This is a genomic window from Microbacterium maritypicum (genome assembly GCF_041529975.1).
Lineage (GTDB): Bacteria > Actinomycetota > Actinomycetes > Actinomycetales > Microbacteriaceae > Microbacterium.
The window spans coordinates 2,761,162-2,817,276 of sequence record NZ_CP168030.1; the positions used below are offsets into that span (position 1 = coordinate 2,761,162).

Sequence of the window (56,115 nt, forward strand, 5' to 3'; positions counted from 1 at the left end):
ACTGCGCACCCCTGCCGAGATCGACGAGATGCGCGCCGCAGGACGTTTCGTGGCCGAGACACTGGCGACCCTGCGCGACGAGACGAAGGTCGGGACGAACCTCCTCTCGATCGATCGCCGCGCACACGACATGATCCGCAAGGCCGGCGCAGAGTCGTGTTACATCGACTATCACCCCTCGTTCGGAGCGAGTCCGTTCGGCAAGGTGATCTGCACCTCGGTCAACGACGCCGTGCTGCACGGCCTCCCCCATGACTACACACTGCGTGACGGCGACCTCGTCACCCTCGACTTCGCAGTGTCGGTCGACGGTTGGGTCGCCGACTCGGCGGTGTCGTTCGTCGTCGGCGCGGCTCGTGAAGAAGACCTTCAACTCATCGGTACCACCGAACGCGCCCTGACCGCCGCGATCGACTCCGCAACGGTCGGAAACCGCATCGGCGACATCTCCGCGGCCGTCGCCGCCATCGCACACGGCGAGGGCTACTCGATCAATACCGACTTCGGTGGGCACGGAGTCGGACGCACGATGCACGGGGACCCGCACGTGCCGAACGACGGCCGCGCCGGCCGGGGCTTTCCCCTGAGGGCCGGCCTGGTCCTCGCACTCGAGCCCTGGCTCCTCGCGACGACAGACGAGCTGGTCACCGACCCCGACGGATGGACCCTGCGCAGCGCTGACGGTTCACGCGGCGCCCACTCCGAGCACACCATCGCGATCACGGAAGACGGCCCCATCATCCTGACCGACCGATCGTTCCTCGGCGTGGACTGACCCGCGCCACGAGCCGAAACGCGAGGCCGTATGCCATCCTGAGTCCATGATTCCGCAGGATCGCCATGTGCCGGAGCGTCTTCTCCTCGCTCGGCATGGTCAGACCGTGTGGAACGTCGAACACCGCTTGCAGGGTCAGCTCGACTCGCCCCTCACCGACGAAGGCATCGCCCAAGCCCGCGCAATCGCCTCCCGCCTCGGTGACGCCGGCGTGCTCACCGTGTGCTCCAGCCCGCTCGGTAGAGCCATGCAGACCGCGGTCATCATCGCTGACCGGCTCGGGGCCGAGGTCATTGAGGTGCCGGAACTCGCCGATCTCGATCACGGTGCGCTGGCGGGTATGACTTGGGACGAGATCGACGCGGCGTATCCGATGGCCAGAGAGGAGCGCGCCGCCAATCGCTACGGATGGGCATTCCCCGGCGGTGAGAGTTACGCGCAAGCCCGTTCCCGAGCGCGAAAGGCCCTCAGCAGCTGCGGATGGGCGTCCGAGGGGACACCGCTGCTCGTGAGCCACGAGATGATCGGACGGATGCTGCGTGCCGAGCTACGACGTCTCGATGCGTCGAACGCGCTCGGACTGAGACATCCGCACGGCGTGGTCTTCGAGATCGATGGCACCTCGGAGCGGATGCTCTGACAGGCGCATCCGAGCGGATTCGGCGTCGATCCCGGTCAGGACTGCGAGGTCTCGTCGTCCGGGAGGAGATCAGGGCGACGCAGCCTGGTGCGCTCGAACTGCTGCTCGCGGCGCCAGGTGGCGATCGCCCCGTGGTTGCCGCTCAGCAGGATGTCCGGCACCGCCCGCTCGCGCCATGAAGCGGGCTTCGTGTACGAGGGGTACTCCAGGAGCCCGTCCTCGTGCGACTCCTCGACGAGGCTTTCCGGATTGCCGACGACGCCGGGGATGAGCCTCCCGATCGCCTCGATCATCGCCATCGTGGCGACCTCTCCCCCGTTTAAGACGTAGTCCCCGAGGCTGATGAGGCGCACCTCGCCGAGGTCGGCTGCGTACTCGAAGACGCGTTCGTCGATGCCCTCGTAACGTCCGCACCCGAAGACGAGGTGCTCATGGGTGGCCAGCGCCCGTGCGGTCTTCTGCGTGAAGACCTCACCGGCAGGTGACGGGAAGATGATGGTCGGTCGCTCGGCCCCCGCCGTATCGGACGGACCGGCGACGTCATCGAGAGCAAGACCCCATGGCTCCGGCTTCATGACCATGCCGGCGCCACCGCCGTACGGGGTGTCGTCGACCGTGTTGTGACGATCGGACGTCCAGTCGCGGAGGTCATGCACGCGAAGGTCGATGATGCCGGCGTGCTGCGCCTTCCCGAGGAGGGAGAGCGTCAGGCCGTCGAAGTAGGACGGAAAGATGGAGAGGACGTCGATGCGCACGGGGGAACCGTATCAGCGGTCACTCAGGGGCTTCGGCGTCCGAGCCCGACGGCTGCTCGGCATCCGCGGCGTCGGGGAGCTCCTCGAAGAGTCCCGGCGGCGGCGTCACGATCAGACGACCGACCGAGACGTCGACGGTGGGGACGATGGCGGCCACGAAAGGGACCATGACCTCGTTCTCGCCGGACTTCACGATGAGCAGATCCTGCGCCGGGAAGTGCTCGACGCGGATGACCCGGCCGATGACCGCATCGTCGCGAACGACGTCGAGCCCCACGAGCTGGTGATCGAACCACGCGTCGTCCTCGACCTCATCGACGTCCTGGTCGATCCAGAGGATCGCCTTCACGAGGCTCTCGGCGGATTCTCGGTCATCGACATCTTCGAAGAAGACGACCGGATTCCCGTTCATCAAACGGTATTCGCGAACGGTGATGTCCTTGCCGTGCCACGGCGATGCCTCGGGCACCTGCACCGTGAAGCCGGCACCGGGGGTGAAACGACCCGCCGGATTGTCGGTGTACAGCTCGAGCTTGAGGCCGCCTTTGAGGCCGTGCGCCTTCACGAGACGCCCGACGCGCAGCTGATTCTTGCCCTGGTTGCGGTCCTTCGGCACCACGTCAGTCGTCCGCGACATCGACGCGGACCCGACGCCCGTCAGCGAGCGCGCTGACGAGGGTGCGAAGGGCCTTGGCTGTGCGGCCGCCGCGCCCGATCACGCGTCCACGGTCATCGGGGTGCACGCGCACCTCGAGGAGGTCGCCTCGCGGCGATGTGGATTCATTGATGCGGACATCTTCCGGGTGATCGACGATCCCCTTGACGATGTGTTCGAGCGCGGCGGCGAGCACGGCGGATTACTCTGCGTCGGCGGCGGGGGCCTCAGCGGCCTCCGCGTCGGCCGCGGCGGGAGCCTCCTCAGCGGGGGCCTCCACCTTCTTCTCGGCCTTGGGCTTGACGACGGACTTCTTGGATGCGTCGATCTCGAAGGGAGCCTTGGGCTCCTTCACCTTGAGGGTGGACTTCGCGTCGGCGTCGCCCTTGAACTTGCCCCAGTCGCCCGTGATCTTGAGGATGGCGGCGACCTGCTCGGTCGGCTGCGCGCCGACGGAGAGCCAGTACTGCGCACGCTCGGAGTCGACCTCGATGAACGAGGGCTCCTCGGTGGGGTGGTACTTGCCGATCTCCTCGATCACGCGACCATCGCGCTTGGTCTTCGAGTCGGCGACGACGATGCGGTAGTACGGCGCACGGATCTTGCCCAGGCGCTTGAGACGAATCTTGACAGCCACGATTCTCCTGAATTGTGTGGAAGGAAACGAACTGATCGCCTGGAGAGTGGGGTGCACACCCGGCGGAAGCTCAAATGAGTGTGGACACCTGCTGGATAGAGGGTCGAGCAGGTCGTCCGACCCTCTATTCTGCCAGATCCTCGCGCCCGGCGCGAAACGTGGCGCAACGGCCGTTGTCGTGTCGCGTCGCCCGCGTGTCAGACTGTGCGGGTGAAACTCGAGTTCGCCTCTTCCGCCCGATCCACCGTCGGCCTCGAATGGGAGATCATGCTCGCGGATCCCGTGAGCGGTGACCTCGTCGGACGCGCCCCGGAACTGCTGGCGGCGCTCGAAGCCGAGAGCGAGGATGAGCGCCACACCGTCACCGGCGAGCTGCTCACGAACACGATCGAAGTCACGAGCGGGATCGGCGATTCCGTCGCGCACGCCGTCGACGACATCGCGAACGCCATCACCGCCGTGCGCACCGCGACCGACCCGGCGGGCATCGAACTGCTGTCGGCGGGCAGCCACCCGTTCGCGCAGTGGTTCGATCAGGAGGTCACCGACAAGTCGCGGTATCACACCCTCATCGAGCGCACCCAGTGGTGGGGTCGCAACATGATGATCTGGGGGATCCACGTGCACATCGGGGTGGAAGACCAGCGCAAGGTCTTCCCCATCATCAACGCGCTCTCGGCATACCTCCCCCATCTCCAGGCCCTGTCGGCGTCGAGTCCGTTCTGGGCGGGCGAGCGCACCGGCTACGCCTCGAACCGCGCGCTGGTGTTCCAACAGCTTCCGACGGCCGGACTCCCCTGGCCGTTGCGAGATTGGTCCCAGTACGAGTCGTATCTCGACGACATGGTCCGCACCGGCGTGATGGCGGATGCCACGGAGGTGCGCTGGGACATCCGTCCCGCTCCACGCTGGGGGACCATCGAGGTGCGAGCGTGCGACGGCCTCTCGACGCTGCCGGAGCTTGCGTCGGTCGCGGCGCTCGTGCAGGTGCTCGTCGAGCACTTCTCCCGTGAGCTCGACGAGGGGCGGGCCCTTCCCGAACTCCCGGCGTGGTTCCACCGGGAGAACAAGTGGCGCGCGGCGCGATACGGGCTCGACGCACGGGTCATCGTCGATGCGGCCGGAACGCAGCGCCCGGTGCGAGAGCATCTCGCCGAAGTCCTCGATGAGCTGGCGCCCGTGGCTGTGGAACTCGGTTGCGTCCGCGAATTCGGCAACAACGCCGTCACCCTCGAGAACGGGGCCAGCTACGAACGTCAGCTCGTGATCGCGAACGCCACCGCCGGTGATCTCACCGCCGTCGTGCAGCACCTCATCCGCGAGTTCCGTTCCGGACCCGAGTCCTCGACGGAAGGCGCGTAGCCCCGGACTCTGCCGGCGGCGACTCAGTCCTCGACGAGACGCCGGGCGAGTCCCTCATCCAGAACGACGTCGGTGATGAGCCCGGCAGAGAGGGCGGCCCGGAGGCTCACCAGCTTCGGGATGCCCGAAACGACGCATATCCGTCGCGGAACGCGACGCAGGCGGTCGAGCCCCGGCCCGGTCGCCCTGGCGTTCACACGGATATCCCGCCAGGAGCCGTCTGACCGGAAGAACACCGTGGCGACGTCACCGATCGCGTGATCCTCGCGCAGGCTGCGGTAGTCGTCGCGCCCGAGATATCCGCCGACGTACACACGACTCGGGACCTCGGCAGCCGGAGACCCAAGACTGAAGACCGCGACGTCCATCTTCGCCTGCAGATCGAGGACTCGACGGGTGCTGCGTTCGCGCCACATCGCCTCCCGGGTCGCAGGGTCGTCGAAGAAGGCAGGAACGGGGAACTGCTGCACCTGCGCGCCGAAGGCACTGCCGAACCGCTGCAGGATGTCGCTGGAGTACTCGACACCGGTGGTCTGGGTGTTGCCCGCCCCGTTGAGCTGCACGAAGGTCGTGTTGTGCGTCTCCTTCTGCGTGAGGCCGCGGCTCACCGCACTGATCGTCGATCCCCAGGCCACACCGATGATCATGTTGGAGTCGACGAACTGCGACAGCAGGCGCCCGGCCGTGAGCGCGACGCGCTCGAGTCGTTCCACCTCGCTGAGGATCTCGGGCATGGGAACGACATGTGCGGCCACCCGATGCCGGTCACGGATGCGCTGCTCGAGCATGCCCAGCCGCTCCAGCGGTGAATTGATGCGGATGTCGACCAGGCCGCTCTCCCGGGCGAAGCTCAAGAGTCGAGAGACCGAGGACCGGGAGGTGCCGAGCTCCTGCGCGATCACCTCCATCGTCTTGTCCTGCATGTAGTAGAGCTGCGCGGCAGTGAGCGCCGCGATCAGCTTGCTATCGCGGGTTTCCGCGCTCTGACCGACCATCGTGACCTCCTCACCCTCGATCCTTGCACATATGTGCAGTGGGCTTGCGCGGGATGCCACACAGGTCGATGCTGGTTGGCAAGTAAGGAAGAGAGGGTCGACGATGATCGATTCCACACACTCGTCAGCGGAGCGCGCGGAGGTTCGCGCCGTCCGCGAATCCGGACGCACGAGCGTCCTCGTCATCGGCGGCGGGATCAACGGGATCTCCACGTTCCGTGACTTGGCACTCCAGGGAGTCGACGTGCTGCTCGTCGAACGAGGAGACTTCGCCTCCGGCGCATCCTCCGCATCGAGCCACATGATCCACGGCGGCATCCGCTATCTCGAGAACGGCGAGTTCCGGCTCGTGCGCGAGTCCGTCGAGGAGCGCAACGGACTGCTCAAGATCGCCCCTCACTACGTGAAGCCACTGCAGACGACCATCCCGATCTACTCCACGTTCTCGGGTATCCTCTCCGCGCCTCTGAGGTTCCTGACGCACAAGAGCGGCAAGCCCCAGGAGCGCGGCGCGTTCCTGATCAAGGTCGGTCTGACGATCTACGACACGTTCTCGCGTGACGGCGGGATGGTGCCCCGACACCGCTTCCTCGGTCGGAAGAAGTCACTCGCAGAGCTGCCCTCGCTAGACCCGAACATCAAGTACACGGCGACCTACTACGACGCCTCGATGCACGACCCCGAGCGTCTCGCGCTCGACGTGCTCCAGGATGGTCGCGCAGCGCACCCCGAAGCGCATGCACTCAACTACGTCGAGGCGATCGCGCGCGAGGGCGATGAGGTCGTCCTCCGCGATCGCGAGAGCGGAACCGAATTCCGCGTGCACGCCGACGTGGTGGTGAACGCCTCCGGCCCCTGGACGGACCTCACGAACGACGCACTCGGCGAGGACACCCGGTTCATGGGAGGCACCAAGGGTTCGCACATCGTGCTGGACCACCCGGAGCTTCTCGAGGCGACGCAGGGCCGGGAGATCTTCTTCGAACACTCCGACGGCCGCATCGTCCTCATCTACCCGCTCAAGGGACGAGTGCTCGTCGGCACCACCGACATCGACGCCGACCCGCGCGAGGTCCCGGTGTGCACGGAGGAAGAGGTCGACTACTTCTTCGAACTGATCCACCACGTCTTCCCGACGATTCCGGTCTCCCGCGATCAGATCGTCTACAAGTTCTCCGGTATCCGTCCGCTGCCGCGTCACGAGGACACCGCCCCCGGGTTCGTGTCACGCGACTACCGCATCGAAGTCGATGAGAAGGGTGCCGTCCCGCTCGTCAGCCTCGTCGGCGGCAAGTGGACCACGTTCCGCGCGCTCGGCGAGTCGCTCTCCGACACCGTGCTGAGCCTGATCGACCGCACCAGGACAGTCTCCACCGCCGGACGCGCGATCGGCGGCGGCCGCGAGTTCCCGCGTACTGAGAAGGCACGCCGGATCTGGATCCAGGAGAACCTCCCCGGCGCCGGGGCACGTGCCGACCAGCTGCTCGCGAGATACGGAACCCGCGCGGCGGACGTGTGGGCGTACGTCGAGCAGGGACCGGACTCCCCCCTTGCCGGCGGCGACCTCTCCACCCGCGAACTCGAGTGGATGGTGCACAACGAGATGGTGGCGCGCCTGGAGGACATCGTGCTCCGCCGCACGAGCATCGCCTTCACCGGCAACGCCGACGCCGAGGTGCTCGATGAGATCGCCGATGCGCTCGCACCGATGCTCGGCTGGGACCGCTCGCGCCACGACGCCGAGCTCGACCAGACGCGCCAGCTGCTGAACGATCGACACGGACTCGATATCCGATCCCGCACCCGCGGCTGATCGGACTTCGAACTGCCGCCCTCCTCGCGGCGCAACCCCTCATAACGTGTCGGGGCAGAGGGGCCCCGACACACAAGAAAGGTCAAAGAAGACATGGCTGATGTGAATCTCGGTCTCTACTTGCTCTCGGAGTTGGTCGGCACAGCGATGCTGGTCCTCCTCGGTTGTGGTGTGGTCGCCAACGTGGCACTTGCGAAGAACAAGGGCTTCGGCGGAGGCTTCCTGATGGTCAACTGGGGATGGGGCCTCGCGGTCTTCGCCGGTGTGCTCGTCTCCGCGTACTCCGGTGCGATCCTCAACCCTGCAGTCGGTATCGGCCTCATGGTCGCCGGCAAGATCAGCGTCGTGATGTTCCTCACCGCCACGGCGGCGGAACTCGTCGGAGCCGTCCTCGGTGCGATCGTCGTCTGGCTCGCCTACAAGCAGCACTTCGACGAGGAGCCGGAGGCTGCCAACAAGCTCGGCGTCTTCTCCACCGGCCCCGCCATCCGTTCCTACGGCTGGAACCTCGTGACGGAGATCATCGGCACCTTCGTGCTCGTGTTCGGCATCTTCGCGTTCGCCGACTACGGCGACATCGAGGTCGGCGTTCCCGGGGGCCTCGGCCCGCTCACCGCGCTTCCGGTGGCCCTGCTCGTGGTCGGCATCGGCGCCTCTCTCGGTGGCCCGACCGGCTACGCGATCAACCCCGCCCGTGACCTCGGTCCGCGCATCGCTCACGCGATCCTGCCGATCAAGGGCAAGGGCGCCAGCGACTGGTCCTACTCGTGGGTCCCCGTCGTCGGCCCCCTCATCGGTGGTGTGATCGCCGCCCTTGCTGCACCCGTGCTGCTCGGCCTCGCCGCCTGACGCACACCCCATCGCACTGAATTCAAAGGAGAGCACAAGTGGCTGACTACATCATCGCCATCGACCAGGGAACGACGTCGAGTCGCGCGATCATCTTCGACAAGAAGGGCAGCATCGTCGCGACCGGCCAGAAGGAGCACGAACAGATCCTTCCGAAGGCTGGTTGGGTCGAGCACGACGCGGCCGAGATCTGGCGCAACGTGCAGGAGGTCATCGGGCTGGCCCTCGGCCGGGCCGATCTGACGCGTCACGACATCGCCGCCGTCGGCATCACGAACCAGCGCGAGACCGCCGTCGTGTGGGACAAGAAGACCGGGAAGCCGGCCTACAACGCGATCGTCTGGCAGGACACCCGCACGCAGGACATCGTCGACCGCCTGGCGGCTGACGGCGGCGTCGAGCGGTTCAAGCCGGTCGTCGGCCTCCCGCTGGCGACGTACTTCTCCGGCACCAAGATCGCCTGGATCCTCGAGAACGTCGAGGGTGCGCGCGAGAAGGCGGAGGCGGGCGACCTGATCTTCGGCACCACCGACAGCTGGGTCCTCTGGAACCTCACCGGTGGAGCCGATGGCGGCGTGCACGTCACGGATGTCACGAATGCCTCCCGCACGATGTTCATGGACCTCGAGACGCTCGAGTGGCGCGACGACATCCTCGAGGCGTTCGGCGTGCCGCGCTCGATGATGCCGGAGATCCGCTCCTCGTCCGAGGTATACGGCACCGCCGAGAGCTCGTCGCTGCTGCGCGAGACGCCGATCGCCGGCATCCTGGGCGACCAGCAGGCGGCGACGTTCGGGCAGGCCGCGTTCCAGACCGGCGAGAGCAAGAACACCTACGGAACGGGTTGCTTCCTGATCTTCAACACGGGCGAGGAGATCGTCCACTCGAAGAACGGGCTGCTCACCACTGTGGGGTACAAGCTCGGCGACGGCCCGACGCACTACGCGCTGGAGGGCTCCATCGCCGTCACCGGGTCCCTCATCCAGTGGCTGCGTGACCAGCTCGGCATCATCTCCTCGGCCCCCGAGGTCGAAAAGCTGGCCGAGCAGGTCGAGGACAACGGCGGCGTGTACATCGTCCCGGCGTTCTCGGGTCTGTTCGCGCCATACTGGCGCTCGGACGCCCGTGGCGCGATCGTGGGCCTCACCCGCTACGCCAACAAGAACCACATCGCGCGCGCTGCGCTGGAGGCCGTGGCCTTCCAGACTCGCGACGTGCTCGATGCGGTCAACGCCGACGCCGGAGTGGACCTGACCGAGCTCAAGGTCGATGGCGGCATGGTCGCCAACGATGCGCTCATGCAGTTCCAGGCCGACGTGCTCGGCGTGCCGGTGGTGCGCCCGGTCGTCGCAGAGACGACGGCACTCGGCGCAGCGTACGCAGCCGGCCTCGCCGTCGGATTCTGGAACGGCTTGGATGACCTGTCCGCGAACTGGCAGGAAGACAAGCGCTGGGAGCCCTCCATGGAGGACGCGGAGCGCGACCGTCAGCTGCGCCTGTGGCGCAAGGCCGTCACCAAGTCGATGGACTGGGTCGACGACGACGTGAAGTGACCTGACGTCACAGGAAAGCGGGTCCGGAGTGCTCCTCCGGGCCCGCTTTCGCGTTCCCGGGAACGACGTCGTCAATGACGGCGAGGAAGGCCTTCGCCACATTCCGTGGTGCCGCGAGGTCCCACGCCAGGTGCTCCACGCGTACGGGACCGTCGCGGACCTCGGCGGTCGCGACATCTGCCGCAGATCGTTCGATCGTCCCCGGTGCGAGCAGAGTCACCGCCAGCCCGGCGGCGACCAGACCGAGGAGGAGGGTGGCGGAGTCCGCCTCGAAGGCGACATCCCGCGACAGTTCCGCGGATGCGAAGGCGGCATCGCTCTGCGCGCGCCCCGAGGTGCCCGCCGGGAAGTCGGCGAACGTCGCACCGGCGAGGTCATGGAGCGTCAGCGCGCCTGTCTCGCAGAGCTCATGCCCACGAGGGAATGCCGCCACCAGCCGGTCACGAGAGAGTACACGCGAAGCCACCCCGAGTGGTTCCGCTCCTTCGCGCAGGCCGAGCAGAGCGACATCGAGTTCCCCGTGACGCAGGCGCGTCATCAGCACGTCGCTGTTCCCCACCTGCAGCTCGACTCGCGCGAGCGGATGCGCGGCCCGGTACGCGACCAGCACCTCCGGGATGTCGACGGCGGTCACCGTCGGGATGACGCCGATCCGGAGCGTGCCGGTCACCACGCCCACCGCTGCGGCTACGCTCTCCCGCGCCTGCTCTGCCGCCCGGAGCGCCGTCCGCGCGTGCTCCAGGAACGCCTCCCCCGCCTCGCTCAGACGAACGCTGCGACTCGATCTCACGAACAGTCGCTGACCGAGCTCACGCTCGAGAGCGGCGATCTGATGACTCAACGCGGACTGCGTGACGAAGCACCGTTCGGCCGCACGAGTGAAGCTGGAGGCCGCGGCCACCTCGACGACATACCGGAGCTGTTGGAGTTCCATCCGTCGATGATTTCACCTCATGGGTGGCGTGACAAGCATGCGTTGGACTCATATGATCGCGGGGGGCACGCTGGAGATATGAACCGCCTGACGCTCGTGCTGTTGACCGCACTCGCCCCCATCGCCTGGGGGACCACATACCTCGTAACCACGGAGCTGCTTCCGCCGGGTCATCCGCTCTTCGCCGGCCTGCTCCGCGCCCTCCCGGCCGGGCTGCTGGCCGTGCTCATCAGCCGACGACTGCCCCACGGGTCGTGGTGGTGGAAGTCCTTCGTGCTCGGCGCGCTCAACATCGGGGCTTTCTTCCCCCTCCTGTTCCTGGCGGCCGAGCGGCTTCCCGGCGGAGTCGCCGCCGCTGTTGCGGGAGCTCAACCGCTCATCGTGCTGATGCTCGGCGCCCTCGTCCTGCAGGAGAGGATCAGACCCCTCACCGCAGCGGCGGCAGTCATCGGAGCCGGCGGCGTGGCGCTCGTCGTCCTGGGGCCGGCCGCGGAACTCGACTTCTGGGGTGTGCTGGCTGCGATCGGAGGCGTCACCGCCACCGGAGCGGGGATGATCCTCACCAAGCGCTGGGGGCGGCCTGAGGGGGTCGGCCCGATCGCGTACGCCGGATGGCAGCTTTCGGCTGGTGGATTGCTGCTGCTCCCGCTCACACTCGCGGTCGAAGGCGTGCCCGCCGCGATCGACGGTGGAGCCGCGCTCGGCTATCTCTGGCTCGGCACCGCCGGCGGGATCGTCGCGTACACGCTGTGGTTCCGAGGCATCCAGCAGCTCCCGGTGATCGCGCCGGGCCTGCTCGCACTACTCTCCCCCATCGTCGCGACGATCCTGGGTGTGCTGGTCGCGGGTGAGCGCTTCACGGTTGTCCAGGCGTTCGGCCTGACCCTCACGATCGGCGCGCTCATCCTCGGACAGATCGTCGCCCGGCCGCCGGCCGCAGACGCCAGGCGATCGCGGCAGACGTCATCCGCCGCCCTGGCCGCTCCGCGCTGAGCGCGGTTCAGCCCTTGCCGAACAGCTTCTGGATCTCGGCGAGGTCGGCCTCACTCGGCGCTTGGCCTGCAGCACCACCGAGGCCGAAGCCCGAACCGGTCGGCGTCGAGGTCGCGGTGATTCCGGCGTTCTCCGCCGCGCGCTTCGCCGGGTTGCCCGAACGCGAGCCACCGGAGGACTTCGTCTTCTTGCCGCGCTTCGAGGATGCGCCAGGCCGCCCCATTCCGGGGACCGCACCCATACCGGGAATGTTCGGCGTGCCGCCGCGGGCCACGGTCTTCATCATCTTCGCGGCCTGCTCGAAGCGCTGCACCAGCTGATTCACGTCCGTGACGGTCATGCCGGAACCACGCGCGATGCGCAGACGACGCGAGCCGTTGAGCACCTTGGGGTTGCGACGCTCCCCCGGGGTCATCGAGCGGATGATGGCCTCGGTGCGGTCGATCTCACGCTCGTCGAAGTCTTCGAGCTGCTGCTTCATCTGACCCATGCCCGGGAGCATCCCGAGCATCTTCTTCATCGAACCCATCTTCTTCATCTGCTGAAGCTGGTCGAGGAAGTCCTCGAGGGTGAAGGCCTCGGTCGCGAGCTTCTCGGCCATCTTCATGGCCTCTTCCTCATCGAAGGCCTGCTGGGCCTGCTCGATGAGGGTCAGGATGTCGCCGAGGTCGAGGATGCGGCTCGCCATGCGGTCGGGGTGGAACGGCTCGAGGTCTTCGAGACGCTCTCCTGTGGAGGCGAAGATGATCGGACGACCGGTGACCGAGGCCACCGACAGCGCCGCCCCACCGCGGGCATCGCCGTCGAGCTTGGACAGGACGACGCCGGTGAAGTCGACACCCTCCTGGAACGCCTTCGCCGTGTTGACGGCATCCTGACCGATCATCGCGTCGATGACGAACAGAACCTCATCGGGGTCCACGGCCTTGCGGATGTCGGCGGCCTGCTTCATGAGCTCGGCATCGACGCCGAGACGACCCGCGGTGTCGATGATCACGACGTCGTGCTGCTGACGACGCGCGTACTCGACGCCCTCGCGCGATACCTTCACGGGATCGCCGACACCGTTGCCGGGCTCGGGCGCGTAGACCGCGGCACCTGCCTGCTCGGCCACCACCTGCAGCTGGTTGACGGCGTTCGGGCGCTGGAGGTCGGCGGCCACCAGGAGAGGCGTGTGGCCCTCCCCCTCGAGCTGCTTCGCGAGCTTGCCCGCGAAGGTCGTCTTACCGGAACCCTGCAGGCCCGCGAGCATGATGACGGTCGGTGCGGTCTTCGCGAACTGCAGGCGCCGCTGCTCGCCGCCGAGGATCTGCACCAGTTCCTCGTTGACGATCTGGACGACCTGCTGCGCGGGGTTCAGCGCCTTGTTGACCTCGTCACCGAGGGCGCGTTCGCGCACCTTCGCGGTGAACTCCTTGACGACGACGAGTGCGACGTCGGCGTCGAGCAGTGCGCGGCGGATCTCGCGCACGGTGCCGTCGACGTCGGCAGCAGTGAGCTTTCCCTTCGTGCGCAGATTGCGGAAGGTCTCGGTGAGTCGATCGGAGAGCGTGCCAAAGGTAGCCATGGTGCTGTCGATTCTACGCGAGTGGAGCCTCCACGCTCAGCGCGGCGCGGAGCTCGACCTTCGCCCTCTGGTAGCGCCCCCGCACCGTCGACGCGGGAACCCCCAGCAGTTCGGCCGCGTCGGTCAGGGAGAAACCGTCCCAGTGCACCAGACGGACGAGTTCGGCGAGGTCCGGGTCGAGACGCGAGATCGCATCGCGTACCTCTGCGCCCGCGTCGGCAGGGGCCGTCGAAAGCTCCTGCGAGACGTGAGAACGAATGCGGTCCGCCAGCGCCCAGCGCCGCCGCTCCCCGCGCGAATGATTGAGCAGCGTTCCGCGTGCAACGCCAAACAACCACATCCGTGCACGCTCGGGATCGTCAGGCAGTCGACGAACGCGGCGCCACGCGACGACCATGGTCTCGCTCAGGAGATCTGCAGCGTCGTCGGGGCCGACTCGACGCGAGAGGTATGCGAGTAGATCCGACGCGCTCGCCTCAAAAGCCGCGAGGAGCAACGCATCCTCCGGGTGCCGACTCACGGAGTGCCACCCTCGCCGCCCCAGTCCTCGTCTTCGCAGTGCAGCTGGCTGTGCGCGTCGGAGCCCTCCAGGTCGCCGCGTCCAGTGTCGAAGCCGTTGGCCTTCAGCTCCTCGTACAGCGCCATGGAGAGGGCCTGATCGTGCGCTCGCCACGCGTTCAGGTCAGGCTGCCGCGGATCCGTGGCTGTCTCCTCCGACGCAGCCAGATCAGCCTCGACGGCAGCGAGCTGCTCCGCCACATACGGTTCTGCGGCCACTTCGACATCCGTGTTCGCGAACCACTCGTCGATGATCCGATCGACCTGTCCCTGCGTCAGCGGGTCGTGCGTATCCCAGCCGCTGTAACGGATCTCACACTCACCCCAGGTGGGCGACGTGTAGGAGTAGCTGCGGTCGGGGTTCTCCAGCCCCGGGATCCAGAGCCAATCCGACGACGCGGTCGCGATGCCGGCACCGCCGACGAGAAGAAGCCCCAGCGCTCCGCTCAGCACCACGGTGCGACGCTTCTTCCGTGGCGGCTGCACGACGGTCTTCGCCGCGGCGAGCATCGCGCGCAGTTCCGCCGACTCGATCGTCACGCGCGGCGGCGGTGCCGACGCGTCCAGCAGTTCGTCCAACTGGTCTCGAATCATGAGTTCCTCCTCAGGGGTGGGTTCACTCATGACCTGTCCGGTTCACCACGTTTCGTCCGCGGCGATCATTCTTTCCAGGGGAGGTCGTTGATCACGCCGAGCGCCTCGTGCAACACGGCCTCCGGCGTTCCTCGCCCCGCCCCCTGCTCAGCCCAGACGCGCAGCGCCGAGAGCACGGCAGCGGCGTAGGCTGCTCCGACGATGTCGGCACGGATGACGTCGATACCGGCACTCCGCGCCGCGACAGCAACAGCATCGGAAAGCCGTGCCAGACGGAGGCCCGTGTCCCTCACGAGCTCATCCTGCAATCCCATCGCCGCGGCGTTGCGGAGCGCGAGGGCGAGCGGATCCGGCTCGAAACCGTGCACGACGAGGAGCAGGATCCGGCGCACCGCATCTCCGGATGCCCCGCTCCCCAGCCCGCCGAGTGACCGGATCGCTTCGCCGATGCGCTCGTCCATGCCCGACCACAGCACGTCGCTCTTCGATGTGAAGTAGTTGAAGAAGCTCGATCTGCTCACGCCGGCTCGCTGGGTGATGTCCGCCACCGACGTCGCGTCGTACCCACGCTCCAGGAAGAGCTCGCAGGCCGCCTCCGCGAGAGTCTCTCGCGAAGACGCCTTCGGGCGCCCTGCTCGGCCGGTGGAACTCATGCCCTCACGCTACCGCGACGCGAAGCGCCGGCACCCGGCAACCACAGGAGGAGTATTGTTGCCCTCAGTCCAATTAACCAGAGAAGGAGAGCGTGATGCTCGAGATCCTCACTCCGGGGTTCGCTCCGACGCCTGTGCCGTACATCGAAGGGTGGGAGTTGCAGAGACGTGTCCATGCCGACGTGGTCGCGGGCCTCCGCCCGGACACGCTGATCCTCCTCGAACACGAGGCCGTCTACACGGCGGGGAAGCGCACCGAGCCGCACGAGCGTCCGCAAGACGGCACCCCGGTGATCGATGTCGACCGCGGGGGCAAGATCACCTGGCACGGCCCGGGGCAGCTGGTGGGGTATCCGATCGTGCGGCTGATCGAGCCCATCGACGTCGTCGCGCATGTGCGTCGTCTGGAGCGCCTCCTCATCGAAGTCCTGAAACCGTTCGGGATCGACGGCTATCAGGTCGACGGTCGAAGCGGAGTGTGGGTGCGACGCCCGCTCTCCGAGGACAAGGTCGCTGCGATCGGCGTGCGGGTGCAGCAGGGGGTGACGATGCACGGCTTCGCGATCAACTGCGACAACACGCTCGCCGGATTCCAGGGCATCGTCCCGTGCGGCATCACAGACGCCGGCGTCACGACCGCGAGCGAGGTCGTCGGCGCCGCCGTCTCCCCGCTCGATCTCGTCGAAGCGGTGACCCAGGCCTTCGTCACCGAATACGGTCGCACCGAACTGACAGGAGTCCCCGCATGACCGCCGCCCCCGATGGCCGCAAGCTCCTCCGTCTCGAGATCCGGAACGCGGAGACGCCGATCGAGCGCAAGCCGGAGTGGATCAAGACCAAGGCGAAGATGGGCCCGGAGTACACGGCACTCCATTCCCTCGTCAAGAGCGAGGACCTGCACACGGTGTGCCAGGAGGCGGGCTGTCCGAACATCTACGAGTGCTGGGAGGATCGCGAGGCGACGTTCCTCATCGGCGGCTCCCAGTGCACCCGTCGATGCGACTTCTGCCAGATCGACACGGGAAAGCCCGATGCGTACGACACCGACGAGCCCCGGCGCGTCGCCGAGAGCGTGGCACGGATGAACCTCCGCTACGCCACGGTGACGAGCGTCGCCCGCGACGATCTGCCCGACACCGGCGCGTGGCTCAACGCGGAGACCGTACGGAAGATCCATGAGCTCAACCCGAACACCGGAGTCGAGCTGCTCGCGAACGAGCACAACGCCGACCCGGCCTTCCTGGGCCAGATCTTCGACGCCCGGCCCGAGGTGTTCGCCCATAACGTAGAGACGGTGCCCCGCATCTTCAAGCGCATCCGCCCCGCGTTCCGCTATGAGCGCTCGCTGAACGTCCTCACCCAGGCACGCGATGCCGGCCTGATCACGAAGTCGAACCTGATCCTCGGCATGGGCGAGGAGCCGGAAGAGGTCGTGCAAGCCCTGAACGACCTGCACGAGGCCGGCTGCGACATCATCACGATCACGCAGTACCTCCGGCCCACGCCCCGTCACCTGCCGGTCGCGCGATGGGTGAAGCCGGCGGAATTCGTCGAGTTCAAGGAAGAGGCCGAGCGGATCGGCTTCCTGGGCGTGCTCGCAGGTCCCCTGGTGCGGTCATCGTACCGTGCGGGACGTCTGTGGGCGCAGTCGATGGTGTCCAAGGGACGCGATATCCCCGACCACCTGTCGCACATCGCCGAGAGCGCCGACCTCGGTTTCGCGCAGGCCGTCTGAACGACCGCCGCCCCGGGTATATGCCCGGGCGGTGGTTCAGTCGGCGCTCATCACCGACTGCACTGTGCCGTCCGAGCCGAGATTCACGAGCAGGACGTCGTCGGATGAGCTGTCGTCCAGGGCGTACTCGAGGACGGCGAAGGGCTCCGAACCGCCGTGCTCGTCGGCGAGGATGGTCATGCTCATCAGGCGCAGCGACCGGATGATGTCCACGGCCGCATCCCCTGACACGTCGACGAGGACCTCGGGGAGATCGTCGCCGTAGGCCTCCTGCTGCTGGAGGATGTACTCGGTCACCTCGCTGGTACGGTCATCGACCTCGGAGAGCATCCCGCGCCGCGCGGTGCCGTCGACGTTCTCAAGTCCGGCGATGAGACCCGCGGCGATGTCCAGCGCGTCCGCGGACACGTCGTCCTGGTCCGGAGCGGTCAGATCGACGGTGACGCTCTGGTCTCCGAGTTCGACGGTCTCCGACCAGAAGATCGAGCCGTCGGGGCCCGAGGACAGGAGTCCGAAGTAGTCGTGTTCGATCGCCATAACGCTATGAAACCAGCCTCGTGCTCACTGCGGTAGTCCCGTCATCAACCGACCAATGACTGGACGAACACATGGGGGGTGAATCCGGTGAGATCGTCGATCCCCTCGCCCTGTCCGAGCAGCTTCACGGGGATGCCGGTGCGCTCTTGCACCGCAAGCACGAACCCGCCCTTCGCGGAACCGTCGAGCTTGGTCAGGACGAGCCCCGTGACGCCCGCGTGCTCCAGGAAAGCCTCGGCCTGCATCACGCCGTTCTGGCCCGTCGTGGCATCGAGGACCAGCAGCACCTCGCTGATGGGCGCCTGCTTCTCGATGACACGGCGCACCTTGGTGAGCTCATCCATGAGCCCGCCCTTGGTGTGCAGGCGGCCGGCGGTGTCGATGATCGCGATCTCGATCCCTTCCCGCTTGGCGTACTCGACCGTCTGGAAGGCAACGGAAGCGGGGTCCTGGCCCTCCTGCTGCGGACGGACGATCGCCGCTCCCCCGCGCTGGGCCCAGGTGGCGAGCTGGTCGACGGCCGCAGCACGGAACGTGTCGGCTGCACCGACGACGACACTGCGCTGATAGCCGCGGAGGAACTTGGTGAACTTGCCGATGGTCGTCGTCTTGCCGACGCCGTTGACGCCGACGACCAGCACGACCGCCGGACGCTCGGTGAGCTTGAGTGTCGTGTCGAACTTCGCGAAGTGCTCTTCGAGGGTCTCGCGCAGCATGCGCTGGAGGTCCCGAGGATCGGTCGTGCGGTACTTGTCGACCTTGGCACGCAGCTCCTCGACGACGCGTTCGCTGATGTCAGGCCCGAAGTCGGCCGTGATCAGCGCCGTCTCGAGGTCCTCCCACGTCGTCTGGTCGATGGTGGGCTTGACGAACATGCCGCGCAGTGCGCGACCGAGAGACCAGGACTTCTCCGCCATCCCTCCAGCCTACGGGTAGCGCGGGCCGGACCACGCCGTCCCGAGCAGAGCAGGTCACACCGCGGCTGCGGCCCGGTCCCCCACGCGCTGACCGACGACCGCCGACACGCCGTCCTGGCGCATCGAGACTCCGTAAAGGGCGTCGGCGATCTCCATCGTGCGCTTCTGGTGCGTGATGATCAACAGCTGGGAGCTCTCTCGCAGCTGCTCGAACACCGTGAGCAGGCGCCCCAGGTTCGCATCATCGAGCGCCGCCTCGACCTCGTCGAGAATGTAGAACGGGCTCGGCCGCGCCTTGAAGATCGCCACGAGCAGGGCGACCGCGGCCAGCGAACGCTCACCGCCGGAGAGCAGCGAGAGTCGCTCGATCTTCTTCCCGACCGGACGCACCGACACCTCGATGCCGGTGGTCAGCATGTTCTCCGGGTCGGTGAGGGAGATGCTCCCCGTGCCACCGGGAAACAGCAGCGGGAAGACCTGACCGAACGCCTCCTTCGTGTCCTCGAAGGCGCTCGCGAAGATGGTCTGCATGCGCTCGTCGAGGTCGGCGATGATCGTCAGGAGGTCCTGACGCGTCTGCGTGAGATCGGCCAGCTGCTCGGTGAGGAAGGCATGGCGCTGCTCCAGCGCGGCGAACTCCTCGAGCGCCAGCGGATTGACGCGTCCGAGCTGCGCAAGCTTCCGCTCGGCATCGGCCAGACGGCGCTGCTGGATGCGGCGGTCGAAGGGGATCGCCGTGTCGTCGAGTAGCTCGTCTGCGGGGTGCTCGACTCCCGGGTCGCGCGGTACGAGCTGATCAGGGCCATATTCCGCGACGAGAATATCTTCGTCGAGGGCCAGCTCAGACGAGACCCGCTCGAGCAGGCTGTTGAGATGGAGTTTCTTCTCGTGGATCTGCAACTCGAGACCGTGCACGCTCTCGGTCAGACCCGCGAGGCGCTCCCGCAGCGACGTCTCCTGGGCGCGGAGCCCGACGAGCTCCTCGTTCTGCGCCGAACGCGCGGCCTCCGCCTCGGCCAGGGCCAGGCGCGCCTCGGTGACCGAGCGGTCGAGGGAGTCGAGGATCCGCGGCAGCTCCTCCGCGACGCCCGAAGCCGCTTCGCGCTGGGCACGACGGATCACCGCACGCCGCGCCGCTTCGGCCGCGGCATCGCGCTCCTGCTCGCGCTGCCGCTCGAGACTCGTCACCCGCGCCTGGGCCGCGCGCACGCGTTCCCGCAGCGTCTCGATCTCCAGCCGCGCTCGCACCTCGCCCTCACGGGCCATCTCGAGCGTCTCGAGCAGCCCGTCTCGCGCGGAGGCGTCGAGGACCGGACGCGGAGCCGCGATCGCCTCGTCCAGCGCAGCTTTGGCGGCTTCCGCTTTCGCCTCCGCATCGGACACGGCGGCCTGCGCTTGGGCCAGGCCGGTTTCGAGTCGCTCGCATTCGGCGACCGCGGATTCGTGGCGGACGGTGACCCGGTTCACCTGCTCGGCGTGGGTGGCGAGGGCTGCATCATGCTCGCGCAGTGCACGGAGTGCGTCCTTCGCCTGGCGTCTGGTCGTCTCGACTGCTTCGTTCGCGTCCTCCCGCGCCTCGCGGAGCGAGTCCACCACGATCTGAATCTCCGCCAGTCGCTCGGCGGCGGCATCCCGCTCCGCCGCGAGCTCCAGTCGCGATCGTTCGCCACCGGACCCGGTGCGTAGCGTCTGGGCGGTGATCACGTCGCCCCCGACGGTCACGATCGTCGTCGAAGTGTCCCCGGCTCCGTCGAGCGCCGTGCGCGCGACACGGGCGGCGCCCAGATCGTCTGCGATCAGAACGTGCGACAGGATGCCCAGCACACCGTCGGGTGCCGTCACAGTCTCGACCGCGGGTGTGACGCCCTCGATCGGGGCGGCGACGGGCTCTGGACGAAGCGCGTCGGCGACGACGAAGTCGACGACTCCCCTGCGGTTCTCGGCAGCTTCTGCCGCCTGGGCGAAAGCGTCGGCCGCAGTGTCGATGAGAACGCCTTCTGTGAGCGGACCGAGGACCGCGGCGATCGCCGCTTCGAAGCCGGCACGGACCTGCACGGCGTCTCCGACGAGTCCGCGAATGCCCTTTCCGCCGGCTTTGACGATCTCGGCGGCGCCGCCCGACAGGGCCAGAGCACTACTCAGGGCCGCGGCCTTCGCGGTCAGGGAGTCGACCTCACGCTCGGCCGCATGCAGTCGCTCACGCAGAGTCTCCCGCTCGGCCTCCGCGGCTGTCGCCGCCCGCTGCGCGCTCTCGTATGCGGCCGCATGTTCGACGGCGGTGCCCTCGGGCGCTTCGGCATCGTCGATCGCCTCGAGCGCCTCGGCAGCCTCCCGCCTGCGCGTGTTCGCCGCCTCGAGCGCGTTCTCCTGACGAAGCACCGCGCCTCGCACGGCGGCGAGAGCCGAGGCCGCAGCGTCAGCGGTACCGCGCAGCGCCGAGAGGCGCATGTCGTATTCCGACACCAGCGCACTCTGCTCGGCGATGTCCACATCGAGCGTGTCGAGCTCAGCCCTGGCGTGCACGACGTCACGGCTCGCCGACGCCGCCGCATCCTGCGCGTCGCCGAGACCGGCCGAGATCACGTCGATCTCGTCCTTCGCCTCATCGATAGTGGCCTGGGTCACGGTGACGGCGGTGACGGCAGCGTCGTCATCTTCGGATCCGAGCAGCGCCAGGCGTTGGTTCGCGAGCGTGTAGAGTCCGCGCATCCGCTCCTGCACCTGCTCCAGACCGAAGGCCACGCTCCGGGCCTGATCGACGGCGACCGAGTTCTGATCCTGTTCGAGCCGAGCGATACTCGCTCGCACCGTTTCGGCCTGGTCTGACAGGACCAGCCGCTCGGTGTGGCGTTCGTGCTCGGTACGCGTGTGGTCGGCGAGAGCCGTACGCAGCGCGACGACGTCGTCCGCGAAGATCCGGGCCTTCGCATCACGCACGACGGCAGCGATCGTCTGCGCCTCGCGCGCGATCTCCGCCTGGCGCCCGAGCGGCTTGAGCTGACGGCGGATCTCCCCCGCCAGGTCGCTGAGACGGGTGAGGTTCGCCTCCATCGCATCGAGCTTGCGGAGGGTCTTCTCCTTGCGGCGGCGATGCTTGAGGATTCCCGCCGCCTCTTCGATGAAGCCCCGCCGGTCCTCGGGAGAAGCCTGCAGTACCGTGTCGAGGCGCCCCTGCCCGACGATCACGTGCATTTCGCGGCCCAGTCCGGAGTCGCTGAGAAGCTCCTGCACATCGAGGAGCCGGCATCCTTCGCCGTTGATCGCGTACTCGCTCGACCCGTTGCGGAACAGCGTGCGGCTGATCGTGACCTCGGCGAACTCGATCGGGAGGGCACCGTCGGCGTTGTCGATCGTGAGCTGCACCTCAGCGCGCCCGAGCGGGCCCCGCGTCGAGGTGCCCGCGAAGATGACGTCCTCCATCTTCCCGCCGCGGAGCGTCTTCGCGCCCTGCTCCCCCATCACCCAGGCAAGGGCGTCGACGACGTTCGACTTGCCCGACCCGTTGGGGCCGACGATGCAGGTCACGCCGGGCTCGAAGACGAAGCTCGTCGGCTGCGCGAACGACTTGAACCCTTTGAGCGTCAGGCTCTTCAGATGCATGCGGGCACCGCTCGTCCGGGGAGAATCACGCCGCTACGCTACCGGAATCACGGGCTTCAGCCGTCATCCCGCGCGGGCGTTCGTCGAACCGATACCGCTCGACGACACGCCGTAAGATACGGAAACGCTTGACGCTGCCCGCTCGTGTTCGCTACCATTTCCTCCGGATCGCCACACGAAAGGAGGTTACCGATGATGATGATTCAGCTCAACGCACAGGCCACTGGCCATGCCGCGCCCGCGCACTCTGCGCTGCGCCCTGCGTTCTCGGTGACCGCCGGCGTCCGCATCAGCGCGCTCTCGTAGCAGCGCACCCCGAGAATCACGGCCCGTAGTGGGCCTCCTCTCTCCGGTCGGTGCATCCGCGCCCCACCCTCTGTTCCGCAACCGGAACATGGATCTCGCCGCCTTCGGCTCCCACGCTCCGTGGTCCGAGGAGCCGCCGTCGTCCGCGCCTCTGGCGGCCATGCTCGCCATCGAGGTGCGACGTCTCCTGCACACGCACGCCCACTTCCCTTTCGAAGGACTCTCTCGTGAATACCACGTTGCGCCGCAACATCACCCACCCGCCCGATACCGAGGACCGCGAGGTCTTCCAGATCCCCCGCGACGATGAGCTCCGCCGTTTGGCGCTCACGGATCGCCTCTCTCTCCGGATCGGCCTCTGGCTGCTCCAACGGTCTCAGCGCCCGCGTCGGCAACGCCGCGCCGTCCACATCGAGTCGGCGGAGCTGCTGATCTCCGAGCAACGTCGCCGCGCCGAACATGAGCTGGGCGTCCTCACGGCCTTCGCCCTGCAGCGCGGTATCCGCTGATTCCGTCGCCCGAGGGACGCCGAGTCCCACATCCCTCTTGAACCCACACAGTAAGGACCTGACATGACCATCGCTGAACCGACGATCACGCCGTTGATCGTCCCGACCTCGATCGATGACGACACGGCGGCGGAGTTCCGGGCGTACGGCGAACTCAACCGCCAGATCTGCGACGAGCAGGTCGGACTTCCGGGCCTCGCCCTGGAGGCGGCGCAGGTTCTGCCCGGCTGGCAGGACGACACCGACTCGCTGGACCGCGGCTTCGTCGCCCGTGTCGACGGTGAGATCGTCGGCATGGTGACGATCTCCTTCGCGCAGGAGGAGGAGGCGAACGCCGGCGAGATCGACATGCTCGTGCCGGAGGCGCACTGGGGTCATGGCATCGAGAACGCGCTGCTCGCGCGCGCCGAGGAGGAGGCCAGGTCGCGCGGTCGCACCGTTCTGCAGCTGTGGAGCCTGCACCGGCCGGAAAAGACCGAGCGCATGCTCGTGCCGAGGACCGGGTGGGGCCGCGTGCCGGCCACGCCCCTGAGCGATCTGGCCGAATCCGCCGGATACACGCTCGAGCAGGTCGAGCGGAACAGCGAGTTCGATCTGCGCTCCGACCCGGCGCTCCTGCGCACGGCGCTGGCGGAGGCGAACGCTCATGCCGGTTCGGAGTACCGGATCGTGGAGTGGATGCTGCCGACGCCGCCGGAACTGCGCGCGGCATACGCCGGCATCCTCGCACGCCTGTCGACAGACGCCCCGAGCGGGGAGATGGACTTCGTCGCCGAGGTGTGGGACGCCGATCGTGTCGCACGGCGGGATGGGCGAATCGCCGACTCCGGACGTGTCGTCTCGGTCGCCGCCGTGCAGCACGTCCCCACCGGCGACATCGTCGCCTACAACGAGCTGCTGATCGGGACCGATCACACGGGCGTCACCCATCAGTACGGCACCCTGGTGTCGAAGGACCACCGCGGTCATCGGCTCGGGACGATCGTGAAGTGCGCGAACCTGCTGCGGTGGCAGGCACTGATGCCGGAGTCGCCCGTCGTCTCCACGTTCAACGCGGAGGAGAACCGCCCGATGCTCAGCATCAACGAGAAGATCGGCTTCCGGCCGGTATCGTATGCCGGCGGGTGGCAGAAGAAGCTCTGAGGCACGTGCGGGCCCGATCTCATTCTCCGGGATGAGGTCGGGCCCGCTCCGTCATCCGCCGGATCGACGACATCGGGTGTTCTGCTGACGAGAGTGGAAACATGAACATCCCCGTGATCGAAGCCCATGCCCTGACCAAGACCTTCGGGATGACACGCGCCCTCGCCGGAGTCGATCTCGCGATCCATCGCGGTGAGTCCGTCGCGATCATGGGCGCCTCAGGTTCCGGCAAGACGACCCTGCTGCATGTACTGGCCGGAATCACCACGCCGGATGCGGGCAGCGTTGTCTTCCGGCCGACTGAAGGCGTTCCCATCGAGGTCACCGCGCTCGGTGAATCCGCGCGGTCGCGACTGCGCCGCGAGAGGTTCGGCTTCGTCTTCCAGCAGGGGCTGCTCATCCCGGAGCTGACGGCAGTGGAGAACGTCGCGCTGGCGTCGATGATCAACGGCATCCGACGTCAGGATGCCATCCAGCATGCGGCGTCGTGGCTCGCCGCCCTCGGTCTCGCGGGCATGGAGGATCGCCGGATCGGCGAGCTCTCCGGCGGTCAGGCCCAGCGCGTCGCCATCGCGCGTGCGCAGGCCACGGGCGCGGAGCTCGTCTTCGCCGACGAGCCGACCGGTGCTCTCGACTCGCACACGTCGTCCGAGGTCATGGATGCCCTGCTGTGGTCGACCACCGCCCAGGGCCGGACCCTCGTCGTGGTCACCCATGACCCCGAGGTGGCCAGTCGCTGCACCCGCACGGTCGCCGTCCGCGACGGACGAATCGTCTCTTCGGCGGTGGCCGCGTGAACCGGCACGTCCTCGCTCTGCTGCTGCGCCCCGCACCAGAGCAGAACAGCGTGCTCGCCCTTCCCGTCGTGGCGTTCGGCGTGGTGACCACACTGGTGCTGACCGTGATCGGAGGCGCCCAGTCATTCTGGGGCTGGACGGACCCTGAGGCCCCCATCTATCAGGCGCTCGCCGCCATCGCGCTCGTCCTCCTGGTCGTCCCGCTGATGTCGCTCGGCGGGGCAGCGGCGCGGCTCTCCGCCCGTCGCCGGGACGAGCGCCTCTCGACCCTGCGGCTGCTCGGGGTCTCCCCTGCCGGCGTCACGGTCGCGACCGTCGCCGAATCCGTTCTCGTCGCCGCGGCCGGAGCACTCGCCGGTGTCGTCGGGCACGTCGCGCTGAGTCCGCTCATCGGCCTGATCCCGTTCCGCGGCGAAGCTCTCGGGTTCGGTGCGGTCGTGCTACCTCCGGCCCAGATCGCCGTGGTGCTCGCTGGCGTGCTCGTCCTCGCTTCGGCGAGTGCGGTCGTCGGGCTCCGTCGCGTGGTGATCTCGCCCCTCGGGGTCCGCACCCGTGCCACGACAACCAACGTGCACTGGATCCGCGCGTTGATCGCCGCGGGCACAATCGCGATCGCAGTCGTGCTCATCAAAGTCTTCCCGTCCATCGGCGGGCTGGTCACCACCATCGTCGTGCTGGCCGGACTGTTCGGTGCCGCGCTCGCGGTGCTCAACGTCGTGGGCCCGTGGGTCCTCAAGGTGTCGGCATCGCGACAGCTTCGCCGGGCCGAACAGCCGGAGCGGCTGCTCGCCGCGCGCGTGGTCCTGGATTCTCCCAAAGCCGCGTGGCGGCAGGTCGGTGGCATCGCGATGGCGAGCTTCATGGCCGTCTTCGCCGGAACGGGCGTGGCGCTGATGAACGTGATGACCGGATCGGAGGCGGCCGAGGCCGACATCGCCCTGGCCACCGATATCCGCACCGGTCTCGTCATCACCCTGATCGGGTCGTTCCTCATGGTGGCGGCGTCCGTCGGCGTGAACCAGGCGTCCGACGTGCTCGACCAGCGCGAGCTGCACCGCAGCCTCCATCACCTGGGCATGCCGCTGGAGACCGTGGACCGTGCCCGGAGACGTGCGATCATGTCCCCGCTGCTGATCACGGCGATCGGCTCGGCTCTGGTCGCGGCCGTCCTCGTGATCCCGCTGCTCGGCATCGCACTCATCACGGCGCCGCTCTCGCTCCTCACGATCGCGGCGGTGGTCGGTGTGGGGATCGGGATCGTCTGGGCGACCACGTGGGCCACGCGTCCGCTGCTGCGGGGAGCGTTCCAGACCGCATGACCGGCCGCGACGCCGCCAACCTGCTCGTTCCGGTGCAGGTCAGCGGCGTCGCTGGCAGGACGGGCAGAAGTGCGAGCCCCTGTTCATGAAGCTCTCCCGTACGATCGCCGTTCCGCAGCGCGGACACGGCTTGCCCTGCCGGCCGTATGCGTTGAGAGAGTGGGCGAAGTAGCCCGCCTGACCGTTGACGTTGACGTACTGCGCGTCGAAGCTCGTTCCGCCCTCCGCCAGGGCCTTCGCGAGCACGAGCCGCACTTCCACCAGCAGTCGGCGCACAGCCTGCGTGGACAGGTGGTCGGCAGGTGTCTCCGGATGGATGCGCGCAGCCCAGAGAGACTCATCAGCGTAGATGTTGCCGATCCCGCTCACGACGCCCTGGTCGAGGAGAACACGCTTGATCGCGCTTCCCCGCCGTGCGAGCGCGACACGGAAGGCGCGATCATCGAAGGAGGGATCGAGAGGATCGCGCGCGATGTGCGAGACCTGCGTGGGGATCCGCGATCCGTCGTCATCGAGCAGCGCATCGACGGCGAGCGAGCCGAACGTCCGCTGATCCGCGAACACGATCGCGAGCTCGCCGTGCAGGGGATGCTCGATGCCGATGCGGATCCGTTCATGACGTTCCGCGTCGGCATTCGGCGTCCGCAGCAGCATCTGACCACTCATACCGAGGTGCGCGATCAGGGCGGAATCCTCGTCGTCGAGAGGGAGCCAGAGGAACTTGCCCCGGCGGGATGCGGCAGTGAAGGTTCGGCCTTCGAGCCTGCCGACGAAATCCGCGGCCCCGGCGACATGCCGCGTGAGCGCACGCTCGTCGAACACGCTCACCGATGTGATGACCGATCCGACCGCAGCCGGTTCGAGACCGGCGCGGACGACTTCGACCTCGGGAAGCTCAGGCACGCTCGCTGAGCGTGCGCCAGGCGCTGAGGGCCGCCGCCATCTCTGCGGTCTTCTTGCTGCTGCCGTGGCCGATCATGCTGACGTCGCCGACCGATACCGTGGCGGTGAAGCGGCGGTCGTGATCCGGGCCGCTCGCCTCGACCGAATACTGCGGCGGCGTCGCGCCGACACGGGCAGCGAGCTCCTGCAGACTGGTCTTCGGGTCCATCGCCGCGCCGTAGCGCTCCGGATCCGCGAGCAGAGGCTCCGTCAGACGAAGCACGAGCGCTGTGGCGGCCTCAGGACCCGCCGACAGGTACGTGGCACCGATCACGGCTTCCATCGTGTCCGCCAGGATCGAGTCCTTGTCTCGACCACCGGTCTGCTCCTCACCGCGCCCCAGCAGCAGATGGCTGCCGAGGTCGATGCCGCGAGCCACTTCCGCAAGAGCGACAGTGGACACGACGCTCGCACGCCGCTTCGCCAGCTCGCCCTCGTCGAGGTCGGGGTGCGTGGTGAAGAGCATCACGGTCACGGCCTGACCCAAGACCGAATCACCGAGGAACTCCAGGCGCTCGTTGTGCGGGATCCCGCCGTGCTCATACGCGTAAGAGCGGTGAGTGAGGGCCAACTCCAGAAGCTCCGCGTCGATATCGACGCGGAGCTTATCTGGGAGAGGCCTCGTCCCCCCGGGGACCTCCGTCACGGTACGCGACTCAGACGTCGGCGACCTTGCGGCCCTTGTACTCGAGGAAGAGCTCGGTGCCCTGGGAGTCGGTGACGACCTTGGCCTGGTGAGGACGGCTGTAGACGACCTGACCGTTCTCGATGGTCTTCACGAGGGCGACGGGAGCCGCCTTCCACTGCGCGCGACGCGAGCGGGTGTTCGAACGGGAAACCTTGCGCTTCGGGGGGTTACCAGCCATGACTAGCTCTCTTCTTTCTCGGCGGCACGAGATTCTTCCGTGCCGTCTTGGTCTGTGATGTTCTGGAGCGCACTCCACCGAGGATCGATGGGAGCCACCTGCTCCGTTCCGGTGCTCACGGCCAGTCGTTCACCCGTTTTCGGGTCGAGACCCGGGCAATCCGGCTGACACACCGGCTGAAAAGGAAGCGACAATACGGCCGCATCCCTGACGAGAGTTTCAAGATCCACGTGGTCGTCTTGAACCTCGAAGTCAGTTTCTTCCTCACCAGGATACGCGAAAAGCTCCTGGAACTCGACTTCGACGAGCCGGGCGATGTCGATCAGGCATCTGCCGCACACGCCGACGTACTCCGCGTCGGCCGTTCCGGAGACCAGAATGCCCTCGTGGACCGACTCCAGACGCACATCGAGATCGATGTCCGAGCCCGCTTCGAAGGTGACGATGCCCTCCCCCCAGGTCTCTTTGAGAGCCACGGTGAACTCGTGTTCCCGCATCTCTCCCGGACGTCGGACGATGTCACGGACGGGGAGCACGAAAGGGCCGTTCATTCGAGAGCGCACGGTTCCATGCTACTCGGCTGCACCTGCGGCCGGGCTGACCGTCGCCCCGAGGAGGACTCAGATCCCGCGTCCACCGGTGTCGAGGAAGTCTGCCACCGCAGGCGGAACGAACGGTGTCACGTCGCCGCCGAGCGAGGCGACCTGACGTACCAGCGAGCTCGAGACCATCGCGTGCGACGGATCCGGCAGGAGGAACACGGTCTCGATGTCGGCGAGGTGGCGGTTGACGATCGCCATCGGCGACTCGTAGGCGACGTCGATCTGCGAGCGGATGCCCTTCACGAGGACCCCGGCGCCGACATCGCGGGCATAGTCCACGAGCAGTCCCATGCTCCACGAGCCGATCACGATGTTGCCCGGCATGCCGTCTTCGGCGATCGAACGCTCGAGGAGGGAGAGCCGCTGTGCGATCGGGAGCATCGCCTCCTTACCGGGGTTGTGCACCACCAGCACGTGCAGCTCGTCATAGAGGGCTGCTGCCCGGCGGATCACGTCGAGATGACCCAGGGTCGGCGGATCGAAGGAACCCGGGACGACGGCGATCCGGCTGCTCATGCCACCAGCCTAGGGCAGGAACCGAACTCAGTTCTTCGCGAGCGCCGCCCGATCTTCGTCGGTCACCCGCCGTGCGATCGCCTCGCGAAGACCCGGGTGCTGCTGGAGCGTCGGGTCGTCGGTGAGGATCGTCTCGGCCACCTCGCGGGCACGCGTGATGAGGGCTGCATCCTTGACGACACGCAGCAGCTTGAGCGACGAGCGGACGCCGGCCTGTGCGGCACCGAGCACATCGCCCTCACCCCGCAGTTCGAGATCGACCTCGGCGAGGGCGAATCCGTCGAGCGTCGCTGCCACAGCGTCGACACGGTCCCGAGCGAGGGAGCCGGACTCCGCCTCGGTGACCAGGAGGCAGAGTCCGGGAACGCCACCCCGGCCCACGCGTCCGCGCAGTTGGTGCAGCTGGGAGACACCGAAGCGATCGGCGTCGAGCACGATCATCGTGGAGGCGTTGGGGACGTCCACGCCGACCTCGATCACGGTGGTGGCCAGCAGCAGATCGATCTCGCCGCGGGCGAAGGCCTGCATGACGGCATCCTTCTCGTCCGACGGCATCCGACCATGCAGTACGGCGCGACGGATCCCACCGAGAGTGGGATGGGTCGCGAGAGCCTCGTCGAGCTGCACCACGCCCCACCGGGGACCGGACGCACCCTCGGGGACCAACGCGGAGGGCTCAGCCGCTTCTGCGGTCTTCTTCGTCGTGTCGATCGCGGCGCAGACCGCGAACACCTGCCGACCCTGGGCGATCTCCTCTGCGGCGCGCTCCCAGACGCGGTTGAACCATCCGGGGTGCTCGGCCAACGGCGCGACGAACGACTCGATGCCCGCACGTCCGGCCGGCATCGTGCGGATGACGGACGTGTCGAGGTCGCCGAACACGGTCATCGCCACCGTTCGCGGGATGGGCGTCGCCGTGAGCACCAGCGCGTGCGGGCTCGATCCCTTCGCGCGGAGCGCCTCCCGCTGTTCGACCCCGAAGCGGTGCTGCTCGTCGACCACGACGAGACCGAGGTCGGCGAAGGTCGTCTTCTCGCCCAGCAGCGCATGCGTGCCGACGACGATGAGCGCCTGACCCGAGGCGACGCGGAGCGCAGCCTTGCGTCGCTCCGCGGCCGGAAGCTGGCCGGTGAGCAGCGTCGGCATCAGCAGCGGGGCGAGATCGGGACCGAGCATCTTCGCGATCGAGCGCAGATGCTGGCCGGCCAGCACCTCTGTCGGAGCGATCAGCGCCGCCTGCCCGCCACTCTCGGCCACCTGCAGCATCGCTCGTAGCGCCACCAGCGTCTTGCCGGAACCGACCTCCCCCTGGACGAGCCGGTTCATCGGCCACGATCCGACGAGGTCTGCGGCGATCTGCGCCCCGACCGTCTCCTGATCCGGAGTGAGCGTGTACGGCATCGCCGCGTCGAACCGCTCGAGGAGGCCTCCCGGTCCAGCCGGCCGCGAGGTGGCGGAGAGGGCGCGCACCGCATCCCGCTGCTGTAGCAGCGCGGTCTGCAGCGTGAGCGCCTCATGCATCCGGAGGGTGCGAACGGCCGGATCGATGTCGTTGCGCGTGCGTGGGCGATGGATCCGCTCCAGCGCCTCGTCGGCCGTGAGCAGTTCCTCGCGCTCCCTGATCTCGGCCGTCAGCGGGTCGGGCACCTCGACGAGGTCGTCCAGCACCCGTCCGATGAGGCGGGCGATCTGCCACGTCTGGATCGCCGAGGTCGCCGGGTAGATCGGGATCGGAACCGCCGCACGCGCATCCGCGCTGCGCCGGGCGGAATCCTCATCGTCGAACAGCTCGTACTCGGGATGCGCGAACTGCGTGACGCCGTTGAACTCCCCCACCTTGCCGGAGAAGACTCCGCGGCGGCCGACCGCGAGGTCTTTGGAACGCCACTCCGCCGCACCGACGTTCTTCGCGAAGAACGTGAGGGACATCCGTCCGATTCCATCGCCGATGACCACGTCGACCATCGCGCCCGGCCGATTGCGCATCCGTCGGAAGCTCGAGGACAGGACCTCGGCGACGATGGTCACAGTCTCGCCGAGGGGGAGGTCGCGGATCGGTGTCAGTTCGCCCGGATCGGCGTAGCGACGCGGATAGTGCGAGAGCAGGTCGCCCGCGTTCTGCATGCCGAAAGCTCGTCCGAGCGTCTTGGCAGACGCCGCACCGAGCGCATCCTCCAACGAGGAATCGAGCGTGAGCGACATGCTCCGAGTCTAGGGAACGCGACCGACACCGCCGGCACCCGGGCTGTCGTATCGTGAAGAGGTGACGAGGATCATCGCAGGCGCCGCCAGAGGCGCACGCCTGGAAGTGCCGGGTGTCGGCACGCGACCGACCAGCGACCGGGTGCGGGAATCACTCTTCGGCGCGCTGGAGGCGCTGAGCGCCATCGACGGCGCGCGTGTCCTCGACCTGTATGCCGGTTCCGGCGCCCTGGGCCTCGAGGCGCTGAGCAGGGGCGCCGCCAGCGCGGATCTCGTCGAGCGTGGCCGGCAGGCGGCAGCCATCGTCCGCCGCAACGCCGCCGTCGTCGCCAAGGCCGCAGGCCGGTCGGCCGGTCGGGTGCACGAGGGCGCGGTCCATACTTACCTGCAGCGCGCGGCCGGGCCCTTCGACCTGGTCTTCACCGACCCGCCCTACGATCTCGACGATGCGGCCATGACAGCCGACCTCGTCGCCCTCGCCCCACTGCTCTCTCCGGACGCGGTCGTCGTCGTCGAACGAGCGCGCCGCGCGACTCCTCCCAACTTCGGTGCCGCCGGTCTGGAGCTGTTCCGCGAGAAGTCCTACGGTGACACGACGCTCTGGTGGGCGGAGCCGGCGGCCGACGAGGGTTCGTCAGCGGACGATCAGCCCGAGACCGAATCCCAGTCCCGATAGGGATCCCATCCGCTGATGTCGACCGGAAGGCCGTCGCACAGCAGATCCTCGTCTGCGCTCGGGATGACCCGTCCGATCACGCGGAACCCCGGCGGGAGCACGCCTTCGGGGAAAGTGGCGAGCAGCGCGTGGTCCTCTCCCCCGGCGATCGCACGCTCCGGATCAGTGCCCAGCGCCGCGCGGTCGAGAGCGATGGTGACCCCGGACGCGGCCGCCATCCGGCGGGCATCGAGAGCGAGCCCGTCGGAGATGTCCATCATCGCGGTCGCACCGGCCGTCGCCGCCACCGCGCCGAGACCGATCGGGGGCGACGGGCGCAGCTGGGCGGCCAGCGCAGCGGACTCGCCGGCCGCCAGCTTCGCGACGTCGACCGGTACGGGCGCATCGCCGTCACGGAAACGTCCGAACAGCACGGCGAGTCCGTGTGCAGCGTTGCCCAGCTCACCGGCGACCGCGACGACGTCCCCTGGACGAGCGCCGTCGCGGGTGACCGGAGCCCGACCCTCGAGATCTCCGAGCGCCGTCACCGCGATGGTCAGCACATCCGACACCGTGAGGTCACCACCCACCACCGCGCAGCCCGGCGCCAATGCGGCACATGCCTCGCGGAAGCCGTCAGCGAGACGCTCGACGAAGGAGAGACGCAGATCCCGGGGAACAGCCAGTGCGACGAGAAGAGCCGTCGGACGCGCCCCCATCGCCGCGACGTCCGCGAGGTTCACGGCCGCGGCCTTCCAACCGAGGTCGTAACCGCTGGACCACGCGAGACGGAAGTCCGGCCCGTGCACGAGCGTGTCGGTCGTCGCCACCACGCTGCCCGATGGCGTCGCGATCACGGCGGCATCATCCCCCGGCCCGACGAGGGTATGCGCGGCCGGCGCGGTGCGGGTGAGGATCGCCTGCAGGATGCGTCCTTCGGAGACATCGCCCAGGCGCGGATCATCGGCTTCGGGTCGGGAGGGCATGCTGTCAAAGGTAGCCTGGAAGCATGCTCCGTTCCCGTCGCCTCGCTGCCCTCGCAGGCGCGGCGATCCTCTCCGCCGTCCTCGCCGGATGCTCCACGACCGTGCACCTCGAACCGGCCGACGATGCGAACGATCCGGCGTGCGCCTCGGTCTCGGTGCTGCTGCCGGACAGCGTCGCCGGGTTCGACCGGGTGTGGACGGATGCCCAGGCCACCGGCGCGTGGGGAGAGCCCACCACGGTCGCGCTGCGCTGCGGTGTCGAGCCGCCGGCCCCCTCCGCACTCGTCTGCACCACGCTCGGCGGCGTCGACTGGCTGGTCCTCGAGCAGGAGGAGGAGCGGCAGCGCCTCGTCACCTACGGGCGCGACCCCGCGGTCGAGGTCAACATCCGTCGCGGCGAGCAGATCGACTTCCAATCCATCGTGGACTCGATCTCCACGAGCATCCAGTCAGGACTGGCGCCGGCGACGGCGAAGTGCACCGACCGCGTCGAGTTCCCCGCGAGCTGACCGCAGGAGGCGCACCGGCGTCAGCGCCGCAGACCCGCCTCGACGAGCTCGGTGATCAGTTCGCCGTAGCTCAGGCCGGACGCCACCCAGCACTTCGGGAACATCGAGATCGGGGTGAAGCCCGGCATCGTGTTGAGTTCATTGACCACGAGGGTGCCCTCGGGGGTCAGAAACATGTCGACGCGGGCGAGCCCCCGGCCGTCGACGGCCTCGAACGCGCGGAGGCCCGCCTCCTGGATCGCCGCCGTCTCCGCTTCGGTCAACTCGGCCGGGCAGATGACGTCGACGCCGTCGCCCCCGAGGTACTTGCCCTCGAAGTCGTAGAATCCTCGCGAGGTGAGGACGACTTCTCCCGGGAGGGAGGCGCGCACCCCTTCCGCGGTCTCGAGCACGGCGACCTCGATCTCACGGCCGCTCACTCCGGTCTCGATGAGCACCTTGTCGTCTTCGGCGAACGCCACAGCCAGCGCAGCGTCGAGTTCGTCGGCGACCTCGACCTTGGACACGCCGACGCTCGAGCCCGCACGAGCAGGCTTCACGAACAGCGGCAGGCCGAGGGCGGCGGCGCGTACGCGGACGTCCGCCGCGTCCCGCTCCCAGTCCGCACGGCGCACGGTCACCCAGGGCGCCACCGAGATGCCGGCGGCCTGCAGAGCGATCTTCATGAAGTGCTTGTCCATGCACAGCGCGGAGTCGAGGACGCCGCCGCCGGCGTAGGGCACCTCGAGGGTGTCGAAGTACCCCTGGATGGTGCCGTCCTCGCCGTGCTGACCGTGCAGGATCGGGAGCACGACGTCGACAGCACCGAGGCCGACGACGGAGCCGTCGACCTGCACGACGCGCAGCGTGCGGTCGCCGCCCGGTTCGGGCCACAGCACGCGCGTGCCGTTGTCGACGACCTCGGGAAGGTGCGCGGCATCCAGCGGGAACTTCGCGGGATCATCGTCCTCCAGAACGAACGCCCCCTCGCGGGTGATCCCCACCGGGATCACCGAGTAGCGGTCGCGATCAATCGCGCCCAGCACGCCCCCCGCCGTTGCGGAACTGATCGAATGCTCGCTGGAGCGCCCGCCGAAGAGCACCACCACCGTCTGCTTGTCCATGATTGGTCCTCTCACCCTGCGGGGTGTCGTCGTCCGTCGTCAGGTGGGGTGCGATGTCTCTCGGATCCATCTTGCCGTCGAGCACCATCTTCACCTGCTCGACGATGGGCATGTCGACCTCGGCCTCGCGTGCGAGCTGCAGGATCGGCGCGACCGATGCCAGCCCCTCCGCCGTCTGCTGCATCTGCTTCACGACGTCCTGGAAGCTGTATCCCTGGCCGAGCAGACGCCCGGCCGTATTGTTGCGGCTCAGCGGCGACTGGCAGGTGGCGATCAGGTCTCCGAGGCCGGCGAGGCCCTGCAACGTCTCCGGGTGTGCACCGTTCGCCACGGCGAAGTCCGTCATCTCGACGAGGCCGCGGGTGATGATCGAGGCCTTGGTGTTCTCGCCGTAGCCGACGCCGTCGACGATGCCGATGGCGACCGCGATCAGATTCTTGAGAACGCCACCGAACTCGGTGCCGATCACGTCGGTGTTCACGAACGTGCGGAAGTAGCTGTTGCGCGCGGCGCGCGCGACGGTGTCCGCCGTCTCCTGGCTCCGCGAGGAGATCACGGCAGCGGTCGGCTGCTCGCGCGCGATCTCCAACGCGAGGTTCGGACCGGACGCGACCGCGATACGGTCGGGGTCGCAGCGAAGCTCCTGGTGGATCACCTGGCTCATGCGCAAGCCGGTGCCGCGCTCGACGCCCTTCATCAGACTGATGATCTTCGCGTCGCTGTCGGCGAGCAGCGGGCGCAGCGCCTTCAGGTTCTCGCGGAGCGACTGGCTCGGCACCGAGAGGTAGACCTGTTCGACGCCCTCGAGTGACGTCGCGAGCTCGTGAGTGGCCGACATCGTGCGTGGGAGGTTGATGCCGGGCAGATACCGGGAGTTGCGCTTGGCCTCGTTGATCTCCTGCGCGAGCTCGGGTCGTCGGGCCCACATCGTCACCTGGGCGCCGCCGTCGGCGAGGATCTTTCCGAAGGTGGTTCCCCAGCTGCCCGAGCCGATGACCGTGGCCCGGGGGCCTACCGGAGCGGTTCTCTTAGGAGTCAAGGCGTCCGGTCTCCTTCTGGCCGTGGCTCGCGGGGTTCCATCGCTCCGCGGGTGCCTTCTCGTCACGCAGCTCCTCCAGGAGCGCCGTGATCGCGTTCATCAGTCGGTTCGATGCCTCGGTGAGGGCCGCCGGCTCCCCGGCGCGGTCCCGCAGATCGGAGACATCGACGGGATCGCCGATGATCACTCGCACGGGCTTGCGCAGCGGCCAGAGGCTGAGGCCCTTCTGATAGCGCCCCATGATCGCCTGCGTACCCCACTGCGCCATCGGGATCAGGGGGATGCCGTCGGCGAGGGCCAGACGCACCGCGCCGGACTTGCCGCGCATCGGCCACAGGTCGGGATCACGCGTGAGAGTGCCCTCGGGATACACGATCACTCCGCGCCCGTGCTCCACCAGCTCTTCCGACTGCTTCATCGTCTGGCGGGCCGAACTGGCGGACGAGGTGCGCGCGACCGGGATCATCCCCGTGCGATGCAGGAACCACCCGAGGACGGGAACCTTGAACAGGCTCTCCTTGGCCATGAACCGCGGCGCCCGACCCGCGCGCCACACGGCGACCGCGACGATGAGCGGATCGAATTCGGAGTAGTGGTTCGGCGCCAGGATGAACGACCCGTGCTGCGGGAGCTTCTCGGCGCCGGTGACCCGGATCTTCGCGATCAGCGAGACGGGCGGGATCACCAGCGCCGCGAGCGGCCAGAAGATGCTCGGCCGCGTCGTCTCGGATGACCGGGACGTCACCTCGGTCACCGGATGACGTCGAAGTCGGCGCCGAGCGCGTCGAGCTTGGCGAGGAACTTCTCGTAGCCGCGGCTGAGGATATCCACACCCGACACCTGCGACTCGCCCGTGGCGGTCAACGCCGCGATGATGTGGCTGTATCCGCCGCGGAGGTCGGGAACCACGATGTCGGCGCCATGCAGCGGCGTCGGCCCCGTGATGACGGCAGCCTGCTCCAGGTCGCGGCGGGGAACGCGGCGGGGCCCGTCCTGCAGACCGCGGGGGTGCACGACGATGTCGGCACCCATCTTGACCAGCGCGTCCGTGAAGCCCATCCGGTTCTCATACACGGTCTCGTGCACGACGCTACGGCCGTGCGCCTGGGTCAGTGCGACCACGAGGGGCTGCTGCCAGTCGGTCATGAAGCCGGGGTGCACGTCGGTCTCGATGACGACGGGCTTGATGTCACCGTCACGACGGAAGAGGATGCCGTCTTCCTGGATATCGAACCAGCCGCCCGCCTTGCGGAAGATGTTGAGGAACGTCAGCATCTCCTGCTGCTTGGCACCGCCGACGAAGATCTCGCCGTCGGTGGCCAGAGCCGCGGATGCCCACGAGGCCGCCTCGTTGCGGTCGAAGATCGACCGGTGGTCGTAGCCGCGGAGCTTCTCGACGCCCTCGATGACGATGACGCGGTTCGGCTCGTAGGAGATGATCGCGCCCATCTTCTGCAGGACCGCGATCAGGTCCATGATCTCGGGCTCGATGGCGGCGTTGCGCAGCTCCGTCACGCCCTCGGCGCGGACGGCGGTGAGCAGCACCTGCTCCGTGGCGCCGACACTCGGGTACGGCAGGTGGATGTTCGCCCCGTGCAGGCGGCTTCCGCCCGTGGAGAGGCGGATCCCGCTGGGGAGCTTCTCGACGATGGCGCCGAACTTGCGGAGCGCATCCAGGTGGAAGTCGATAGGGCGGTCCCCGATACGGCATCCGCCGAGATCGGGGATGAACGCCTGACCGAGACGGTGCAGGAGCGGCCCGCAGAAGAGGATCGGAATGCGGGAGGCGCCGGCGTGGGCGTCGATCTCCTCGAAGTGGGCCGACTCGACATCACTCGGGTCGAAGACGAGCGAGCCGGGCTCATCGCCCTCGCTGACGCGCACACCGTGTACCTCGAGCAGCGAGCGCACGACGGCGACATCGCTGATCGCCGGCACATCGCGCAGGGTGCTCACGGTCTCGCCGAGGAGCGAGGCGACCATGGCCTTGGTGGCCAGGTTCTTCGCCCCCTTGACGTCGACGCGACCGCGAAGCGGGCGTCCGCCTCGAATGGCGAGGACGTCTCCGGTGAGTGCAGGGACTCCGTCCGGGAGAGCGTCGCGCACAGGTGTCGTCATTCGGAGCCTCACTTCATTCACGGATTTCGGGGGCGGGTTGCCCCTGGGCTCCCCCGCCCCCGCCGTTTACTGAACGGGAAGGGTTCGGGGCCGCCACGACTCGCGACGGGCCTCGAACTGCGCGATCTTGTCTTCGTTGCGCAGCGTGAGCCCGATGTCATCGAGCCCTTCGAGGAGCCGCCATCTAGTGTAATCGTCGATCCCGATCTCGGCCTGGACGTCACCGATCGACGCGCTGCGCGCCTCGAGGTCGACCGTCATCCGTGCCCCGGGATTCCGGTCGATCTCCGCCCAGATCCGCTCGAGATCCTCTTCCGAGATCGTCGCCGCGAGAAGGCCCTGCTTGCCCGAGTTCCCGCGGAAGATGTCGGCGAAGCGCGGACTGAGGACCACTTTGAATCCGAAGTCGCGCAATGCCCACACGGCGTGCTCACGGCTGGATCCGGTACCGAAGTCCGAACCGGCGACGAGGACGGACGCGCCCTGGAATTCCGGCTGGTTGAGCACGAACTCCGGGTCCTGTCGCCAGCCGTGGAACAGAGCATCTTCGAAACCCGTCTTCGTGACGCGCTTCAAGAAGACAGCCGGGATGATCTGGTCGGTGTCGACGTTCGAGCGCTTCAGCGGTGCGGCGACGCCCGTGTGCGTGATGAACTTCTCCATGGGTCAGATCCCTTCCGTCAGGTCGCTCGGGCTGGACAGCGTGCCGCGGATCGCGGTCGCGGCGGCGACGAGCGGCGACACGAGGTGCGTGCGCCCTCCCTTGCCCTGCCGTCCTTCGAAGTTGCGGTTCGATGTGGAAGCACAGCGCTCGCCCGGTGCGAGCTGGTCGGGGTTCATGCCCAGACACATCGAGCATCCGGCGAAGCGCCATTCCGCTCCGAAGTCCGTGATGACCTTGTCGAGGCCCTCTGCCTCGGCCTCCAGGCGTACACGCGCCGACCCGGGGACGACCATGACGCGCACACCGTCGGCCTTCTTCTTGCCCTGGATGATCGATGCGAAGGCGCGCAGGTCCTCGATGCGGCTGTTGGTGCACGACCCCATGAACACGGCGTCGACCGGTACCTCCTTGAGGGGCGTCCCCGGCGTGAGGTCCATGTACTCCAGCGCACGCTCGGCGGCGGCCCGCTCGTTCGGATCGACGATCTCGGCGGGATTCGGCACCGAGGACGACAGCGAGCTGCCCTGACCGGGGTTGGTCCCCCAGGTCACGAACGGCTCGAGCTCGTCGGCGTCGATGAAGACCTCGGCGTCGAAGGTCGCGCCCTCGTCGGTCGGCAGGGTGCGCCAGTAGGCCACGGCCTCTTCCCAGTCCTGGCCCTTGGGGGCGTGCGGACGGCCCTCGAGGTAGGCGAAGGTGGTCTCGTCGGGCGCGACCATGCCGGCCCGGGCTCCGGCCTCTATCGACATGTTGCAGATCGTCATGCGCCCCTCCATGGAGAGGGCGCGGATGGCGCTGCCGCGATACTCGAGCACGTAGCCCTGACCGCCACCCGTGCCGATCTTCGCGATCACGGCGAGGATGATGTCCTTCGCGGTGACGCCGTCACGCAGAGTGCCCTCGACGTTGATCGCCATGGTCTTGAACGGCTTCAGCGGCAGAGTCTGCGTGGCCATGACGTGCTCGACCTCGCTGGTGCCGATGCCGAATGCCATCGCTCCGAACGCGCCGTGCGTCGAGGTGTGGGAATCCCCGCAGACCACCGTGATTCCGGGCATCGTGAGCCCGAGCTGGGGTCCGACGACATGCACGATGCCCTGTTCCGCGTCACCGAGCGAGTGCAGACGCACCCCGAACTCCGCCGCGTTGCGGCGCAGCGTCTCGATCTGCGTGCGGCTGGTCAGATCGGCGATCGGCTTGTGGATCTCCAGCGTCGGGGTGTTGTGGTCCTCGGTCGCGATCGTCAGGTCGAGGCGGCGGAGCGGCCGCCCTTCGCTGCGGAGGCCGTCGAACGCCTGCGGGCTGGTGACCTCGTGCACGAGGTGCAGGTCGATGTAGATGAGGTCGGGTTCGCCGTTCTCGCCCTTGACGACGAGGTGGTCGTCCCAGACCTTCTCGGCGAGGGTCCTGCGGCGTGCGGAATCGGCACCGTTTGCGGGGGTGGTCATTGCGTGTCTCCTGAGGCTGGCGGTACGGCCCACGATGGACTCCGCGACGAGGAGGGGCTCTAGATCGAGGTCTCGTCGCGGCGCGTAAGAAGAAGGAGCACGGTCCGCATGACGTCAGATTACCACCGCTCGGACGCGCTCCGACCCGTCATGACACTCTGTTGAGCACCGAACGACCGAGAGGCACCGCATGACCGTCGACACCGCCCGCTTCGCCACCCGTGCGGTCCACGCGGCGAGAAGCCGTGAGACGGCCGCCTCGCGCGCGACCCCCATCTATCTGACGGCGGGGTTCGAGTTCGACGACTTCGACCATGCGGCCGACCACTTCAGCACCGGGGCGGGCTTCGGATACACGCGCACGGGCAACCCGACAGTTCGAGCCGTGGAGCGTCAGCTCGCGGCTCTGGAGTCCGGCGCGGACGCGGTGCTGGTCGCGAGCGGACAGGCGGCGGTCGTGACCGCCCTGCTGACCGTCGTGGGTGCCGGCGACCACATCGTCTCCTCCACGCACATCTATGAGGGCACCCGAGGGCTCTTCCTCGACAACCTGGCTCGCCTCGACATCGAGACGACCTTCGTCGACGACATCGCCGATCCGGACGCCTGGCGGGCGGCGATCCGCCCGAACACCCGCGCGGTGTTCGCCGAGTCCGTCGCGAACGCGCGCAACGACGTGCTCGATATCCGCGCCATCAGCGACATCGCCGACGAGTTCGCGATCCCGCTGATCGTGGACAACACCCTGGCGACCCCGGCCCTGCTGCGTCCGATCGAGCACGGCGCGGCGATCGTCGTCCATTCCGCGTCGAAGTTCCTGGCCGGACACGGGTCGGTGCTCGGCGGCGTGATCGTCGACGACGGACGCTTCGACGCCGAGCACGCGGGCCACAATGCGCCGCACCTCGTGCTGCCGGGTCGCGGCGACGCGCCCAGTGTCTTCGCTCGCCACGGCGGCCGCGCACGCATCGCCTACGCGCGGGAGTCGGTGGCACCTCGTTTCGGGGCGTCTCCGTCGCCGCTCAACGCCTTCCTGATCGGCCAGGGCGTGGAGACGCTCGGCCTCCGCGTCGAGAGGCAGTCCCGCAACGCCCTCCAGATCGCGCAGTGGCTGGAACGGCACGACGCGGTCGAGAGCGTGGACTACGTCGGACTCCCCTCGCATCCTGACCACGAGATCGGCTCCCGCTACCTCGAAGGCGGATCGGGGTCGATCTTCACCTTCACCCTGCGTGGCGGGTTGCCCGCCGCACGACGGTTCGTCGAGGGCGTGCAGGTCTTCACGCACATGACGCACATCGGTGACGTCCGCTCTCTGGTGCTGCATCCGGCGACGACGAGTCACGCGCAGCGCACGGACGAAGAGCGCGAGGTTCTGGGGGTGCACCCCGGCACGCTGCGGGTGTCGATCGGCATCGAAGACGTCGATGATCTCGTCGCCGACCTCTCCCAGGTGCTGAACGCCGTGCGGGAGACGGTTGCATGAGCCGCCCCCAGCACTTCGGCTGGTTCCTGGCGCGCGGTTTCGGGCCGCAGGGCTGGGGCTATCCGGCTCTCGACTGGGATTACGACTGGACGCGCCCTGAGGTGTACCAGGACGCTGCCCGCACCCTCGAGCAGGCGGGCTTCGACCTGGTCATCATCGAGGACGCGCCGTCGTTGGGGTCGCCGTCGACGATCGATCTACGGGTCCGCCACGCCTTCGGGGGCCCCAAGCACGATCCACTCCTGCTCGCTCCGTATCTCTTCCAGGCGACGAGGCACCTGGGCGTGGTGCCGACGGTCAATCCGGCCGCGTACCTCCCCTACACCGCGGCGCGCCAGTTCGCGACGCTGCAGCATCTGAGCGGGCATCGGCTGGGTCTCAACGTCGTCACCGACACCGGCAGCGCACGACACTTCTCGGACACGCCGCAGCTCGGTCACGACGAGGCGTACGACCGCGCGGAGGAATGGCTCGCCGGAATCCGCGCGCTGTGGCACAGCTGGGACGACGGCGCACTCGTCGCCGACCGGGAGACCGGCGTCTATGCCGACGGCGCGAAGCTGCAGCCCGTCCGGCACCGGGGCGAGCACTTCGCGTTCGACGGCCCGCTCAACGCCCTCCCGTTCACGGACGGGGATCCGGCGATCGTCTCCCCCGGTGGCTCCGGGCGCGGACTCGGGTTCGCCGGCGCGAACTCCGATGTGCAGCTCGCGCTGGCTTCGCTGAACGAGAAGTCCGTGCGCGACTACCGTGCCCGGGTACACGAGGCGGCGATCGCGAAGGGGCGGCAGCCGGAGGACGTCAAGATCCTCTTCGCCATCCAGCCCGTGATCACCACATCGAGCGAGGAGGCGGACCGCATCGTCGCCGCCTCGGCCCATCCCGACGACGCCGCACTGGTGCAGATCGCCCGCAAGCAGTCCAGCGACCTCGAGACCGACCTCACGTCGCTCGACCTCGACAAGGCGCTGGACCCCTCGATCTTCGGCGCCCACGTCTCACGCGGGAGCATCCAGCGCCTGATCGGAGACCGCGGCGAGGACGCCCCGCTGCGCGCACATCTGACGGCGCTCGCCCGCACGGGCCGGATCACGGACCGCTCCGGCTTCGTCGGCACGGCCGAGGAGTTCGCCGACCTGGTCGAAGAGCTCGGCGAGTGGGGCAACGACGGCGTGCTGCTCTGGGGTGACTTCCATCCGGTCACCCTGCACCGCACACTCGATGAGCTCGTGCCCATCCTGCGCCGCCGCGGCATCCTCCGTCGCGCGTATGCGGACGGCGGTCTCCAGGAGAACCTGCGCGCGTTCTGATCGGCTATCCGGCCGACCGTCACCAGCCCAGGGAGCCGGGAACGCCTTTGAAGGGACCGACGACAGCCGAGGTGACCCACCCGCCGTAGAACCCACCCGGCTGCGGAACGGCGATCTCTTCCCCGACGGTGCACTCGTCCATCTGCGCCGCATACACGGCGACCCGGTCCATCAGCGCCTCGAAGCCGGGCGCCGGGTGCGGGTAGTTCCAGGCGGCCCCCTGACGCAGGGTTTCTCCACTGCGCACGTCGAAGTAGCGGGCAGCACCCTTGAACTCGCAGAAAGATGCGCCGGGGGCATCGACGAGTGCACCGGGGACGAAGTCGACGATCGGAAGGTAGTACACAGGAGGGTGACTGGTCTCCAGCACGCGCACCGCGCCACGGGTATCGGCGATCAGATGCCCGCCGAGGCGGATCGTGATGCGCTCGGCGACCTGTTCGACGCGCGGCGGCCTCGGGTAGTCCCAGACGGATTCCTGCCCGGGGGCCGGAGTGATCGGGCGAGGTCTGCGCATCTGCGCATCTTACGTCTCTCCGTTCAGATCATCGACCTCACGCGGGACGCCGCGCCTCTGCGGTCAGACGAGCGAGACCCCGCTCCCGATCCGTCCATGCCGGCGGGGACTCACTCGACGGTCGTGGTGGGCCGAGACGCCCGCTTCTCACGCGAGGAGGCGATGAGGCTCGCCACCGTGGCGATGGTCATCGAAGCCAGGATCACGCCGAGCGAGACCATGTTGCTGATGTCGGGCACCCACTCGACGTGCTGACCGCCGTTGATGAACGGCAGCTCGTTGACGTGCAGCGCGTGCAGGATCAGCTTGATGCCGATGAAGCCGAGGATCACCGCGATGCCGTAGTGCAGGTAGCGGAGGCGATCGAGGAGGTCGCCCAGCAGGAAGTAGAGCTGGCGCAGACCCATGAGCGCGAAGATGTTGGCCGCGAAGACGAGGAAGCCGTTCGTGGTGATCTCGAAGATCGCCGGGATCGAGTCGATCGCGAAGATCAGATCGGTGACGCCGATCGTGATGAAGACGATCACCATGGGCGTCCACATGCGCTTGCCGTTCACCGTGGTGCGGATCTTCGATCCGTCGTACTCCTCGCTGATGTCGACGCGACGACGGAGCAGGCGCACGATGAAGTTCTCACGCTTGACCTCGCCCTCATGGTCGCCGTCGGGCATGGCCTGACGGATCGCCGTCCAGATGAGGAATGCGCCGAAGATGTAGAAGATCGGCGAGAAGTTCTCGACGATCGCCACACCGGCGAGGATGAAGAGGCCGCGCAGGATCAGCGCGATGATGATGCCCACCATGAGGACCTGCTGCTGCAGCCGCCGCGGCACGGCGAACTGGGCCATGATCAGGACGAACACGAACAGGTTGTCGATCGACAGGCTGTATTCGAGGGCCCAGCCGGTGATGAAGTCGCCGGCGTTCTGCCAGCCGCCGACGTTGCCCAGCAGAACCGCGAACAGCAGTGCCAGACCCACGTAGAAGACCACCCACAGGGTGGACTCCTTCGTCGAGGGGATGTGCGGCCGCAGCCGGATGAGGAGCAGGTCGGCGATCAGGACGATCGTGAGGACGACCATCGAGGTGATCTCGAACCAGACGGGGATTTCCAAGGGCGCACGGGCCTTTCGCGGAGGGGTCGGGAATCAGTCGAAAGTCTCTCCCCCGCACAGATGTGCGTCGCGCGCCCGGAGCAGCGATGACGGTGCTCGTGATGACGTTACGCGCGGATCCGGGATACTCCCTCTCGCCCGGGCAATGCTACCGGAGCCGCGGCATCGCGGGGAACAGCGATCGAGACGAATGCGGCGACCGGATCTGAGACGATGAGGCAGCGATCGACACTTCCCTGGTGAGAGACACCGAACGGAATCAGGATGCCCGTGCAGACGAGTGATCAGAAATGGGCGGCGCAGGCCGCGGCCGGCGACGAGAGCGCCTTCCGCGAGCTGTACCGCACGCACGTGCGGCCGGTCTACTGGATCGCCCAGGGCATCCTGGCGTCGCCCGCCGACGCGGAGGACGTCACCCAGGAGACGTTCGTCGTCGCCTGGCGCAAGCTCCCCGCCCTCGAGCTCCAGGGCGAGTCGATCCTGCCCTGGCTGGCCACGATCTGCCGCTTCCAGGCCGCGAACCGGCTGCGCCAGCGGCGCCGCGATCAAGCGCACACCGCCGAGGCCGTCGACGAGACCCTGCTGCCCGACACGATCAGCGTCGAGGAGCAGGTCATCACGGCCGAGCTCGCCGCCCGGATCGCCGTCGAGGTCGGGACCCTGAACGAGCTCGACCGTGAGATCTTCCGCCTGTGCGCGTCCGAGGGCTACGCCTATCAGGCCGCAGCCGAGGAATTGGGCATCACGCACGCGGTCGTCCGCAATCGTCTCTCCCGAGTGCGCACCCGGTTGCGCGGCGCCGTGAAAGAAGTGAGAGACGCATGAACGACCAGAACCCCCGTGGCGAACTGCCGGTGCTGTCGGACGACGCCATCGCCCGCATCGAGACCGCCGTGTTCACCGAGATCGCCGCGGAACGCTCGCCCACGCATCCGAAGGCCGAGCGCGCCAGGAAGCGCCGCCGCCGCTGGCTCACGGGCGGCGGCATCGCCGCGGCCTTCGTCGTCGGCGTCCTCGTGACACCACCGATCCTCGGCGCGGTCGGTGGCGCCGCAACGTCGACGGCCGAAGGGCTGAGCATGCCGGGCGGCGTCTCGATGGATTCCTCGTCGTCATCACCGGATCAGATGTCCGACTCCGCGCCCGAATCGCTCCCCGGGAGCATCTCCGACTCCACCATCGCCGGTGCCGAGAGTAGCGAGGGCGATAGGGAGATCATCGCGACCGCGCAGGCGACCGTCCAGGTGAAGAGCATCGCGGACGCCGCTTCAGCCATCGCGACGATCGCCGAGGAGCACGACGGCTATGTCGAGAGCACCGAGATCGGGAAGGCCCTCGCCGTCGACGGCACGTCCGAACCGGCGCCCGCCGACTCGGCGTACGGCTGGATCAGCATCCGGGTGCCGTCTGCCGATCTACCGGATGTGATCACCGCGCTCGGGGAGACCGGTGACGTGCTCTCGTCGTCGACGTCGAAGCAGGACGTGACCTCGGTGTCGATCGATCTTCAGGCGCGCGTCGACTCGACGCGCGCGTCCGTCGAGCGTCTCACCGAGCTGATGGCGCAGTCGGGAAGCGTCTCCGAGCTGATCGAGGCCGAGGTCGCGCTGACCGACCGACAGGCGCAGCTCGAGTCGTATGAGCAGCAGCTCGAGTCCCTGCAGGGTCAGGTCGCGATGTCATCGCTTCAGGTACAACTCACCAGAGCGACGACGGCCACCACCGCCGATCCCGCCGGGTTCGCCGACGGCCTGCTCGCCGGATGGAACGGCCTCGTCGTCTCGCTGAACGCCCTCGTGATCGCTCTGGGCTTCGCCCTCCCCTGGCTCGCGGTCGTCGGTGTCGTCGTACTGATCGTGTGGCTGATCCGTCGAGCGCGCCGGAACCGTCGATCCGCACCCTCGACGAGCGCGGAGCAGGCAGGGGCCGACGAGGCCTGAGTTCCGTCCAGCGAATCCAGAAGAGGCCGCTCCCGGGAAACCGGAAGCGGCCTCTTCTGTCCGGAAAGCAAGAAAGTTCTGTCCGAAAAGCAAGAAAGCCTCCGGCGAACCGGAGGCTTTCTCATGTTGTGTGACCCCAGCGGGATTCGAACCCGCGTTACCGCCGTGAGAGGGCAGCGTACTAGGCCGCTATACGATGGGGCCGTCTGGCGGACGTTTCCGTCGCGCGACAACCGTTCAAGTATGCCATGGCATTTCTCGGTCCGCCAAATCGACGCCGCCCCGACCTGACTCCCGGGCGTGGCGCGCAGAATACGTTTGCCGTGCGCCGGATGAAGGAGTTGACTCGTCTCATGCGCGTCACCAAGTTCGAACATGCCGCCCTCCGCCTCGATGCCGGCGGGAAGACCCTGCTGATCGATCCGGGCTCCTTCACCGCACCGCTGGTGGATCTCGACGATCTGATCGGGATCGTGATCACCCACGAGCACCCCGACCACTGGACCTCCGATCACTTCGACCGCCTCTTGCGCGGGGCACCCGGCACGCCGATCTTCGCGCCGTCCGGGGTGGCTCGTGCGGCGGAGGGATACGACATCACGGTCGTCTCCCCCGGGGACACCATCGAGGTGGGCGACTTCTCGCTCCGATTCTTCGGCGGCACGCACGAGGTCATCCACTCGTCGCTGCCCGTCGTCGAGAACGTCGGCGTACTGGTGAACGATGAGCTCTACTACCCCGGCGATTCCTATGCGGTTCCGGAGGGGATCGACGTCGGCACGCTCGCTGCGCCGCTCGGAGCGCCCTGGCTGAAGATCGGCGAGGCGATGGACTATGTGCTCGCTGTCGCGCCGCGTCGCGCCTTCGGCACCCACGACATGACGCTCTCGGTCATCGGGAAGAACATGCACCGCCAGCGGCTGCAGTGGGCGACCGAGCAGGGCGGCGGGGAGTTCTTCGTCCTGGAGCCCGGCGAATCGCTCGATCTGTGAGCGGCGCGGTACGACGCCTCCTCCCTCCGACGACCGCGCGACTCGTCTTCCGGGAGATGACGGAGGACGACCTGGACCTGATGGCCGACCTGCTCGGCGACCCGGAGGTGATGGCGTTCTATCCGGCGCCCAAGAGCCGCGCCGAGAGCGCCGAGTGGATCGCGCGCATGCAGAAGAGCTATCGGGAGCACGGCCACGGGCTGTGGATCATCGAGACACGCGAAGGCGAGTTCGTCGGCGACTGCGGTCTGACCTGGCAGTCCGTGAACGGCGATCCGGTGCTGGAGGTCGGCTATCAGGTGCGCCGGTCGATGCAGCACCGGGGGTACGCGACCGAGGCAGCGCGCGCGTGTGTCGAGCTGGTCGCTCGGGAGTTCGCACCGACGCTGCTCACCGCGATCATCCATCCCGCCAACGACGCCTCACGCGGCGTTGCGGAGAATCTCGGGATGACTCACATCGACGATGACCGTGCGCACCCGTGGATCGTGCGCACGGTCATGGGGATGCAGGTCGCTCCCGCTTAGCCGCGTGAAGTGGCGCCCTGCGCGGCGCGCACCCGGAGATCGCGCTCCAGATGATCGCGCTGCTCGACGATGAGCCGCCGCAGCGCCGCGGGCGCCGCCGCGTTCTCGGCGATCCAGACATCGACGGCACTCAGCGAATCGGCCGCGGGGAAGAACCCGAGGACCAGCCGACGCGCGATCTCGATGCTGCGATCACCCCAGACTCCCGAGATACGGGCGAAGTACTCCGCGTCGAAGACCTCGGTCAGATCGCGGCGCCCACCGGCACGGAAACCGTCGATCTCGGCGTCGAGGTGATCGTTGCTCAGCGTGAGGTCGGTCCAGGCGGTCTCCCAGGCCTCGCGCCGCACGGCGGCGTCCGGGCGCGATGACCGTGCTCGTCGCGCTGCCGTGCGCCCGCTGCCCGTGTCGTCACGCTCCTGCTCGGCGCTGATGTCGGCGAGGTCGGCGTGCCCCGTCGTGACGAGCGCCGTCAGCAACTGCCAGCGCAGATCGGGGTCGACCACGAGCCCCGCGGGTACGTCGCCGTCGAGCAGAGCCCGCACCTGCTCGTGGTGCGCGTCGTCGTATGCGGATGCGGTCGCGAGCGCCCGCGCCCAGGACAGCTGCGCGTCGCTGCCGGCATCGGCGGCCTGCAGGGCACTCCAGACGGCATCCGTCCATGCCCGCTGTTCGGCCGCACGGTCAGCATCCGCCACGAAGTGCCGGATGGCGTACGCGGCGTTCGCGAGGACACCCGCCAGCAGCCCGATGTTGGACTCGGCGGGGCCGTGCGTACGCACGATCGCCACGTACCGCGCCGCATCGAGCTCACCGTCCCTCGTGGCGTTCCACAGCGACGACCACACCAGTGCCCGCGCCAGCGGCTCCTCGATCTCCGACAGCGACTCCTCGACCGTGCGCAGCGACCGCTCGTCGAGCCGCGCCTTGGCATACGTGAGGTCGTCGTCGTTGAGGAGCACGAGATCGGCTTCGGGCAGATCCAGCGGGGTCCGCTCGCCGATCAGGTCGAGTTCCTGCTGCTCGCGCCGGACGACGCGCCCATCCCGACGCTCGTACAGGCCGATGCGCAATCGGTGCGGACGCGGATCGGTCTGCACGAGGACGCTGCGGCCCTCGTCATCCGTCTCGGTCCACAGCGTCGACACACCGGAGGTCTGCAGCCATGCCGCCGACCAGTCGCTCATGTCACGGCCGGAGACGGCACTGAGCTGCACCAGGAAGTCGTCGAGCGTGGTGTTCCCGAACGCATTCGCAGCGAAGTAGCGCCGAGCACCCTCGAAGAACGCGTCATCGCCGACGAAGGCGACCAGCTGCTTGAGGACCGCGGCACCCTTGGCGTAGGTGATCCCGTCGAAGTTCAGCTTCGCGGCCTCGAGATCGGTGATGTCCGCCACGATCGGATGCGTCGTGGGCAGCTGGTCCTGCTGATACGCCCAGGCCTTTCGGCTCGCGGCGAACTTCACCCAGGCGTCCTGGAATCGGGTGGCTACCGCGGAGGCGTGCGCACCCATGTAGTCGGCGAACGACTCCTTGAGCCACAGGTCGTCCCACCAGGTCATCGTGACGAGGTCGCCGAACCACATGTGGGCCATCTCGTGCAGGATCGTGTTCGCCCGTGCGGCGCGCTGCGCATCCGTCGCCGCGCCCCGGGAGAGATACGACTCCGTGAACGTCACCAGGCCCGGGTTCTCCATCGCACCGAGGTTGTACTCGGGGACGAAGATCTGGTCGTACTTGCCCCACGGGTACGGGTAGGCGAAGGCGTCGGTGAAGAAGTCCAGTCCATGCCGGGTGACCTCGAGGATCTCGTCGGCGTCCAGGTGGGGCGCCAGCGACCGGCGGACGAAGACGCCGAGGCGGATCTGCTGCTCGTCGCGCCGCCACTCGCCGTCGACACGCGTGTAGGGGCCGGCGGCGACCGCAGTGATGTAGCTCGAAATCGGCAGGGTCGGGGCGAACTCCACCCGCTGTACCCCGACGCCGAGGTCGGTGTGCACCGCGGTCTGGTTGGAGAGCACCTGCCACTCGGAGGGCGAGTCGACGACGAAGGTGTACTCGGCCTTCATATCGGGTTGTTCGAAGCACGCCATGACACGACGCGAATCCGCAGGTTCGTACTGCGTGTACAGGTACGTCTCGTCGTCGGCCGGGTCGTGGAAGCGGTGCAGTCCCTCGCCGGAGCGGCTGTATGCCCCGACCGCCTCGACGCGGACCACGTTGGCGGCGGCAAGGCCGGCGAGCGTGATCCGTGCTCCGTCCCACACGACATCCTGGTCGACGCCGTTCACCTCGACACGGCGCACCTCTTCGCCGATGAAGTCGAGCCAGGTCGACTCCGCCGTGGCATCGAACTCGAGCGTCGTCACGGTCGAGAACCCGGTGCGCGCCCGCTCGGGCGCCCCCGTCAGATCCAGTTCGACACGGATGCGGTGCAGAGTGACCACTGCGGATCGCGCGGCGGTCTCCTCCCGGGTGAGGTTGGCGGTGTCCATCCCTCCATCCTGGCATCCGGACGGGACGCAGACGGCCCCACCTTCACGCCTCACCCGCTGCGCAGGCGATGACCGATCTCCGCGTAGAGCTGCGCCGAAGCTGCCGCGAGTGCCTCAGCCGACCCATCATCGCCTCGCAGAGCCGCGATCGACGAGAGGACGGCGTCGCTGCGTGCGACCTCGGCACGATCGCCGGTCGCCTCCGCGATGCTGCGCGCTTCCTCGGCATGCCGCTCCGCATCATCGACCAGCTGGTGGGCAGCGGTCGCATCGATCGTCGCCGCGCGCACCAGGATCTCCGCCAGCGAGTTCGCCGCCTCGGTCGCGATCAACGGTGAGCCGGCGCGTTCCGCCTCGCGCAGCGTTCGTTCGGCGGTGGTTCGCGCCCTCACGAGGTCGCCGGCGCGGCCATCGAGCCGTGCCTCCAGCAGGTCGAGGTCCGCCGATGTCGCGAACTCCCCCGCTGTCCGCAGGGTCTGTCTCGCGGTCGCGCACAGCTCGCGAGCGAGCACGTCGTCCCCCGTCGCTTCCGCCACCAGGGCCAGCGTCCTGCGCACGAACGGCAGCGAGTCGACGCTCGATTCGTCGAGCAGCCCCTGCAGCTCGGCGGCCGCGTCATCGAGCTGTCCGATCGCCAGGAGGAGCAGGGGCCGATTGCCGCGGACGACCGCGACGTTGAGATCGTCGCCCTCCTCCCCGGCCATCGTCAGGGCCACCGCATAACGGTCGCGCGCCTCCGGGTACCGGGCGAGGATGCGCAGCGTATCGGCATGATTGCCCGTCGCCCGCCCCTCCACGATCCGATCCCCGGCCGCCCGCGCGTGTCCGATCGCGAGCTCGTACGACCGCAGCGCCTCTTCGAGATGGCTCATCCATCGTTGGACGTTGCCGATCTGATTCCAGGTGCGCGCGAGTGACGCCCCGGTCGCGATACGTCGTACCCGATGCAGCGTGATCAGCGCCTCGTCCAGACGCCCCAGCTTCTCGGCGCAATGCGCGACGCCCAGGGCGATCTCCGGCACGAGGTCGAGTCCCGCTCCGCGCGCGGCGAGGTCATGCAGGCGCAGCGACTCGTTCCACATCGACCACCGGGAGAGCCCGGGGTGCGCCTCTATGGCGAGCTGTTCGACCGCGGAATCGGCAGCGTGCTCCCGAGCCGCCGCGGCGACGGCGAGCACGGTCACCACTTCCCGCGCCGCATAGTCGGGGTCAGAGCGGATCCGCGCCACCACTGCGGCCGCTGCCCTCAGCACGAAGGCCCGGCGCTCCGACGACGGGCGAAGCGAGCGCGAGCGCTCCGCGGCGAATGCGAAGACCGTGGCGTGGATCAGCAGGTGCCCGTCGCGGAGCTCGACGAGATGGCGACCATGAAGGCGATGCAGATCGGCTTCCGCCGACGGACCGCCGGCAGCGAGCAGCACCTCGGCGTCGATGTCCCTGTCCAACAGCGCAGCGTCCGCCAGCAGATCGGCCTCACTCTGCGACAACGAGCGGGTCGCGGCTTCGAGCACAGGACGGATCCGCGCATCACGCGGCTCGTGTTCGAACCGCGAGGCGAGATCCTGGAACGACCAGCCCTCGTGCTCACGGACGATGCCCGCGAGCATCACGAGGTCGAGCGGGAGGCCGCCACCGACGGCCACGATGCGCCGGAGCGCGTCTGCACCGACGTCGATCTCCGAGTGGGGCAGAGGCGCCGCCGTCCCCTCGACCGTGATGAGATGCGCGAGGAGCCGTTGCGCGTCGGTGTCCGTCATCGGCGGAACGATGACACGAGCGATGGTGAGCGTCTGCGGTCGCACACGCTGCTCCAGATCGGCGAGGTCGACCCGGGAGGTCACGACGTACCGCACCCCGGGGACGATCAGTGCGGCGAGGCGCCGGGCATCACCCGCGTCTTCCACGATCACGGTCGTACCGCGCGCGGTGACCTGCAATGTCTCGCGCAGGCGGGGCAGCTCGTAGGGCAGCGAACGGACTCCGAGCGCGCCCAGCATGCGCCGCAGGACGTCGATGGGGTCGGCGCGTGGGCGGTCCGACTCGGATTCGCGCAGCTGCACCGTGAGCACGGAGTCCCTGCCGACCAGTGCGGAGGCGAAGGTGCTCTTCCCGGCGCCCGGCAGCCCGGTGAGAACCAGGACATCCGCCGCAGGCACCGAGGCCAACAGTGCTTCTCGACCGATCTCCGCGCCGGGAGCGTTCCGCGGAGCATGCGTCACCTCGATGTGCACTCCGGATCGCTCGCCGTTGAGCACGCGCGCCGTCTCGCTCCAGCGTTCCGATTCGGTCTCCTCGCCGCCGAGCGCCCGGACGATGTCTCCGACGAGCCGATCATCCACCCGTCGTCGACCGGGACGGAAGCAGTCGTAGACCGTGACCTTCGCCGGTTCCGTTCCCCCGCGCAACCGTCCGATGCGCCGTGCGATCTCCGCGTACGAGGGGGATCCGGCATCCGCGCGCATCCGCCCCAGCCCGCTGCAGAGCTCGTCGAGGGTGCGCGGGGCGGGCATGAGTCGAGCCTATGGCAGGCTGCGGCGGCGCTCGGCCGGCGCGTCGTTCGGGCTCGTTCGGGGTCCGACGGCGCCCGGTGGCGGGCACCTAGGCTCGCTCGACGGAGGCCGCCCGACCTCCCGGACAAGGAGACACTCCCCATGACGACACGCGCAGAGATCGCCGCGAAGCTCGACGACTTCTCGTTCCAGAAGGTGAACTTCGGCGGGTTCCTGATGAACAAGCGTGCGAAGAACTCGCACGCGCTGTGGACCCGCACCTCCGACAAGGGGGTCACGGAACTGACCATCCTCACGACGCGGGACTTCGGTGAGGGCAACGTGTACGACGTCGCCGCGTTCACCCTGGACGGCACGGTGCCCGCCGACGTGGTCACCGAGCTCCGACAGCAGGCCGAGAGCCTGACCGACCGGATCAACCTCCGCGAGCACGGGTATGTGTACTCGTGCCTCGAGCCGTGGGACGGCGGGGGCACCATCTGGATCTCGAAGAAGCCGGAGTTCCGCGCGCTGAGCCGGATCGATCAGGGCATCTACGTCATCCCGATCCAGCGTCTCAACGGTCTGAACGAACCGCGCTGGCTCGCCTGGGCACGCGAGAACGGCCAGCTGAACATCGCCATCGTGTACAAGCCCTGACGGTGTTCACGCACTCGGAACCGATGCCCGCCCCGCACGCGGGAACCCCCGTGCGGGGCGGTTTCCGACTGATCGCCGCGTCGGTGGCCTATCTGGTGATCGCCGCCGGCGTCGCGTTCTATCTGCTGCCCGTGGGCTTCGGGCTCGATGGTGCCTCCTTGCTCCTCGCACAGCTGGCGACGATCGTCGCGGGCGCTGTGCTCGTCGCCACCTCGACCTTCGCAGTCGTGCAGCATCGACGGCGACGCGCGAACCTCGAAGCCATCGCACAGGCGCTCGGGTGGATGTACCGCGCAGACATCGGCGACCGTATGTGGGGCGGATCCATCGACGAGCAGATAGACCGTGGGAGCCGCACCGCCCAGGACCACCTCGATGCACTCCACACCAGCCTCCCGTTCGACAGCGTCGAGCGCATCTTCGTCGTCGGCGACCGCGAGGGAGCGACCACGCATACCGTGCGCGCCGTGCGTATCCCCCTCCCGTCGGAAGCGCCGAGGATCACGCTCCGCTCGCGTCGGGGCGGTGGAGCGCTCAGTGTGCTTCCGCGACGACCGACCGGCCGCTCGCAGCTGCGGTTGGAGGGGAACTTCAGCGATGTGTTCGAGGTGTCCGTCCCGCACGGTTACGAGACCGACGCGCTGTATGTGCTCACACCCGATCTGATGGCGATCCTTCTCGATGAGAGCGCCGACCTCGATCTGGAGATCGTCGACAGCACGCTGCACCTGTACCTTCCTGCGGTCGACCTCACCGACGAGAGCGAGCTCCACAGATTTCTCACCGTGATCGCCGCGCTGCACGATCGGTTCGGACGACGGACGCTGCTGTACCGCGACGAGGCAGCGGAACCTCTCGACCCGCAGTCCTATCGCCGCGACGGCGACACGCTCACGGAGCGCGCCCGGAGCGTGGACACCCGCATCCGGTGGTGGCCGGTGATCGTCGCGGTGGCCACACCACTCATCCCGATGCTCATCGCTGTCGTCTGGCTGCAGCTCGCCGGGTGACCTTCTTCGAGATCTCCGGCCCGCCCAGGAGCCGCCGTATGGCCGTCTCCGGCGTCACCGAGAGGTCCAGCGTGCGTCCCCGTGCGTACTGACGGAAGACCCGCGGATCGATGTAGCTGCCGCGCGCGACGGCAGTCGTGTTCCCGAGCGCGGTCGCGGCCGCCTGCACGGCGAGTCGCTCGGCCTGGTCCCGATCCTTGCGCCGGTCGAGTTCGCCGATCCGGGCGAGTGCATCGGCCGCGATGACGGTCCCGTGCAGGGTACGGAAGTCCTTGGCCGTGAAAGACGCCCCCGTCACCTCGCGAAGGTAGGTGTTGACCTCGGCCGGAGTGATGCGCACGCGGCGGCGACCGCGGCGATAGGCCAGAAGGAAAGCTCCTGACTTCCCTGCGGCGAAATCGGTCAGCGCGTCCGCGAGCGACTCGTCGGTGATCTCGATCGAGGCGGTGCGGCCGCTCTTCGCGGGGAAGGACAACGCCACGTCGCTGCCGGACACGCGCACGTCGCGCCGGCGAAGGGTCGTGAGCCCGCGGCTGCCGTGCCGCACGAGGTATCGCTCGGAGCCGATGCGGAGCGCCGCATCATCGAGCAGGCGGAAGGCGATAGCCAGAGCGCGCTCCTTGGTCTGCCCTTCCTCTTTGAGCGCCCTGGTCACCTGAGCTCTGGCACCGGGGAGCGCGGCCGCAAGGTCGAGCGCTTGCACGAACTTGCGGCGATCACGGCTCACGCGCCACAGCGGGTGGTACAGGTACTGCTTGCGCCCCGCGCCGTCGATCCCCACGGCCTGGATGTGCGCGAGCGGGTCCGCCGCGATCCACACGTCGTGCCACGCGGGCGGGATGACCAGATCGCTGATGCGTTCGCGATCCGCCTCCGGTGCGGTCTCGCCTGCGGGATCGACGTAGCGGAAACCCGATCCCGAGCGAACCCGTCGGAAGCCCGGATCCTCATCTGGTGCCACCCGAACCAGTCTGGCCATTCGTGCTCCTCCCCTGAAGTCGTCTCCGCCGAGGATGCCGGTCTCCGAAGTGCAGCGATAGGGAGTGGCGTCGCGCGCCCCGCCGTGCTATTCGGCGTCGGCCGGAGGTCGCGCGAAGGTGCGGCGCATGTGATCGCTCGTGAGGAAGTCGGCTATGCCGATCATGATCAGACTGAAGACGATCTGCTCGGACACCATCCAGAGGGGGTACAGGCCGGGGATCGCGGCCATCACGAGCGTGATGACGGGAAAGATCTGGGCGAACAGTCGCAGCCGCTGATAGGCCCATCGCCAGCCGTGCTGCGCGCGCCACGCGAAGTAGAACAATGTCGCGGTCATCGCGAGGACGACCAGAGTTCGCATCCAGACGGCGAACGAGACGGACTCGCCATCGACCGCCAGCACCAGAGCGACGATGACGGCGCCCACACCGATCACGAGTTCGACGACGAGGAGCCAGAGGATCCACGTGAACGCTCGCACGGTGTTGGGGTGCGTGCGGTCGGCCTCGCTGATCGCGACGCCGGCCTGCCGCCCGCCCGCGATCCGGTCGAGACGGAGGAAGAGAGACTCCAGGGCCATGCTCGGAGCCTATTGCGTGCGAACCCCGCCGGCCTCGTCCGTTCGATGGATGTCGGCGTCGACAGGTGCCTGCCGCCAGCCGGAATCAGTACCCGCGGAAACGACGAAACCCCCGCCTGAGCGGGGGTTTTCGTCTTGCTGGGGTACCTGGACTCGAACCAAGAACA

At 68.1% G+C, this 56,115-nt stretch carries 55 protein-coding genes and 2 tRNA genes (2 of these 57 cut by a window edge); 23 read left to right on the top strand and 34 right to left on the bottom strand.

Annotation, left to right across the window (positions count from 1 at the left end):
* A protein-coding gene (map, locus tag ACCO44_RS13420) for a type I methionyl aminopeptidase (protein WP_372466900.1) crosses the window boundary here: on the top strand, positions 1–775 show its 3' portion. Its footprint begins 8 nt before the window's first position; only the last 775 of its 783 coding nucleotides appear in the window; the start codon falls outside the window, past its left edge; it ends in the stop codon at positions 773–775.
* A 46-nt stretch (positions 776–821) separates the two neighbouring features.
* A complete protein-coding gene (locus ACCO44_RS13425; RefSeq protein ID WP_231481751.1) occupies positions 822–1,415 on the top strand; it encodes a histidine phosphatase family protein in 594 nt (197 codons plus the stop codon).
* Positions 1,416–1,450: 35 nt separating this feature from the next.
* Here ACCO44_RS13425 and trmD read toward each other — a convergent pair whose 3' ends face one another.
* The 4 genes from trmD to rpsP are packed head-to-tail and all read right to left on the bottom strand — an operon-like array spanning position 1,451 to position 3,462.
* Positions 1,451–2,170: a tRNA (guanosine(37)-N1)-methyltransferase TrmD gene (gene trmD, locus ACCO44_RS13430; RefSeq protein WP_105709861.1), complete on the bottom strand. Its 720-nt coding sequence runs from the start codon at positions 2,168–2,170 to the stop codon at positions 1,451–1,453.
* 19 nt (positions 2,171–2,189) lie between these two features.
* Positions 2,190–2,807, bottom strand: coding sequence for a ribosome maturation factor RimM (gene rimM / locus ACCO44_RS13435; protein WP_262000872.1), 618 nt, complete (start codon positions 2,805–2,807; stop codon positions 2,190–2,192).
* A complete protein-coding gene (locus ACCO44_RS13440) occupies positions 2,791–3,021 on the bottom strand; it encodes an RNA-binding protein (RefSeq protein WP_017830729.1) in 231 nt (76 codons plus the stop codon). Before ACCO44_RS13440 ends, rimM begins: the two co-directional genes overlap by 17 nt.
* A gap of 6 nt (positions 3,022–3,027) precedes the next feature.
* Complete coding sequence (gene rpsP, locus ACCO44_RS13445) at positions 3,028–3,462, bottom strand: 30S ribosomal protein S16 (protein ID WP_029263511.1); 435 nt, start codon at positions 3,460–3,462, stop codon at positions 3,028–3,030.
* 210 nt (positions 3,463–3,672) lie between these two features.
* Here rpsP and ACCO44_RS13450 point away from each other — a divergent pair, with 210 nt between their 5' ends.
* On the top strand, positions 3,673–4,824 hold the full coding sequence (locus tag ACCO44_RS13450) for a glutamate--cysteine ligase (protein ID WP_262000871.1): 1,152 nt from the start codon (positions 3,673–3,675) through the stop codon (positions 4,822–4,824).
* A 23-nt stretch (positions 4,825–4,847) separates the two neighbouring features.
* Here ACCO44_RS13450 and ACCO44_RS13455 read toward each other — a convergent pair whose 3' ends face one another.
* Complete coding sequence (locus tag ACCO44_RS13455; RefSeq protein ID WP_262000870.1) at positions 4,848–5,819, bottom strand: sugar-binding transcriptional regulator; 972 nt, start codon at positions 5,817–5,819, stop codon at positions 4,848–4,850.
* Between the two features lie 103 nt (positions 5,820–5,922).
* Here ACCO44_RS13455 and ACCO44_RS13460 point away from each other — a divergent pair, with 103 nt between their 5' ends.
* The 3 genes from ACCO44_RS13460 to glpK all read left to right on the top strand — a co-directional run bounded on the left by ACCO44_RS13460 (position 5,923) and on the right by glpK (position 10,034).
* Positions 5,923–7,632 carry a glycerol-3-phosphate dehydrogenase/oxidase gene (locus ACCO44_RS13460; RefSeq protein WP_105709858.1) on the top strand — a complete coding sequence of 570 codons (1,710 nt, stop codon included), beginning with the start codon at positions 5,923–5,925 and terminating at the stop codon, positions 7,630–7,632.
* 93 nt (positions 7,633–7,725) lie between these two features.
* On the top strand, positions 7,726–8,481 hold the full coding sequence (locus tag ACCO44_RS13465) for an MIP/aquaporin family protein (protein ID WP_372466903.1): 756 nt from the start codon (positions 7,726–7,728) through the stop codon (positions 8,479–8,481).
* A gap of 38 nt (positions 8,482–8,519) precedes the next feature.
* Positions 8,520–10,034 (top strand): glycerol kinase GlpK, encoded by a 1,515-nt coding sequence (glpK, locus tag ACCO44_RS13470; protein WP_105709856.1) that lies wholly within the window; start codon positions 8,520–8,522, stop codon positions 10,032–10,034.
* Between the two features lie 7 nt (positions 10,035–10,041).
* Here the strand turns inward: glpK and ACCO44_RS13475 are convergent, their stop codons facing one another.
* The gene (locus tag ACCO44_RS13475) at positions 10,042–10,968 is read right to left on the bottom strand and encodes a LysR family transcriptional regulator (protein ID WP_372466904.1); all 927 of its coding nucleotides are present in this window, start codon (positions 10,966–10,968) and stop codon (positions 10,042–10,044) included.
* A 78-nt stretch (positions 10,969–11,046) separates the two neighbouring features.
* Here ACCO44_RS13475 and ACCO44_RS13480 point away from each other — a divergent pair, with 78 nt between their 5' ends.
* Positions 11,047–11,961 carry an EamA family transporter gene (locus tag ACCO44_RS13480; protein ID WP_372466905.1) on the top strand — a complete coding sequence of 305 codons (915 nt, stop codon included), beginning with the start codon at positions 11,047–11,049 and terminating at the stop codon, positions 11,959–11,961.
* A gap of 7 nt (positions 11,962–11,968) precedes the next feature.
* Here ACCO44_RS13480 and ffh read toward each other — a convergent pair whose 3' ends face one another.
* The 4 genes from ffh to ACCO44_RS13500 all read right to left on the bottom strand — a co-directional run bounded on the left by ffh (position 11,969) and on the right by ACCO44_RS13500 (position 15,333).
* Positions 11,969–13,528, bottom strand: coding sequence for a signal recognition particle protein (gene ffh, locus ACCO44_RS13485; RefSeq protein WP_372466906.1), 1,560 nt, complete (start codon positions 13,526–13,528; stop codon positions 11,969–11,971).
* Between the two features lie 13 nt (positions 13,529–13,541).
* Complete coding sequence (locus ACCO44_RS13490) at positions 13,542–14,048, bottom strand: RNA polymerase sigma factor (RefSeq protein ID WP_372466908.1); 507 nt, start codon at positions 14,046–14,048, stop codon at positions 13,542–13,544.
* Positions 14,045–14,680 carry a hypothetical protein gene (locus ACCO44_RS13495; protein WP_372466910.1) on the bottom strand — a complete coding sequence of 212 codons (636 nt, stop codon included), beginning with the start codon at positions 14,678–14,680 and terminating at the stop codon, positions 14,045–14,047. Before ACCO44_RS13495 ends, ACCO44_RS13490 begins: the two co-directional genes overlap by 4 nt.
* Positions 14,681–14,745: 65 nt before the next feature.
* Entirely contained in the window at positions 14,746–15,333 is a 588-nt protein-coding gene (locus tag ACCO44_RS13500) for a TetR/AcrR family transcriptional regulator (protein ID WP_262000867.1), read from the bottom strand.
* 95 nt (positions 15,334–15,428) lie between these two features.
* Here ACCO44_RS13500 and lipB point away from each other — a divergent pair, with 95 nt between their 5' ends.
* Positions 15,429–16,082 (top strand): lipoyl(octanoyl) transferase LipB, encoded by a 654-nt coding sequence (gene lipB, locus ACCO44_RS13505; protein ID WP_372466912.1) that lies wholly within the window; start codon positions 15,429–15,431, stop codon positions 16,080–16,082.
* Entirely contained in the window at positions 16,079–17,068 is a 990-nt protein-coding gene (lipA, locus tag ACCO44_RS13510) for a lipoyl synthase (protein ID WP_105709850.1), read from the top strand. Before lipB ends, lipA begins: the two co-directional genes overlap by 4 nt.
* Before the next feature lie 36 nt (positions 17,069–17,104).
* On the opposite strand, the gene ACCO44_RS13515 is transcribed toward lipA, so the two are convergent.
* Genes ACCO44_RS13515 through smc form a run of 3 tightly spaced genes read right to left on the bottom strand, consistent with a single transcriptional unit; the run spans position 17,105 to position 22,122 of the window.
* Complete coding sequence (locus ACCO44_RS13515) at positions 17,105–17,605, bottom strand: DUF2004 domain-containing protein (protein WP_372466914.1); 501 nt, start codon at positions 17,603–17,605, stop codon at positions 17,105–17,107.
* 44 nt (positions 17,606–17,649) lie between these two features.
* The gene (gene ftsY, locus ACCO44_RS13520) at positions 17,650–18,522 is read right to left on the bottom strand and encodes a signal recognition particle-docking protein FtsY (protein WP_372466916.1); all 873 of its coding nucleotides are present in this window, start codon (positions 18,520–18,522) and stop codon (positions 17,650–17,652) included.
* Positions 18,523–18,576: 54 nt separating this feature from the next.
* On the bottom strand, positions 18,577–22,122 hold the full coding sequence (gene smc / locus ACCO44_RS13525; protein ID WP_372466919.1) for a chromosome segregation protein SMC: 3,546 nt from the start codon (positions 22,120–22,122) through the stop codon (positions 18,577–18,579).
* Between the two features lie 533 nt (positions 22,123–22,655).
* Here smc and ACCO44_RS13530 point away from each other — a divergent pair.
* The 4 genes from ACCO44_RS13530 to ACCO44_RS13545 all read left to right on the top strand — a co-directional run bounded on the left by ACCO44_RS13530 (position 22,656) and on the right by ACCO44_RS13545 (position 26,196).
* Complete coding sequence (locus ACCO44_RS13530; protein WP_029263529.1) at positions 22,656–22,937, top strand: hypothetical protein; 282 nt, start codon at positions 22,656–22,658, stop codon at positions 22,935–22,937.
* A 63-nt stretch (positions 22,938–23,000) separates the two neighbouring features.
* A complete protein-coding gene (locus tag ACCO44_RS13535) occupies positions 23,001–24,080 on the top strand; it encodes a GNAT family N-acetyltransferase (protein ID WP_372466921.1) in 1,080 nt (359 codons plus the stop codon).
* 101 nt (positions 24,081–24,181) lie between these two features.
* The gene (locus ACCO44_RS13540; protein ID WP_372466923.1) at positions 24,182–24,877 is read left to right on the top strand and encodes an ABC transporter ATP-binding protein; all 696 of its coding nucleotides are present in this window, start codon (positions 24,182–24,184) and stop codon (positions 24,875–24,877) included.
* Positions 24,874–26,196, top strand: coding sequence for an FtsX-like permease family protein (locus tag ACCO44_RS13545; protein WP_372466925.1), 1,323 nt, complete (start codon positions 24,874–24,876; stop codon positions 26,194–26,196). Before ACCO44_RS13540 ends, ACCO44_RS13545 begins: the two co-directional genes overlap by 4 nt.
* A 39-nt stretch (positions 26,197–26,235) precedes the next feature.
* Here the strand turns inward: ACCO44_RS13545 and mutM are convergent, their stop codons facing one another.
* From mutM to ACCO44_RS13575, 6 genes are all read right to left on the bottom strand, one after another.
* Complete coding sequence (mutM, locus tag ACCO44_RS13550; RefSeq protein ID WP_372466926.1) at positions 26,236–27,099, bottom strand: bifunctional DNA-formamidopyrimidine glycosylase/DNA-(apurinic or apyrimidinic site) lyase; 864 nt, start codon at positions 27,097–27,099, stop codon at positions 26,236–26,238.
* Entirely contained in the window at positions 27,092–27,784 is a 693-nt protein-coding gene (gene rnc / locus ACCO44_RS13555) for a ribonuclease III (RefSeq protein WP_262000859.1), read from the bottom strand. Before rnc ends, mutM begins: the two co-directional genes overlap by 8 nt.
* 10 nt (positions 27,785–27,794) lie before the next feature.
* Positions 27,795–28,004 carry a 50S ribosomal protein L32 gene (gene rpmF, locus ACCO44_RS13560; protein ID WP_017830754.1) on the bottom strand — a complete coding sequence of 70 codons (210 nt, stop codon included), beginning with the start codon at positions 28,002–28,004 and terminating at the stop codon, positions 27,795–27,797.
* 2 nt (positions 28,005–28,006) lie between these two features.
* The gene (locus ACCO44_RS13565; RefSeq protein WP_372469409.1) at positions 28,007–28,555 is read right to left on the bottom strand and encodes a DUF177 domain-containing protein; all 549 of its coding nucleotides are present in this window, start codon (positions 28,553–28,555) and stop codon (positions 28,007–28,009) included.
* Between the two features lie 69 nt (positions 28,556–28,624).
* Positions 28,625–29,122: a pantetheine-phosphate adenylyltransferase gene (gene coaD / locus ACCO44_RS13570; protein WP_029263537.1), complete on the bottom strand. Its 498-nt coding sequence runs from the start codon at positions 29,120–29,122 to the stop codon at positions 28,625–28,627.
* Positions 29,123–29,149: 27 nt separating this feature from the next.
* A complete protein-coding gene (locus ACCO44_RS13575) occupies positions 29,150–31,324 on the bottom strand; it encodes an ATP-dependent DNA helicase RecG (protein ID WP_372466929.1) in 2,175 nt (724 codons plus the stop codon).
* Positions 31,325–31,385: 61 nt separating this feature from the next.
* Between ACCO44_RS13575 and rsmD the strand changes: the two genes are divergently transcribed.
* Positions 31,386–32,000 (top strand): 16S rRNA (guanine(966)-N(2))-methyltransferase RsmD, encoded by a 615-nt coding sequence (gene rsmD, locus ACCO44_RS13580; protein WP_372466930.1) that lies wholly within the window; start codon positions 31,386–31,388, stop codon positions 31,998–32,000.
* Here rsmD and thiL read toward each other — a convergent pair.
* Positions 31,970–32,965: a thiamine-phosphate kinase gene (thiL, locus tag ACCO44_RS13585; protein ID WP_372466931.1), complete on the bottom strand. Its 996-nt coding sequence runs from the start codon at positions 32,963–32,965 to the stop codon at positions 31,970–31,972. The two genes, rsmD and thiL, sit on opposite strands and share 31 nt — an antisense overlap.
* Positions 32,966–32,988: 23 nt before the next feature.
* On the opposite strand from thiL, the gene ACCO44_RS13590 reads away from it, so the two are divergent.
* Positions 32,989–33,474, top strand: a complete 486-nt coding sequence (locus tag ACCO44_RS13590) for a DUF3515 domain-containing protein (RefSeq protein ID WP_262000855.1) — start codon at positions 32,989–32,991, stop codon at positions 33,472–33,474.
* A gap of 20 nt (positions 33,475–33,494) precedes the next feature.
* Here ACCO44_RS13590 and ACCO44_RS13595 read toward each other — a convergent pair whose 3' ends face one another.
* From ACCO44_RS13595 to leuC, 6 genes are all read right to left on the bottom strand, one after another.
* Positions 33,495–34,577 (bottom strand): D-alanine--D-alanine ligase family protein, encoded by a 1,083-nt coding sequence (locus ACCO44_RS13595; protein ID WP_105709837.1) that lies wholly within the window; start codon positions 34,575–34,577, stop codon positions 33,495–33,497.
* Entirely contained in the window at positions 34,483–35,616 is a 1,134-nt protein-coding gene (locus ACCO44_RS13600) for an NAD(P)H-dependent glycerol-3-phosphate dehydrogenase (protein ID WP_029263543.1), read from the bottom strand. The genes ACCO44_RS13595 and ACCO44_RS13600 overlap by 95 nt, the downstream gene beginning before the upstream one ends.
* Positions 35,606–36,370, bottom strand: a complete 765-nt coding sequence (locus tag ACCO44_RS13605) for a 1-acyl-sn-glycerol-3-phosphate acyltransferase (RefSeq protein WP_029263544.1) — start codon at positions 36,368–36,370, stop codon at positions 35,606–35,608. Before ACCO44_RS13605 ends, ACCO44_RS13600 begins: the two co-directional genes overlap by 11 nt.
* Complete coding sequence (gene murA / locus ACCO44_RS13610; RefSeq protein ID WP_029263545.1) at positions 36,367–37,734, bottom strand: UDP-N-acetylglucosamine 1-carboxyvinyltransferase; 1,368 nt, start codon at positions 37,732–37,734, stop codon at positions 36,367–36,369. The genes ACCO44_RS13605 and murA overlap by 4 nt, the downstream gene beginning before the upstream one ends.
* Positions 37,735–37,800: 66 nt before the next feature.
* Complete coding sequence (gene leuD / locus ACCO44_RS13615) at positions 37,801–38,397, bottom strand: 3-isopropylmalate dehydratase small subunit (protein WP_105709836.1); 597 nt, start codon at positions 38,395–38,397, stop codon at positions 37,801–37,803.
* Positions 38,398–38,400: 3 nt separating this feature from the next.
* Positions 38,401–39,846, bottom strand: a complete 1,446-nt coding sequence (leuC, locus tag ACCO44_RS13620; protein ID WP_091036012.1) for a 3-isopropylmalate dehydratase large subunit — start codon at positions 39,844–39,846, stop codon at positions 38,401–38,403.
* Between the two features lie 190 nt (positions 39,847–40,036).
* On the opposite strand from leuC, the gene ACCO44_RS13625 reads away from it, so the two are divergent.
* On the top strand, positions 40,037–41,332 hold the full coding sequence (locus ACCO44_RS13625) for an O-acetylhomoserine aminocarboxypropyltransferase/cysteine synthase family protein (protein WP_029263548.1): 1,296 nt from the start codon (positions 40,037–40,039) through the stop codon (positions 41,330–41,332).
* Positions 41,329–42,642, top strand: a complete 1,314-nt coding sequence (locus ACCO44_RS13630) for an LLM class flavin-dependent oxidoreductase (protein ID WP_372466933.1) — start codon at positions 41,329–41,331, stop codon at positions 42,640–42,642. The genes ACCO44_RS13625 and ACCO44_RS13630 overlap by 4 nt, the downstream gene beginning before the upstream one ends.
* A gap of 19 nt (positions 42,643–42,661) precedes the next feature.
* On the opposite strand, the gene ACCO44_RS13635 is transcribed toward ACCO44_RS13630, so the two are convergent.
* Together ACCO44_RS13635 and ACCO44_RS13640 are read right to left on the bottom strand one after the other, a co-directional pair.
* Positions 42,662–43,159, bottom strand: coding sequence for a DUF427 domain-containing protein (locus tag ACCO44_RS13635; RefSeq protein ID WP_372466934.1), 498 nt, complete (start codon positions 43,157–43,159; stop codon positions 42,662–42,664).
* Positions 43,160–43,269: 110 nt separating this feature from the next.
* The gene (locus ACCO44_RS13640) at positions 43,270–44,274 is read right to left on the bottom strand and encodes a TerC/Alx family metal homeostasis membrane protein (RefSeq protein ID WP_372466935.1); all 1,005 of its coding nucleotides are present in this window, start codon (positions 44,272–44,274) and stop codon (positions 43,270–43,272) included.
* A 264-nt stretch (positions 44,275–44,538) separates the two neighbouring features.
* Between ACCO44_RS13640 and ACCO44_RS13645 the strand changes: the two genes are divergently transcribed.
* On the top strand, positions 44,539–45,099 hold the full coding sequence (locus tag ACCO44_RS13645) for an RNA polymerase sigma factor (RefSeq protein ID WP_029263552.1): 561 nt from the start codon (positions 44,539–44,541) through the stop codon (positions 45,097–45,099).
* Entirely contained in the window at positions 45,096–46,214 is a 1,119-nt protein-coding gene (locus ACCO44_RS13650) for a DUF4349 domain-containing protein (protein WP_372466937.1), read from the top strand. Before ACCO44_RS13645 ends, ACCO44_RS13650 begins: the two co-directional genes overlap by 4 nt.
* A 131-nt stretch (positions 46,215–46,345) precedes the next feature.
* Here the strand turns inward: ACCO44_RS13650 and ACCO44_RS13655 are convergent.
* Positions 46,346–46,418, bottom strand: a tRNA-Glu gene (locus ACCO44_RS13655).
* 149 nt (positions 46,419–46,567) lie between these two features.
* On the opposite strand from ACCO44_RS13655, the gene ACCO44_RS13660 reads away from it, so the two are divergent.
* Together ACCO44_RS13660 and ACCO44_RS13665 are read left to right on the top strand one after the other, a co-directional pair.
* Positions 46,568–47,206 (top strand): MBL fold metallo-hydrolase, encoded by a 639-nt coding sequence (locus ACCO44_RS13660; RefSeq protein WP_262000849.1) that lies wholly within the window; start codon positions 46,568–46,570, stop codon positions 47,204–47,206.
* Positions 47,203–47,733 (top strand): GNAT family N-acetyltransferase, encoded by a 531-nt coding sequence (locus ACCO44_RS13665; protein ID WP_372466938.1) that lies wholly within the window; start codon positions 47,203–47,205, stop codon positions 47,731–47,733. The genes ACCO44_RS13660 and ACCO44_RS13665 overlap by 4 nt, the downstream gene beginning before the upstream one ends.
* On the opposite strand, the gene pepN is transcribed toward ACCO44_RS13665, so the two are convergent.
* Together pepN and ACCO44_RS13675 are read right to left on the bottom strand one after the other, a co-directional pair.
* Positions 47,730–50,228: an aminopeptidase N gene (gene pepN, locus ACCO44_RS13670; protein WP_372466940.1), complete on the bottom strand. Its 2,499-nt coding sequence runs from the start codon at positions 50,226–50,228 to the stop codon at positions 47,730–47,732. The two genes, ACCO44_RS13665 and pepN, sit on opposite strands and share 4 nt — an antisense overlap.
* A gap of 50 nt (positions 50,229–50,278) precedes the next feature.
* Positions 50,279–52,738, bottom strand: a complete 2,460-nt coding sequence (locus ACCO44_RS13675) for a tetratricopeptide repeat protein (RefSeq protein ID WP_372466942.1) — start codon at positions 52,736–52,738, stop codon at positions 50,279–50,281.
* Positions 52,739–52,879: 141 nt separating this feature from the next.
* Here ACCO44_RS13675 and ACCO44_RS13680 point away from each other — a divergent pair, with 141 nt between their 5' ends.
* On the top strand, positions 52,880–53,377 hold the full coding sequence (locus ACCO44_RS13680) for a hypothetical protein (protein WP_105709828.1): 498 nt from the start codon (positions 52,880–52,882) through the stop codon (positions 53,375–53,377).
* A 23-nt stretch (positions 53,378–53,400) separates the two neighbouring features.
* Entirely contained in the window at positions 53,401–54,387 is a 987-nt protein-coding gene (locus tag ACCO44_RS13685; RefSeq protein WP_372466943.1) for a hypothetical protein, read from the top strand.
* Here ACCO44_RS13685 and ACCO44_RS13690 read toward each other — a convergent pair.
* The 3 genes from ACCO44_RS13690 to ACCO44_RS13700 form a co-directional block, all read right to left on the bottom strand.
* On the bottom strand, positions 54,353–55,366 hold the full coding sequence (locus tag ACCO44_RS13690; RefSeq protein WP_372466944.1) for a DNA topoisomerase IB: 1,014 nt from the start codon (positions 55,364–55,366) through the stop codon (positions 54,353–54,355). The two genes, ACCO44_RS13685 and ACCO44_RS13690, sit on opposite strands and share 35 nt — an antisense overlap.
* Before the next feature lie 87 nt (positions 55,367–55,453).
* A complete protein-coding gene (locus ACCO44_RS13695; RefSeq protein ID WP_372466945.1) occupies positions 55,454–55,948 on the bottom strand; it encodes a hypothetical protein in 495 nt (164 codons plus the stop codon).
* 138 nt (positions 55,949–56,086) lie between these two features.
* A tRNA-Gln gene (locus ACCO44_RS13700) sits at positions 56,087–56,115 on the bottom strand; it runs 43 nt beyond the window's last position.

Excerpts from the sequence above, each read along its gene's own strand:
- ACCO44_RS13425 (WP_231481751.1), top strand. The coding sequence starts at position 822 with ATGATTCCGCAGGATCGCCATGTGCCGGAGCGTCTTCTCCTCGCTCGG.
- rimM (WP_262000872.1), bottom strand. The coding sequence starts at position 2,807 with ATGTCGCGGACGACTGACGTGGTGCCGAAGGACCGCAACCAGGGCAAG.
- ACCO44_RS13455 (WP_262000870.1), bottom strand. The coding sequence starts at position 5,819 with ATGGTCGGTCAGAGCGCGGAAACCCGCGATAGCAAGCTGATCGCGGCG.
- ACCO44_RS13460 (WP_105709858.1), top strand. The coding sequence starts at position 5,923 with ATGATCGATTCCACACACTCGTCAGCGGAGCGCGCGGAGGTTCGCGCC.
- ACCO44_RS13465 (WP_372466903.1), top strand. The coding sequence starts at position 7,726 with ATGGCTGATGTGAATCTCGGTCTCTACTTGCTCTCGGAGTTGGTCGGC.
- ACCO44_RS13475 (WP_372466904.1), bottom strand. The coding sequence starts at position 10,968 with ATGGAACTCCAACAGCTCCGGTATGTCGTCGAGGTGGCCGCGGCCTCC.
- ACCO44_RS13480 (WP_372466905.1), top strand. The coding sequence starts at position 11,047 with ATGAACCGCCTGACGCTCGTGCTGTTGACCGCACTCGCCCCCATCGCC.
- ffh (WP_372466906.1), bottom strand. The coding sequence starts at position 13,528 with ATGGCTACCTTTGGCACGCTCTCCGATCGACTCACCGAGACCTTCCGC.
- ACCO44_RS13495 (WP_372466910.1), bottom strand. The coding sequence starts at position 14,680 with ATGATTCGAGACCAGTTGGACGAACTGCTGGACGCGTCGGCACCGCCG.
- ACCO44_RS13500 (WP_262000867.1), bottom strand. The coding sequence starts at position 15,333 with ATGAGTTCCACCGGCCGAGCAGGGCGCCCGAAGGCGTCTTCGCGAGAG.
- lipB (WP_372466912.1), top strand. The coding sequence starts at position 15,429 with ATGCTCGAGATCCTCACTCCGGGGTTCGCTCCGACGCCTGTGCCGTAC.
- lipA (WP_105709850.1), top strand. The coding sequence starts at position 16,079 with ATGACCGCCGCCCCCGATGGCCGCAAGCTCCTCCGTCTCGAGATCCGG.
- ACCO44_RS13515 (WP_372466914.1), bottom strand. The coding sequence starts at position 17,605 with ATGGCGATCGAACACGACTACTTCGGACTCCTGTCCTCGGGCCCCGAC.
- ftsY (WP_372466916.1), bottom strand. The coding sequence starts at position 18,522 with ATGGCGGAGAAGTCCTGGTCTCTCGGTCGCGCACTGCGCGGCATGTTC.
- smc (WP_372466919.1), bottom strand. The coding sequence starts at position 22,122 with ATGCATCTGAAGAGCCTGACGCTCAAAGGGTTCAAGTCGTTCGCGCAG.
- ACCO44_RS13535 (WP_372466921.1), top strand. The coding sequence starts at position 23,001 with ATGACCATCGCTGAACCGACGATCACGCCGTTGATCGTCCCGACCTCG.
- ACCO44_RS13540 (WP_372466923.1), top strand. The coding sequence starts at position 24,182 with ATGAACATCCCCGTGATCGAAGCCCATGCCCTGACCAAGACCTTCGGG.
- rpmF (WP_017830754.1), bottom strand. The coding sequence starts at position 28,004 with ATGGCTGGTAACCCCCCGAAGCGCAAGGTTTCCCGTTCGAACACCCGC.
- ACCO44_RS13565 (WP_372469409.1), bottom strand. The coding sequence starts at position 28,555 with ATGAACGGCCCTTTCGTGCTCCCCGTCCGTGACATCGTCCGACGTCCG.
- coaD (WP_029263537.1), bottom strand. The coding sequence starts at position 29,122 with ATGAGCAGCCGGATCGCCGTCGTCCCGGGTTCCTTCGATCCGCCGACC.
- ACCO44_RS13575 (WP_372466929.1), bottom strand. The coding sequence starts at position 31,324 with ATGTCGCTCACGCTCGATTCCTCGTTGGAGGATGCGCTCGGTGCGGCG.
- thiL (WP_372466931.1), bottom strand. The coding sequence starts at position 32,965 with ATGCCCTCCCGACCCGAAGCCGATGATCCGCGCCTGGGCGATGTCTCC.
- ACCO44_RS13590 (WP_262000855.1), top strand. The coding sequence starts at position 32,989 with ATGCTCCGTTCCCGTCGCCTCGCTGCCCTCGCAGGCGCGGCGATCCTC.
- ACCO44_RS13595 (WP_105709837.1), bottom strand. The coding sequence starts at position 34,577 with ATGGACAAGCAGACGGTGGTGGTGCTCTTCGGCGGGCGCTCCAGCGAG.
- murA (WP_029263545.1), bottom strand. The coding sequence starts at position 37,734 with ATGACGACACCTGTGCGCGACGCTCTCCCGGACGGAGTCCCTGCACTC.
- leuD (WP_105709836.1), bottom strand. The coding sequence starts at position 38,397 with ATGGAGAAGTTCATCACGCACACGGGCGTCGCCGCACCGCTGAAGCGC.
- leuC (WP_091036012.1), bottom strand. The coding sequence starts at position 39,846 with ATGACCACCCCCGCAAACGGTGCCGATTCCGCACGCCGCAGGACCCTC.
- ACCO44_RS13625 (WP_029263548.1), top strand. The coding sequence starts at position 40,037 with ATGACCGTCGACACCGCCCGCTTCGCCACCCGTGCGGTCCACGCGGCG.
- ACCO44_RS13630 (WP_372466933.1), top strand. The coding sequence starts at position 41,329 with ATGAGCCGCCCCCAGCACTTCGGCTGGTTCCTGGCGCGCGGTTTCGGG.
- ACCO44_RS13635 (WP_372466934.1), bottom strand. The coding sequence starts at position 43,159 with ATGCGCAGACCTCGCCCGATCACTCCGGCCCCCGGGCAGGAATCCGTC.
- ACCO44_RS13645 (WP_029263552.1), top strand. The coding sequence starts at position 44,539 with ATGCCCGTGCAGACGAGTGATCAGAAATGGGCGGCGCAGGCCGCGGCC.
- ACCO44_RS13650 (WP_372466937.1), top strand. The coding sequence starts at position 45,096 with ATGAACGACCAGAACCCCCGTGGCGAACTGCCGGTGCTGTCGGACGAC.
- ACCO44_RS13660 (WP_262000849.1), top strand. The coding sequence starts at position 46,568 with ATGCGCGTCACCAAGTTCGAACATGCCGCCCTCCGCCTCGATGCCGGC.
- pepN (WP_372466940.1), bottom strand. The coding sequence starts at position 50,228 with ATGGACACCGCCAACCTCACCCGGGAGGAGACCGCCGCGCGATCCGCA.
- ACCO44_RS13675 (WP_372466942.1), bottom strand. The coding sequence starts at position 52,738 with ATGCCCGCCCCGCGCACCCTCGACGAGCTCTGCAGCGGGCTGGGGCGG.
- ACCO44_RS13680 (WP_105709828.1), top strand. The coding sequence starts at position 52,880 with ATGACGACACGCGCAGAGATCGCCGCGAAGCTCGACGACTTCTCGTTC.
- ACCO44_RS13685 (WP_372466943.1), top strand. The coding sequence starts at position 53,401 with ATGCCCGCCCCGCACGCGGGAACCCCCGTGCGGGGCGGTTTCCGACTG.
- ACCO44_RS13690 (WP_372466944.1), bottom strand. The coding sequence starts at position 55,366 with ATGGCCAGACTGGTTCGGGTGGCACCAGATGAGGATCCGGGCTTCCGA.
- ACCO44_RS13695 (WP_372466945.1), bottom strand. The coding sequence starts at position 55,948 with ATGGCCCTGGAGTCTCTCTTCCTCCGTCTCGACCGGATCGCGGGCGGG.